General features: G+C 65.6%; 49 protein-coding genes (1 of these 49 only partly in view). 25 read left to right on the forward strand and 24 right to left on the reverse strand.

From position 1 onward, the window contains the following. Positions 1-87 precede the first annotated feature (87 nt). Positions 88-726, forward strand: coding sequence for a hypothetical protein (locus ABFX29_RS03820; protein ID WP_152227154.1), 639 nt, complete (start codon positions 88-90; stop codon positions 724-726). Positions 727-730: 4 nt separating this feature from the next. On the opposite strand, the gene ABFX29_RS03825 is transcribed toward ABFX29_RS03820, so the two are convergent. Both ABFX29_RS03825 and serS read right to left on the reverse strand, forming a co-directional pair. Beyond that, on the reverse strand, positions 731-1,576 hold the full coding sequence (locus tag ABFX29_RS03825) for an HAD family hydrolase (protein ID WP_152225005.1): 846 nt from the start codon (positions 1,574-1,576) through the stop codon (positions 731-733). Between the two features lie 124 nt (positions 1,577-1,700). Beyond that, positions 1,701-2,969, reverse strand: coding sequence for a serine--tRNA ligase (serS, locus tag ABFX29_RS03830; RefSeq protein WP_152225007.1), 1,269 nt, complete (start codon positions 2,967-2,969; stop codon positions 1,701-1,703). A gap of 66 nt (positions 2,970-3,035) precedes the next feature. On the opposite strand from serS, the gene ABFX29_RS03835 reads away from it, so the two are divergent. Then, entirely contained in the window at positions 3,036-4,151 is a 1,116-nt protein-coding gene (locus ABFX29_RS03835) for a diacylglycerol/lipid kinase family protein (protein WP_152225009.1), read from the forward strand. Between the two features lie 28 nt (positions 4,152-4,179). Here ABFX29_RS03835 and ABFX29_RS03840 read toward each other — a convergent pair whose 3' ends face one another. From ABFX29_RS03840 to ABFX29_RS03855, 4 genes are all read right to left on the reverse strand, one after another. Beyond that, positions 4,180-4,461: a hypothetical protein gene (locus tag ABFX29_RS03840; protein WP_152225011.1), complete on the reverse strand. Its 282-nt coding sequence runs from the start codon at positions 4,459-4,461 to the stop codon at positions 4,180-4,182. A 90-nt stretch (positions 4,462-4,551) separates the two neighbouring features. Then, positions 4,552-5,526, reverse strand: a complete 975-nt coding sequence (locus ABFX29_RS03845) for a DNA topoisomerase IB (RefSeq protein WP_152225013.1) — start codon at positions 5,524-5,526, stop codon at positions 4,552-4,554. 1 nt (position 5,527) lies between these two features. Next, complete coding sequence (pheA, locus tag ABFX29_RS03850; protein ID WP_246167181.1) at positions 5,528-6,490, reverse strand: prephenate dehydratase; 963 nt, start codon at positions 6,488-6,490, stop codon at positions 5,528-5,530. Next, entirely contained in the window at positions 6,487-6,804 is a 318-nt protein-coding gene (locus ABFX29_RS03855) for a rhodanese-like domain-containing protein (RefSeq protein ID WP_420831131.1), read from the reverse strand. The genes pheA and ABFX29_RS03855 overlap by 4 nt, the downstream gene beginning before the upstream one ends. 146 nt (positions 6,805-6,950) lie before the next feature. Here ABFX29_RS03855 and ABFX29_RS03860 point away from each other — a divergent pair, with 146 nt between their 5' ends. From ABFX29_RS03860 to pgm, 6 genes are all read left to right on the forward strand, one after another. After that, positions 6,951-8,378, forward strand: coding sequence for an amidase (locus tag ABFX29_RS03860; protein ID WP_152225016.1), 1,428 nt, complete (start codon positions 6,951-6,953; stop codon positions 8,376-8,378). Between the two features lie 166 nt (positions 8,379-8,544). Further along, a complete protein-coding gene (locus ABFX29_RS03865; protein ID WP_152225018.1) occupies positions 8,545-10,017 on the forward strand; it encodes a peptide MFS transporter in 1,473 nt (490 codons plus the stop codon). A gap of 368 nt (positions 10,018-10,385) precedes the next feature. Then, positions 10,386-11,375, forward strand: a complete 990-nt coding sequence (locus ABFX29_RS03870) for an ABC transporter substrate-binding protein (protein WP_152225020.1) — start codon at positions 10,386-10,388, stop codon at positions 11,373-11,375. Between the two features lie 46 nt (positions 11,376-11,421). After that, entirely contained in the window at positions 11,422-12,321 is a 900-nt protein-coding gene (locus ABFX29_RS03875) for an ABC transporter permease (RefSeq protein ID WP_055240510.1), read from the forward strand. A 16-nt stretch (positions 12,322-12,337) separates the two neighbouring features. After that, entirely contained in the window at positions 12,338-13,126 is a 789-nt protein-coding gene (locus tag ABFX29_RS03880) for an ABC transporter ATP-binding protein (protein ID WP_152225022.1), read from the forward strand. A 162-nt stretch (positions 13,127-13,288) separates the two neighbouring features. Continuing rightward, complete coding sequence (gene pgm / locus ABFX29_RS03885) at positions 13,289-14,920, forward strand: phosphoglucomutase (alpha-D-glucose-1,6-bisphosphate-dependent) (RefSeq protein ID WP_211372311.1); 1,632 nt, start codon at positions 13,289-13,291, stop codon at positions 14,918-14,920. Positions 14,921-15,001: 81 nt separating this feature from the next. Here the strand turns inward: pgm and ABFX29_RS03890 are convergent, their stop codons facing one another. Together ABFX29_RS03890 and ABFX29_RS03895 are read right to left on the reverse strand one after the other, a co-directional pair. Then, positions 15,002-16,402, reverse strand: a complete 1,401-nt coding sequence (locus ABFX29_RS03890) for an aldehyde dehydrogenase family protein (RefSeq protein ID WP_152225026.1) — start codon at positions 16,400-16,402, stop codon at positions 15,002-15,004. Beyond that, a complete protein-coding gene (locus ABFX29_RS03895) occupies positions 16,399-17,277 on the reverse strand; it encodes an SDR family NAD(P)-dependent oxidoreductase (protein ID WP_152225028.1) in 879 nt (292 codons plus the stop codon). Before ABFX29_RS03895 ends, ABFX29_RS03890 begins: the two co-directional genes overlap by 4 nt. A 145-nt stretch (positions 17,278-17,422) precedes the next feature. Between ABFX29_RS03895 and ABFX29_RS03900 the strand changes: the two genes are divergently transcribed. Next, entirely contained in the window at positions 17,423-18,736 is a 1,314-nt protein-coding gene (locus ABFX29_RS03900) for a uracil-xanthine permease family protein (RefSeq protein WP_152225029.1), read from the forward strand. Positions 18,737-18,740: 4 nt separating this feature from the next. Here ABFX29_RS03900 and ABFX29_RS03905 read toward each other — a convergent pair whose 3' ends face one another. Next, complete coding sequence (locus ABFX29_RS03905) at positions 18,741-19,850, reverse strand: glycerate kinase (RefSeq protein ID WP_152225032.1); 1,110 nt, start codon at positions 19,848-19,850, stop codon at positions 18,741-18,743. A gap of 55 nt (positions 19,851-19,905) precedes the next feature. Further along, positions 19,906-20,715, reverse strand: coding sequence for a glycerophosphodiester phosphodiesterase family protein (locus ABFX29_RS03910; RefSeq protein WP_246167183.1), 810 nt, complete (start codon positions 20,713-20,715; stop codon positions 19,906-19,908). A gap of 135 nt (positions 20,716-20,850) precedes the next feature. Here ABFX29_RS03910 and ABFX29_RS03915 point away from each other — a divergent pair, with 135 nt between their 5' ends. Genes ABFX29_RS03915 through ABFX29_RS03925 form a run of 3 tightly spaced genes read left to right on the forward strand, consistent with a single transcriptional unit; the run spans position 20,851 to position 25,456 of the window. Continuing rightward, a complete protein-coding gene (locus ABFX29_RS03915) occupies positions 20,851-23,430 on the forward strand; it encodes a bifunctional lysylphosphatidylglycerol flippase/synthetase MprF (protein WP_152225034.1) in 2,580 nt (859 codons plus the stop codon). Continuing rightward, positions 23,427-24,725 carry an alpha/beta hydrolase gene (locus tag ABFX29_RS03920; RefSeq protein ID WP_152225036.1) on the forward strand — a complete coding sequence of 433 codons (1,299 nt, stop codon included), beginning with the start codon at positions 23,427-23,429 and terminating at the stop codon, positions 24,723-24,725. Before ABFX29_RS03915 ends, ABFX29_RS03920 begins: the two co-directional genes overlap by 4 nt. Next, positions 24,722-25,456, forward strand: a complete 735-nt coding sequence (locus ABFX29_RS03925) for a phosphatase PAP2 family protein (RefSeq protein ID WP_152225038.1) — start codon at positions 24,722-24,724, stop codon at positions 25,454-25,456. The genes ABFX29_RS03920 and ABFX29_RS03925 overlap by 4 nt, the downstream gene beginning before the upstream one ends. 12 nt (positions 25,457-25,468) lie before the next feature. On the opposite strand, the gene ABFX29_RS03930 is transcribed toward ABFX29_RS03925, so the two are convergent. Genes ABFX29_RS03930 through ABFX29_RS03945 form a run of 4 tightly spaced genes read right to left on the reverse strand, consistent with a single transcriptional unit; the run spans position 25,469 to position 28,603 of the window. After that, entirely contained in the window at positions 25,469-26,272 is an 804-nt protein-coding gene (locus ABFX29_RS03930; protein WP_152225040.1) for an HAD family hydrolase, read from the reverse strand. Between the two features lie 58 nt (positions 26,273-26,330). Beyond that, positions 26,331-26,861 carry a YbhB/YbcL family Raf kinase inhibitor-like protein gene (locus ABFX29_RS03935; RefSeq protein WP_152225042.1) on the reverse strand — a complete coding sequence of 177 codons (531 nt, stop codon included), beginning with the start codon at positions 26,859-26,861 and terminating at the stop codon, positions 26,331-26,333. A gap of 47 nt (positions 26,862-26,908) precedes the next feature. Beyond that, positions 26,909-27,823 (reverse strand): carbohydrate kinase family protein, encoded by a 915-nt coding sequence (locus ABFX29_RS03940; RefSeq protein ID WP_152225044.1) that lies wholly within the window; start codon positions 27,821-27,823, stop codon positions 26,909-26,911. A 33-nt stretch (positions 27,824-27,856) separates the two neighbouring features. Next, the gene (locus ABFX29_RS03945) at positions 27,857-28,603 is read right to left on the reverse strand and encodes an alpha/beta hydrolase (RefSeq protein WP_152225046.1); all 747 of its coding nucleotides are present in this window, start codon (positions 28,601-28,603) and stop codon (positions 27,857-27,859) included. Between the two features lie 147 nt (positions 28,604-28,750). Between ABFX29_RS03945 and ABFX29_RS03950 the strand changes: the two genes are divergently transcribed. Further along, positions 28,751-29,863, forward strand: a complete 1,113-nt coding sequence (locus tag ABFX29_RS03950; RefSeq protein ID WP_152225048.1) for a GTP pyrophosphokinase — start codon at positions 28,751-28,753, stop codon at positions 29,861-29,863. Positions 29,864-29,953: 90 nt separating this feature from the next. Here the strand turns inward: ABFX29_RS03950 and ABFX29_RS03955 are convergent, their stop codons facing one another. Beyond that, positions 29,954-30,982, reverse strand: coding sequence for a LacI family DNA-binding transcriptional regulator (locus tag ABFX29_RS03955; RefSeq protein ID WP_152225049.1), 1,029 nt, complete (start codon positions 30,980-30,982; stop codon positions 29,954-29,956). Positions 30,983-31,090: 108 nt separating this feature from the next. Here ABFX29_RS03955 and ABFX29_RS03960 point away from each other — a divergent pair, with 108 nt between their 5' ends. Continuing rightward, complete coding sequence (locus tag ABFX29_RS03960; protein ID WP_152225051.1) at positions 31,091-32,092, forward strand: SDR family NAD(P)-dependent oxidoreductase; 1,002 nt, start codon at positions 31,091-31,093, stop codon at positions 32,090-32,092. 117 nt (positions 32,093-32,209) lie between these two features. Then, a complete protein-coding gene (locus ABFX29_RS03965) occupies positions 32,210-33,226 on the forward strand; it encodes a zinc-dependent alcohol dehydrogenase (protein ID WP_152225053.1) in 1,017 nt (338 codons plus the stop codon). 155 nt (positions 33,227-33,381) lie between these two features. Here the strand turns inward: ABFX29_RS03965 and ABFX29_RS03970 are convergent, their stop codons facing one another. The 3 genes from ABFX29_RS03970 to ABFX29_RS03980 are packed head-to-tail and all read right to left on the reverse strand — an operon-like array spanning position 33,382 to position 39,021. Next, the gene (locus ABFX29_RS03970; RefSeq protein WP_152225055.1) at positions 33,382-33,849 is read right to left on the reverse strand and encodes an SRPBCC family protein; all 468 of its coding nucleotides are present in this window, start codon (positions 33,847-33,849) and stop codon (positions 33,382-33,384) included. A gap of 58 nt (positions 33,850-33,907) precedes the next feature. Then, a complete protein-coding gene (locus ABFX29_RS03975) occupies positions 33,908-36,385 on the reverse strand; it encodes a phosphoketolase family protein (protein ID WP_152225057.1) in 2,478 nt (825 codons plus the stop codon). A 50-nt stretch (positions 36,386-36,435) separates the two neighbouring features. Then, entirely contained in the window at positions 36,436-39,021 is a 2,586-nt protein-coding gene (locus ABFX29_RS03980) for an ATP-dependent DNA ligase (RefSeq protein WP_152225059.1), read from the reverse strand. A 132-nt stretch (positions 39,022-39,153) separates the two neighbouring features. Between ABFX29_RS03980 and ABFX29_RS03985 the strand changes: the two genes are divergently transcribed. The 3 genes from ABFX29_RS03985 (at position 39,154) to ABFX29_RS03995 (ending at position 44,300) form a co-directional block, all read left to right on the forward strand. Continuing rightward, positions 39,154-40,641: an SDR family oxidoreductase gene (locus ABFX29_RS03985; RefSeq protein WP_152225061.1), complete on the forward strand. Its 1,488-nt coding sequence runs from the start codon at positions 39,154-39,156 to the stop codon at positions 40,639-40,641. A 132-nt stretch (positions 40,642-40,773) separates the two neighbouring features. Then, positions 40,774-42,996, forward strand: a complete 2,223-nt coding sequence (locus tag ABFX29_RS03990) for an acyltransferase family protein (protein WP_152225063.1) — start codon at positions 40,774-40,776, stop codon at positions 42,994-42,996. Positions 42,997-43,064: 68 nt separating this feature from the next. Continuing rightward, the gene (locus ABFX29_RS03995; protein ID WP_152225065.1) at positions 43,065-44,300 is read left to right on the forward strand and encodes a L,D-transpeptidase; all 1,236 of its coding nucleotides are present in this window, start codon (positions 43,065-43,067) and stop codon (positions 44,298-44,300) included. Between the two features lie 15 nt (positions 44,301-44,315). On the opposite strand, the gene ABFX29_RS04000 is transcribed toward ABFX29_RS03995, so the two are convergent. The 3 genes from ABFX29_RS04000 to ABFX29_RS04010 form a co-directional block, all read right to left on the reverse strand. Beyond that, positions 44,316-44,537 (reverse strand): PLD nuclease N-terminal domain-containing protein, encoded by a 222-nt coding sequence (locus tag ABFX29_RS04000; protein WP_152225067.1) that lies wholly within the window; start codon positions 44,535-44,537, stop codon positions 44,316-44,318. A 35-nt stretch (positions 44,538-44,572) separates the two neighbouring features. Then, positions 44,573-45,013, reverse strand: a complete 441-nt coding sequence (locus ABFX29_RS04005) for a hypothetical protein (RefSeq protein WP_152225069.1) — start codon at positions 45,011-45,013, stop codon at positions 44,573-44,575. Between the two features lie 108 nt (positions 45,014-45,121). After that, positions 45,122-45,997, reverse strand: a complete 876-nt coding sequence (locus tag ABFX29_RS04010) for an alpha/beta fold hydrolase (RefSeq protein ID WP_152225071.1) — start codon at positions 45,995-45,997, stop codon at positions 45,122-45,124. 94 nt (positions 45,998-46,091) lie between these two features. Here ABFX29_RS04010 and ABFX29_RS04015 point away from each other — a divergent pair, with 94 nt between their 5' ends. Further along, positions 46,092-46,658 (forward strand): TetR/AcrR family transcriptional regulator, encoded by a 567-nt coding sequence (locus tag ABFX29_RS04015; RefSeq protein ID WP_152225073.1) that lies wholly within the window; start codon positions 46,092-46,094, stop codon positions 46,656-46,658. A gap of 27 nt (positions 46,659-46,685) precedes the next feature. Here the strand turns inward: ABFX29_RS04015 and ABFX29_RS04020 are convergent, their stop codons facing one another. Together ABFX29_RS04020 and ABFX29_RS04025 are read right to left on the reverse strand one after the other, a co-directional pair. Next, positions 46,686-47,375: a GntR family transcriptional regulator gene (locus ABFX29_RS04020; RefSeq protein WP_152225075.1), complete on the reverse strand. Its 690-nt coding sequence runs from the start codon at positions 47,373-47,375 to the stop codon at positions 46,686-46,688. Between the two features lie 109 nt (positions 47,376-47,484). Next, positions 47,485-48,918: an aldehyde dehydrogenase family protein gene (locus tag ABFX29_RS04025; protein WP_170287687.1), complete on the reverse strand. Its 1,434-nt coding sequence runs from the start codon at positions 48,916-48,918 to the stop codon at positions 47,485-47,487. Positions 48,919-49,063: 145 nt separating this feature from the next. On the opposite strand from ABFX29_RS04025, the gene ABFX29_RS04030 reads away from it, so the two are divergent. Genes ABFX29_RS04030 through hpaH form a run of 5 tightly spaced genes read left to right on the forward strand, consistent with a single transcriptional unit; the run spans position 49,064 to position 53,887 of the window. Further along, positions 49,064-49,918 carry a 3-carboxyethylcatechol 2,3-dioxygenase gene (locus tag ABFX29_RS04030; RefSeq protein WP_170287688.1) on the forward strand — a complete coding sequence of 285 codons (855 nt, stop codon included), beginning with the start codon at positions 49,064-49,066 and terminating at the stop codon, positions 49,916-49,918. A gap of 15 nt (positions 49,919-49,933) precedes the next feature. Further along, positions 49,934-51,436 carry a bifunctional 3-(3-hydroxy-phenyl)propionate/3-hydroxycinnamic acid hydroxylase gene (locus ABFX29_RS04035; protein WP_152225081.1) on the forward strand — a complete coding sequence of 501 codons (1,503 nt, stop codon included), beginning with the start codon at positions 49,934-49,936 and terminating at the stop codon, positions 51,434-51,436. Then, a complete protein-coding gene (locus ABFX29_RS04040; RefSeq protein ID WP_152225083.1) occupies positions 51,433-52,215 on the forward strand; it encodes an HpcH/HpaI aldolase family protein in 783 nt (260 codons plus the stop codon). The genes ABFX29_RS04035 and ABFX29_RS04040 overlap by 4 nt, the downstream gene beginning before the upstream one ends. After that, entirely contained in the window at positions 52,208-53,083 is an 876-nt protein-coding gene (locus ABFX29_RS04045; RefSeq protein WP_152225085.1) for an alpha/beta fold hydrolase, read from the forward strand. Before ABFX29_RS04040 ends, ABFX29_RS04045 begins: the two co-directional genes overlap by 8 nt. Beyond that, positions 53,084-53,887, forward strand: a complete 804-nt coding sequence (gene hpaH, locus ABFX29_RS04050) for a 2-oxo-hept-4-ene-1,7-dioate hydratase (protein WP_152225087.1) — start codon at positions 53,084-53,086, stop codon at positions 53,885-53,887. Positions 53,888-53,981: 94 nt separating this feature from the next. On the opposite strand, the gene ABFX29_RS04055 is transcribed toward hpaH, so the two are convergent. Beyond that, positions 53,982-55,352 (reverse strand): MmgE/PrpD family protein, encoded by a 1,371-nt coding sequence (locus ABFX29_RS04055; protein ID WP_170287689.1) that lies wholly within the window; start codon positions 55,350-55,352, stop codon positions 53,982-53,984. Positions 55,353-55,627: 275 nt separating this feature from the next. On the opposite strand from ABFX29_RS04055, the gene ABFX29_RS04060 reads away from it, so the two are divergent. Continuing rightward, positions 55,628-56,114: the 5' portion of an ABC transporter ATP-binding protein gene (locus ABFX29_RS04060; protein ID WP_246167185.1), read on the forward strand. Its footprint extends 242 nt past the window's final position; only the first 487 of its 729 coding nucleotides appear in the window; the start codon lies at positions 55,628-55,630; its stop codon lies beyond the right edge, outside the window.

Consider the following 56,114-nt stretch of genomic DNA (forward strand, 5'->3'; position numbering starts at 1 on the left):
CGGGCAGTTTCTGTTATCTCGGTGAACGCGGCACGCCCGGTCAACCGATATCGGTTGTTTCAGGAGATGCTCTGGCATGCTGATGCCATGCATTTTGTGCTGACCATCAACCAGCGGGACACCCGCGAGGCGGGAGACCAGGTCCCCGACCTGCTGCGCTCCCTGCGGCACATCCCTGCTGCGGTGGACTTCCAGCGCTCGGTGGGCGATGAAGCCCAGGGCATCCTCGCGCACCCCTCGGCCGCTGTTGACGCGGCTCTGGTAGCCATCCGCGCCCGCCGCTGGAACGTGGGAATCGGCATCGGCGAAATCCGCAGGCCGCTGCCCGCTGATGTGATGCAGGCGGAGGGCTTTGGCCTGGTCTATGCACGCCGGGCCGTGGAACGGGCGCAGCGGTCGGGTGACCGCATCCCGCTGGCCGTTCAAGGTCCCGACGCCGAGGTGGCCTCCGAGGCCGAGGCAGTGCTGCGCCTGCTGGGCCAGATCGTTGCCAGCCGGACCGCCGCCGAGTGGAAGGTCCTGGACCTCATGACTCCAGGGGCCCGGGGGCAGCAGAAATACGTGGCGGAAGAACTGGGAATCACGGCACAGGCGGTCAGCAAGGCCGTGGTCCGCTCCCACTGGGTTGAGGAATGGGCCACGCGGCCGGCCGCCGCACGCCTGCTGGACCTGGCCTCCGGGCCGGTTTCGCTCCCGCCCGCTCCCCTGCCCTACTCGGCGCGGTAAGCCGCTAGCGCCGCACAAGCAGGCTGCGGAGAACCTCCGCTGCGCCGTCCTCGTAGACCGAGCCGGTCACTTCGGAGGCTGCCGCCACGACTTCCCCCGGGGACTGGCCCATGGCCACTCCGCGGGCTGCCCAGGACAGCATCTCTATGTCATTGCGCCCGTCGCCTACGGCAACGGTGTGCATCGGGTCGATGCTGAGCCGGCGCCGAACCTGTTCCAGGGCCGAGGCCTTGGTGACGCCGGCAGCCGCGATATCCAGCCAGGCAGTCCAGCCCACGGAGTACGTCACCCCGTGCAGCCCGATTGCCTCCACGGCCTGGCCGAATTCCTCGGCAGTGCTGTCAGTGCTGAACACCACGACGCGCACGGCCTTGCAGTCCCGCAGGTATTCGAAGTCAACAGCCTGTGCTTCTGCGCCGAAGCTGGCGTCCTGGAAGCGTTCAGTGGAAAGGAAACGGCCCTCATGGTCTTCCAGCGCGAACTTGGCGGTGGGCAGTTCCACGCGCAGGGCGTCCAGGGCCGGGCGCGGGTCGAAGACCACACGGTCCACGATTTCGTAGCCGTCCGGCAGGGAGGTATCCACCTGCAGGGTGACGCCGCCGTTGGAACAGACGGTGAATCCCTCCGTGAGGCCGATGTTCTCCAGCACCGGGAGTGCGGCGCCAAAGGAACGGCCGGTGGAAATCACCAGGTGGTGTCCGGCGTCGATTGCGTCCCTGGCCGCGGACCGGACATTCGGGGACATGTGCCCGTCGTGGTCCACCAGGGTTCCATCGACGTCCAGGGCTACGAGGTGCTTGCTGTCTGTGTTGAACCGGTCTTCGGTGCCGGCTGAAGTGAGAGTAGTCATCGACTCATATAAACAGAAGCCGGTAAATACCGGTAGGACGAGGTTCACACTCCGGGCAAACAGCCGGTGAACTCTTCCGGGAGGGACTTCGCTGCCCCCGCCGGGCGGGGGCAGCGAACGCCTGCTACTGGACCGGGAGCACTTCCAGGCCACCCATGTAGGGCTGCAGTGCCTTGGGTACGTTGACCGAGCCGTCCGGGTTCTGGTGGTGTTCCAGGATGGCGACGATCCACCGGGTGGTGGCCAGGGTGCCGTTCAGGGTGGCCACCGCACGGGTCTTGCCGTCCTGGCGCTCACGGATGTTCAGGCGGCGGGCCTGAAACGTGGTGCAGTTCGAGGTGGAGGTCAGCTCGCGGTAGGCGCCCTGCGTGGGAACCCATGCCTCGCAGTCGTACTTGCGGGCTGCGGACATGCCCAGGTCTCCGGCAGCGGTCTCGATCACGCGGTAGGGAAGCTCCACCTTGGCGAGCATTTCCTCTTCCCAGGCCAGCAGCCGCTGGTGTTCCGCGGCGGCTTCCTCGACGGAGGTGTAGGTGAACATCTCCACCTTGTTGAACTGGTGCACGCGGATGATTCCGCGGGTGTCCTTGCCATGGGAACCGGCTTCGCGGCGGTAGCAGGAAGACCAGCCGGCGTAGCGGACGGGCCCCGAGCTGAGGTCCATGATCTCGTCGGCGTGGTAGCCGGCCAGCGGGACCTCGGAGGTTCCGACCAGGTACAGGTCGTCTTCGGCGAGGCGGTAGATCTCGGCGTCGTGTGCGACGTCGAAGCCGGTGCCCTGCATGGTCTCGGGACGGACCAGGGTGGGGGTAATCATCGGGATGAATCCGGCCTTGATGGCCTGGTCCATGGCCATCTGCAGCAGGGCCAGCTCCAGGCGAGCTCCAACGCCGCGCAGGAAGTAGAACCGGGATCCGGAAACCTTGGCGCCGCGTTCCATATCGATCGCACCGAGCAGTTCGCCCAGTTCAAGGTGGTCGCGCGGAGTGAAGCCTTCGGCGTCGAAATCACGTGGCTTTCCAACGGTCTTCAGCACGGTGAAGTCGTCCTCGCCGCCGGCGGGAACGCCGTCCTCGACGACGTTGGCGACCCGTCGGACGAGGGCCTCCTGTTCGGCCTGCACTGCGTCGGCTTCGGTGCCGGCAGCCTTGACGGCGGCAGCCAGTTCCTTCACCTCTGCCAGCAGCGCCTGCTTCTCCTCGCCCTTGGCCTGGGCGACGCGCTTGCCGAAGGCATTCTGCTCGGCGCGCAGGGTCTCGTAGCGGGTCCGGGCAACCCGGCGGCGGGCATCCGCGGAAATGATCGCGTCCACCAGCTCCGGCTCGGCCAGCCGGGCGCGCTGGGATGCTCGGAACTTCTCAGGATTTTCTCGCAGCTCATTTACATCGATCACGTCTCAAGAGTACCGAAAACCGCATCTGGGACCCGCACCCTGCCCGGCGGCTATCCTGAAACCACCATGCCCGCCGAAATCGCCGTACTCCTGCTCATTGTGGCCACCGCCGTCATCGCCTCGATCGCCACCTGGCAGGTGACCTCGCGGCGGCATCGCCGGCAGGCGGCTGCCGGCCGGATCACCCGTCCGGTTGCATCGGCAAGCCAGCGGGTGGCGGTGGTGATCAACCCCATCAAGGCCCAGGCCGCGGAAGCGAAAGCTGCACTCGCGGCCGCATGCGAAATGGCCGGGTGGGAACCGCCGCTGGTTTTCGAGACGACAGTGGACTCCCCCGGCTACCGCCAGGCGCAGGACGCGCTGGCGGCGGGGGCCGACGTCGTACTGGCCGCCGGCGGTGACGGTACCGTCCGCGAGGTGGCGCGGGCGCTGGCCCACCAGCGTGCGGCGATGGGACTGCTGCCGCTGGGAACCGGCAACCTGCTGGCCCGGAACCTTGGGGTGGCGGTAAATGACCTGCCCGGCAGCATCCAGGCTGCGTTGCACGGCACCGAACGGCGGATCGACATGGGCCGGCTGGAGCTTGAAAACTCACGCACGGGTGCACGCTCGGCCAGCAACTTCCTGGTCATGGGCGGCATCGGCCTGGATGCTGAAGTGATCGCCGCAACCCGTGATGACCTGAAGCGCCGGGTGGGCTGGCTGGCCTACAGCGAGGCAGGCATCCGGCTGATGCCTGGGCCGCGGCGGCGGATGCGGATCCAGCTCGACGACGCCCCCGCCCAGGTGCGCAAGGTCCGCAGCGTACTTTTCGCGAACACCGGGAAGCTGCCTGCCGGAATCGACTTCATTCCATCAGCCGCCCTGGACGACGGGATGCTGGACATTGTGGTGCTTACTCCCCGCACGGTCCTGGGCTGGATGGCGGTTGCGGGCAAAGTGGTGACCCGGCACCGCAAGGAGCTCTCCCTGATCGACTACACCAGGGCGCGCAAGGTCACCGTCAGCACCGAGGAGCCGATCATCACCCAGCTCGACGGCGACCTGACCGGCGCAGCAACGCGGGTGAGCGTAAGCGTGGACCCGCGTTCCCTGCTGGTGCGGGCTCCGGACGCAGAAACCGGTCCCGCCGCCGTGACAGGCGGCTGGACCGGCGGATTCAGGCGTTTCGGTGCCGCTTAGCCGCTTAGCGGCTTAGCGGCTTCGCCGCTTAGTCCTGCGTGCCTTCTGAGTCGGTGTAGCTGCCTTCGGTTTCCGCGGCAGAATTCGAGGTCGGCGGCGGCTGCTTGCGCCCGTCGGCGTCGGTGTACTCGCCTTCTTCATGCTTCACGGATGCCGGAGAAGCCTGTTCGCGGATGAGCTCCTGCTCTTCGGCGAAGCGGAGGTCGTTCCCCTGGTCGCCAATGTCGCCGCGGTAGTTGTCATCACCGCTGGCCTGCCCGCTGGGCTTGGGGTTGGTGAGCTGCTCGTCTTCGTTCGGGTACTCGCTCATGGTCCGCCTTTCACATTGATGGCTTCTCCCACCGGCGCCGGGCCGGTGGTCTATAAGCATACTTACCATAAACCCGGGCCCTTTCGCGGGTTATTCGCTCAGCAGTTCCCGCACGGCCGTCTCGGAGGCGGAGTATCCGGCAACCGGAATGACCTCCCCGTCCAGGAAACGGTCCACCAGCCGGGGATCAACATAGGACTTCCGCGCCACGGCCGGGGTGTTGCCCAGCCGTTCGGCAACCTCCCGAATAGTCTGCGCCACGGCCTGCTGCTGTGCCCGCTTGGTTGAGGCCGTCCGTGCAGCCCGGGCAAAGCCCATTGCCGCAGAGACGGTGGCCTGCCAGGTCCGGAAATCCTTGGCACTGAAATCTCCGTTCGTCACTTCCCGAAGGAAGCCGTTCAACTGGGAGGCGTCAATGCTGTGCCACTGCCCGTCCACACCTACGTAGGCAAGGGCAGTGTCCGGATCCGGACGCTCCAGCATTGGCGCGAGCGCCGCCACGAGGTCTTCGTCATCAAGCTCCACATGCCATTCCTGGCCGCTCTTGCCCGGGAAGTCCAGCAGCAGGCGGGTGTCCCGGACCTGGACGTGCTCCACCCTCAGGGTGGTGGTGCCGTAGGACCCGTTCATTTCCGCATACCTGGATCCACCCACCCGCAGGGCCCCCGAATCAACGATCCGCAGGGCCGCGGCCAGCGCGCGTTCGGGCCCATTGCCGTCCGAGCGGAGGTATTTGGTGATGATCCGGCGTGCGGACGGCAGCGCCTGGGCAAATTCGAGCGCGCGGTCGAACTTCTCCCGGTCCTTCATTTGGCGCCACTGCGGATGGTAGATGTACTGCCGCCGCCCCGCCCCGTCCTGGCCGGTGGCCTGGATGTGGCCATTGGCGTAGGGGCTAATCCAGACGTCCTGCCACGCAGGCGGAATGGCAAGGGCGCGGATCCGGCGCAGTTCCACCGGGTCCTTCAGGACCTCGCCCCGCAGGCCGCGGTAGCTGAACCCCTTGCCCCACCGCAGGCGGGTGTAGCCGGGATGTTCGCAGTTGCTGCGGCGCAGGCGTGGCATGTCAGCCGTTAATCAGGGATTCGAGCCACTGGTCCGCTGCCTCGAAGGCGGAGTCGGAGGTGTGCGGCAGGACATGCGCGCGGCGGTGGTCCGCACGCGGGTAGGAGCCCAGGAACCTCAGCTCCGGCGACACCCGGTGCAAGCCCTTGAGCGCATCCGCCACCCGGGCGTCGGAGACATGCCCGTCGGCGTCGATGCTGAAGAAGTAGTCCCCCAGGAAGGCTCCGGTGGGCCGCGACTCGATCCGGCTGAGGTTCACTCCCCGGGTGGAGAACTGGTCCAGGATCTCCATCAGGGCACCCGGGCGGTCCTCGGGCAGCGGAATCACCACAGTGGTCTTGTCCGCGCCGGTGGGTTCCGGCAGCAGCCCGGGGAGGCTGATCAGGATAAACCGGGTCACGGCGTCGGAAATGTCCCCAATGTCCCGGGCAGCCACGTTCAGGCCCAGCCGCGAGGCAACCAGCGGGGCGCAGATAGCGGCGTCGAATCCGGAAGAATCATCCTGCAGCCCGACGGCGGCGGCGGCTGTTGACGAAGCCGGAATATATTCCGCTTTGGGAATATTCGTTTCGGCCCAGTTGCGGCACTGGGCCCAGGCGTGGCTGTGGGTTGAGACCCTGCGAACGTCTTCGAGTTCAATGCCGGGCCGCACCGCCAGCACGAAGGTGATGGGCACCAGGATCTCTCGAAGGATCCGCAGCGGCTGCCCAATGGAAATGGCGTCCAGCGTTGCGCTGACACCGCCTTCCACGGAATTCTCGATCGGCACCACCGCGGCGTTGGCGTGCCCCGAACGGACCATCTCCAGCGCGGACGTGACGCTGGTGGACGGGATCCTTACCGCGTCGGCGGCACCGGGGACCTGCAGCAGGGCCGCTTCGGTGAAGGTCCCCTCGGGCCCCAGATATGTGTAGACCATGGTTCCCGGGAGCTTGGGCTGCCCGGCGGTGCCCGCAGGACTCATACGACGGTCGGTTCCTGACCGTTTTCGGAAACCATTTCCTTGCCCGCTTCGAGCCAGGCACCCATTCCGCCGGTGACGTTGACCGCAGAGTAGCCGTGGGATTCGAGCCACTGCGTTGCACGTGCGCTCCTCCCGCCGGAACGGCAGATCACAGCGAGGTCCTGGTCCGGATCAAGGTCATCGAGGCGGTCGGGGAGCTGGTCCAGGGGAATGTGCACGGCGTTCGGAATGTGCCCTGCTTCCCACTCGTAGTCTTCGCGGACATCCAGGACCCGGGCACCTTCGCCAATCGCGTCCACAGATACGTTTTCCATCTCGCTCACACTTCCTCGCAGTCTCTCTTACCGGGGTCTGACAAGGCACAGAACCAACCCGCTGCGGGGGCGCCCGTGCTGTTTATCCCAGCCTATAGTGGGATGCACCGCCAGAGAACAAAGCCCCCCGCGCACCGGAGGTAACAATGCCCAATGGTCCAGCCGCCCCGTCCCGGTCAGGGACGCCTTCCGGGGAGGGGATCGGTTCGCTCAGCGCCCTCGCGCTGCGCGATGCCCTGGCCTGCGGCGACGTTTCCGCCCGGGAAGCCACGGAATACTTCCTGGGGCGTATCGAGGCCTTGAATCCGGACTTGGGATCCTTCATCACCGTCACCGCGGACACAGCGCTGGCTGAGGCACGGCGGGCCGACGACGCAATGGCCGCCGGGCGCCCGCTGGGAATCCTGCACGGCATGCCGCTGGCACACAAGGACCTCACCGACGTCGCCGGCGTTCCCACAACCATGGGCAGTGCCGCCGTTCCCCCGGTTCCAGCTGGTGCAGACGGCCCCCTGCCTGCCGTGCTGCGGGCGGCGGGTGCGATCAACTTGGGCAAGACGCAGGTGCCGGAGTTTGGCCTCAGCAGTTACAGCGAGAACCTCGTGGCACCCCCGGCCCGGAATCCCCTGAACCCGGCGCTCAGCCCGGGCGGCTCCTCCGGTGGCAGCGCAGCCGCAGTTGCAGCAGGCATGCTGCCTTTCGCTCCCGGTACCGACGGCGGCGGTTCAGTGCGCATCCCGGCGGCCGCCACCGGGCTGGTAGGCCTGAAGCCAAACCGCGGCAGGGTGCCTTCCGGCGGGGGCCAGCGGGATCTGGGCCAGTTCGTGGTTGCCGGGCCGCTGGCACGAACGGCTGCCGACGCTGCTCTCCTGCTCGATGCGATGACTGCTGAACCGAACTACCACGCCACCAGCGCACCACCGGCATCCGGCTCATTCCTTGAGGCGGCACTGCGGGCCGAGGGGAGGTTCCGCATAGGCGTCAGCACCCGCTCCCCCTTCGAATCACGCCTGGACATTGAACTGGGGCCGGAGGCGCTGCTGGGCCTGGAAGCCGGAGTCCTGGCCCTGACCGGAGCAGGACACGAGGTCTCCGAAGCCGACGTGCACTACGACGAGCGTTACCCCGACGCTTTCGAACTGGTGTGGACCGCGCCGCTGGCCAACATCCCGCTGCCCCCGGAGGGCGAGCAGAAGCTGACCCCGCTGACGGCTGCCATGCGCCGCCGCGCGCTCCAGCGCTCCGCCGCGGACCTGGCCGGCGCCGTCGAGGTGCTGCGCGGCTTTGAAGAGGAGACCATCTCCCAGTTCTCCGCCTGGGACATGGTCCTCACCCCGACGGTGGCGATGACTCCCCGGCCGATCGGCTGGTACTGGACCGGGGACGCCGCGGATGACTATGCCCTGCAATGCCGCTACTCGCCGTTCACCTCAATGGTGAACGTATGCGGCCTCCCCGCCGTCACCATCCCGGCCTATGTGACCGCCGATGGCCTGTCCATGGGCGTGCAGCTGATCGGGCGCCCGGGTGCGGAGGCTGACCTGTTAGCGGTGGCTGCCCAGTTGGGTCTCTAATAACAGGCAGAGCCTTAACGGGGAGCCTTTTTGTCCAGCATGTGGACAAATGTGCCGTTTTAACGGTGATGCTGGCCACATAGCCTTGCATGAAAGCGGGTAAAACACCTTGATTTCCGCTTTTGGCGTTGAATCCGTCACAGCGGTGTTTTGGGACTATTAAACGATGAGTCCAAGCCCCACCACTACCAGCCCCGCGCCAACCGCGCGGAAGGCATTTTTCGGCCATCCCCGGATGCTCGCGAATCTCTTCAGCGTTGAGCTCTGGGAACGCTTCTCCTTCTACGGCATGCAGGGCATCCTGCTGTACTACATGTACTACTCCGTCACCGACGGCGGACTGGGCATGTCCGAGGGAGTGGCTGCAGGCCTCGTTGGCGCCTACGGCGGCGGCGTGTACCTCTCCTCCATCGTCGGCGCCTGGGTAGCGGACCGCCTCCTGGGATCCGAACGGACCCTCTTCTACTCGGCCATCCTCGTCATGGTCGGCCACATCTCGCTGTCACTGGTTCCCGGTTACGCCGGACTGGCAATCGGACTGGTACTCATCGCCATTGGCTCCGGCGGCCTGAAGGCCAACGCCACCGCCCTGGTGGGAAGCCTGTACGACGAGAAGGATGAACGCCGCGACGCCGGATTCTCCATCTTCTACATGGGCATCAACATCGGCGGCCTGATGGGCCCCATCCTCACCGGCCTGCTCTGGGATTCCCTCGGCTTCCACTTCGGCTTCGGCCTCGCCGCTGCCGGCATGGCCATCGGCCTGGCCCAGTACGCCGCGACCCGCAAGTACCTGCCGGAGTCCGCACATCTGGTAGCCAACCCGCTGCCCAAGAGCCACTTCGTCCGCGTTGGGGCTATCGCCGCAGCGGCAATCGTCGTCGTACTGGCCGCAGTTGCCTTCGGCTTGATCAACAGCGAAAACCTGGTCGGCCTGATGGCAATCCTCGCCCTCGGCGCAGCGATCGCATACTTCGTGGTCATCCTGTCCAGCAAGCGTGTAAGCCAGGTTGAACGCCGCCGCGTGTTCTCCTTTATGCCGCTGTTCGTAGCGAGCACTGCCTTCTGGGCGCTGTTCCAGCAGCAGTTCACCGTTGTGGCGCTCTACGCAGACACCTCGCTTAACCGGGAGATCTTCGGCTGGGAAATGCCGCCCAGCTTTGTCCAGTCCATCAACCCGATCTTCATCATCATCTTTGCCGCCGTGTTCGCAAGCATGTGGACCAAGCTGGGCACCCGCCAGCCGGGCACCCCGCTGAAGTTCGGAATTGGCCTGGCCGTGATGGGCCTGGCGTTCCTCGCCTTTATCCCGTTCTCCGGCGGCGGCCCTGCCAGCACCCCGCTGCTGGCGCTGGCCGGCATCCTGCTGCTGTTCACCTTCGCTGAACTGTCGCTGTCCCCAACCGGCCTCTCCGCAGCGACCAAGCTGGCTCCGGCCGCGTTCCCCACGCAGATGGTTGCACTGTTCTACCTGTCGGTCTCCCTGGGCAGCACGCTCTCCGGCTGGCTGGCACAGTTCTACAGCCAGGACACCGAAGTCAGCTACTTCTCCTTCCTGGGCATCACCGCAATCGTCTTGGGCATCGCCCTGGCCCTGTGCGCCCCGGCAATCAAGAAGCTCATGGGCGGAGTACGGTAACCCGTTCTTTCACTTCGCCTAGCAAAAAGTGCCCGTTTGGATTCCAAATGGGCACTTTTTGCGTATCGACTGCTTGCCGAACCACGCCCCAGCGTGTGGACACTCTGGGGATTTTGAACCCGCAGTGTCGATCATTTGTCCGGCTGCCCCGCGCTCTGGCATGCATCTGTCTCCACGTCGTGCGACACATTAGACATTGTGACTGCCCTCACAGTTAGTATCGTTCAATCAGCCGGTGCTGAACTGCACCCGTTTGCCGGGCTCCGATCAACGACGTCGGGCCGGGGACCGGATGCCAGCGTCCGGCACAACGACACCCTGCCCGGCCGGCGCCGTCCGCCCCCGGGCAGCGCACTGAAAGGGCAACGATGAAGCGTTCAAAGACAGGGGCACTGGGGGCCCTGCTGCTGGGTGCATCCCTCGCGGCGACCGGCTGCGGCTCGGATTCCGCCGCAAGCGGCGATTCGGACATGGTGAGGATCGGCATCACCCAGATCGTGGAGCACGATGCCCTGACCTCCGCCAAGGAAGGATTCAAGCGGGCGCTGGCCGAGAACGGCTACACCGAAGGCGAGAACATCTCCTACGACGAGCAGAATGCAGCCGGGGAGCAGGCCACTGCCACCTCCATCGCCTCAAAGTTCGCCTCTGACGACCTGGACCTGGTGCTGGCGATCGCGACGCCGACGGCACAGGCCGCTGCCCAGGCCATCACCGACATTCCGATCCTCATCACGGCTGTTACCGAACCGGAAGAAGCCGGGCTCGTCGATTCCTGGGACGCACCGGGCGCCAACCTCACCGGCACGAGCGACCTCAATCCTGTTGCAGACCAGCTGGCACTGATCAAGGAACTGGCGCCGGACGCCAAGACGGTGGGAATCGTCTACAGCTCCGGTGAAGTGAACTCCGAAGTGCAGATCGAACTGGCCCAGGAAGCGGCAAAGGATCTTGGCCTCGAACTGAAGCTCGCCGCAGTGAGCAACACCGCTGAGGTGCAGCAGGCTGCCGAGTCCCTGGACGTGGATGCCTTCTACATCCCCACGGACAACAACGTTGTGGCTGCCCTGGACTCCGTCGTCCAGATTGCGGAAACCAAACAGATCCCGCTGGTCACCGGTGACGCCGGTGCCGTCGAAGCCGGCGGCCTTGCCACCTGGGGCATCGACTACGAAGCGCTCGGTTACCAGACCGGCCTGATGGCCATCAAGATCCTGGAAGAGGACGCCGACCCGGCCACCATGCCCATCGAAACCCTGGATGAAGTGCAGCTTGTGGTCAACAAGACCGCCGCCGCCAACATGGGCATCGAGATTCCCGCGTCGATGCTCGAAAAGGCCGACAAGGTCATCGAGTAATCCTCGAAGCTGCCTTTCCCACCCTGCTGTAAGGAACAGAACTTCCATGATCACTGCTGTTGAACTGGGGCTTATCTACGCCGTTATGGCCCTGGGCGTTTACCTCACCTTCCGGATCCTGGATTTTCCGGACCTTACCGTGGATGGCAGCTTCACCACCGGCGCAGCCGTGGCGGCCATTTCCATCACCAACGGGGTTCCACCCCTGGCCGCCACGGCCGCCGCGTTTGGAGCGGGCCTGGTAGCGGGCTGTGTCACCGGGCTGCTGCACACCAAGGGCAAAATCAACGGGCTGCTGGCCGGCATCCTGACCATGATTGCCCTGTACTCCATCAACCTGCGGATCATGGGAACGTCCAACCTTTCCCTGCTCCGCGAGGACACCCTCATCACACCCCTGCGTGAAAACGGCTACCTGGGCGGCGCCGTCGCGATTGCCCTCTTCGCCCTTTTGGCCCTGGGCGTGAAGCTCTTCCTGGACTGGTTCCTCCACACGGACCTGGGCCTGGCCATGCAGGCCACGGGCGACAACCAGGAAATGGTCAGCAGCTTCGGCGTCAGCACGGACCGGATGAAGATCCTGGGCCTGGCGCTCTCGAACGGTTTCGTCGGCCTGTGCGGTGCCATGGTGGCCCAGTACCAGGGCTTCGCGGACATTGGCATGGGCATCGGACTGATTCTTGTGGGCCTCGCATCGGTGATCATCGGCCAGGCCATCTTCGGCAGCCGGCTGATCGTGGTTTCCACCCTGGCAGTCGTCCTGGGTGCGGTTGTCTACCGGATCGTCATCGCCCTGGCCCTGGACCTGGGCTTCGAGCCCAACGACATGAAGCTGATCTCTGCGGTGCTGGTTGTGCTGGCCCTGATTCTGCCGCAGTGGAAACTCTTCCGCAGGCTGCCCACCTTCAGCAGCCTGCGCAAATCCACCGTCACCACGGCCAGCTAGCAGGAAAGCCAAAACGATGCTGAAAATCGACAACGTACAAAAGACCTTCTTCGCCGGCACCGTCAACGAACGCGTGGCACTGGCGAAAATCGACCTGGAACTGCACGCCGGAGAGTTCATCACGGTGATCGGTTCCAACGGTGCGGGCAAGTCCACATTGCTGAACATGGTTTCGGGCAAGCTCCGCCCGGACACCGGATCCGTGCTGATCGACGGCAAGGACGTCACGAAGCTGGCCGACTACCAGCGGGCCAAGTTCATTGGCCGGGTGTTCCAGGACCCCATGGCCGGTTCCGCCCCGCAGCTGAGCATCGAACAGAACATGTCCATTGCCTACGAGCGCGGCAAGCGCCGCGGCCTGGGCTGGGGCGTTTCAGGCAAGAAGCGCGAGCTGTTCCGCGAGGACCTCAAGTCCCTGGAACTGGGCCTTGAGAACCGGCTGAAGGCCAAGGTCGGCCTGCTCTCAGGCGGCCAGCGCCAGGCGCTCTCCCTGCTGATGGCAACGTTCAGCGAACCGAAGATCCTGCTGCTGGATGAGCACACCGCCGCCCTGGACCCGCAGCGCGCGGCACTGGTTTCACGCCTCACGGGTGAAATCGTGGCCCGCCACAAGCTCACCACGCTGATGGTCACGCACAACATGCAGCAGGCCCTGGACCTGGGAACGCGGCTCATCATGATGCATGAAGGCCGGATCATCCTGGACCTGGACAGCACCCAGAAGGCCGCAATGACCGTCCCGGACCTGCTGCACGAATTCGAGAAGATCAAGGGCGGGCTGGACGACCGGACGCTGCTCCAGTAGCCCTTCCCCTTCCCAACCCCCCATCGAGAGGACAGTTACGGCTGTTTTGAGCGCTCAAAACAGCCGCAACTGTCCTCTCGTGGAGTTGGGCGGGAGCGCCATCGTGAGGCACAAAAGCAAGGTGCCTGCCGGATCACCCGAATGTTTGGCATGCTTGGAGCTATGCCTAATCGAGCCGGTACCCCCGCCCAACCATCCGACCTCGTCGACCTGACGGCCCTGCTTGACGCGTATTACGACGTCGCACCGGACCTCTCCGATCCCGGCCAACGAGTAGCCTTTGGCACCTCCGGGCACCGCGGCAGCTCCCTCAAGGGCTCCTTCAACGAACCCCACATCGCCGCCATCACACAGGCGATCGTCGAGTACCGCACCGGAGCAGGCATCACCGGCCCGCTGTTCATGGGCAAGGACACCCACGCTCTTTCCGAACCGGCGCAGAACACTGCACTGGAGGTCCTGGCCGGCAACGGCGTCAACGTCCTGATCGACGCGCGGACCGGTTTCACGCCCACCCCGGCCCTGAGCCACGCGATCCTGACGCACAACGCCACCCGCACGGACCAGGCGGACGGAATTGTCATCACCCCGTCCCACAACCCTCCGGCTGACGGCGGTTTCAAGTACAACCCGCCCACCGGCGGGCCGGCCGATGCAGAAACCACGGCCTGGATCGCCAACCGGGCCAACGAACTGCTGGAGAACGGGCTGCGCGGCGTGCAGCGCGTACCGCTGGGTGAGGCACGGCTGGCCGAATCGGTGGGCGCCTATGACTTCCTGCAGCACTACGTGGGCGACCTGGGTTCGGTGCTGAACATGGACGCCATCAAGGCCTCCGGCCTGCACATCGGCGCGGATCCGATGGGCGGCGCGTCCGTTGACTACTGGGGCGCCATCGGCGAGCAGTACGGGCTGAACCTGACCGTGGTGAACCCCAGCGTGGATCCTCAGTTCGGTTTTATGACCCTGGACTGGGACGAGAAGATCCGCATGGACTGCTCCTCCCCCGACGCGATGGCGTCCCTGATTGCCCAGGCCGGCCGGTATGACATCGCCACGGGCAACGACGCCGACGCCGACCGGCACGGCATCATCACCCCGGATGCCGGGCTGATGAACCCCAACCACTACCTCGCCGCCGCCGTAGAGTACCTCTACGCAAACCGCTCCGGCTGGCGCGGCGACGCCATGGTGGGCAAGACCCTGGTCTCTTCCTCCATGATCGACCGGGTTACGGCAAGCCTGGACCGCCGGCTGATGGAGGTTCCGGTGGGCTTCAAGTGGTTCGTTCCGGGACTGCTGTCCGGCGAGGTGGCGTTTGGCGGTGAGGAATCCGCGGGTGCGTCCTTCCTGCGGCTGGACGGCTCGGTCTGGACCACGGACAAGGACGGAATCCTGCTGGCCCTGCTGGCTTCAGAAATCACCGCCACCACGTCCAAGACCCCGTCCCAGCACTACCGGGAACTGACCAACCGATTTGGGGACCCGGTCTACGCACGGGTTGATGCCCCGGCCACCCGCGACCAGAAGGCGGCATTGTCCAAGCTGTCGCCGTCGGACGTCACCGCCACTACGCTGGCAGGCGAGGAAATCACCGCGCGCCTGACCGAAGCGCCGGGCAACGGGGCAGCAGTCGGCGGGCTGAAGGTCACCACGGAGAACGCTTGGTTCGCGGCGCGGCCTTCCGGCACCGAGGACGTGTACAAGATCTACGCCGAGTCCTTCAAGGGCGCCGAGCACCTCAGCGAGGTCCAGGCGGAGGCGAAGGCCATTGTGGACTCCGTGATTTCCTAGCCCGTTCCTCCAACGACTTAAACGAGATGACAGAAACTGCCCGTATGAGCGTTCATAAGGGCAGTTTCTGTCATCTCGAAGTTAGAGAAGGCGGCGCAGGATCCGGGCCTTGAAACCGTTGTACGGCGGGTAGGCCACGCGCAGTGTGTCCAGCAGCGTCCCCTTGGAGAACACCGGGCGTGCCTGGCTGAACGTGTCGAAGGACTGCTTGCCGTGGTACGCCCCCATACCGCTGGCGCCGGCGCCGCCGAAGGGCAGATCCGGCACTGCCAGCTGCACAATCGCGGCGTTGTGGTTCACCGAGCCCGCCCGCACTCCCTGCTCGAACCGGCGCTGCTGCGCCGCCGAGGACGTGAACAGGTAGGACGCCAGGGGGACGGGGCGGGCGTTGATGATCTCCATCGCCTCCTCCAGGTCCCGGACCGTAACCACCGGAAGGATGGGCCCGAAGATTTCCTCCTGCATCACCGGCGCGTCCAGCGGTACCCCGGCCAGCACCGTGGGTTCGATGTAGAGGTCATCCCGGCTGCTGCGGCCGCCGGAAACGACGGTCCCGTCAGCCAGATAGCCCGTGAGCCGGTCAAAGTGCCCCTCGTTGACGATCCGGCCGTAGTTGGCGCTGCGGGACGGGTCCTTGCCCACAAACTCGCGGAGGACCTTGGACAGGGCCTTGAGGAGTTTGGGGGCTGCATCCTCGGTAACCAGCACGTAGTCAGGTGCCACGCACGTTTGCCCCGCGTTGATCAGCTTGCCGTAGGCCAGCCGGCGGGCGACGGCGGTCAGGTTTCCATCCAGTACGACGGCGGGAGACTTGCCTCCCAGCTCCAGCGTCACCGGGGTCAGGTGCTCAGCGGCAGCGCGCATGACAATTTTGCCCACCCGTTCACCGCCGGTGTAGAAGATGTGGTCGAAGCGTTCGCCGAGCAGCGCCTGGGATACCTCCTGGGCACCTTCGATGACCACCACTGCCTCCGGGTCCAGGTACGCCGGGAGGATCCGGGCTACCGCAGCGGACGTGGCTGGTGCAAGCTCGCTGGGCTTCAGTACTACGGCGTTGCCCGCGGCGAGCGCACCGATCAGCGGGGCGAGGAGCAGCTGAACGGGGTAGTTCCACGGCGCGATGATCAGCACCACGCCCAGCGGCTGCGGTTCAACCTTGGCCGACGCCGGCTGCAGGCCCAGCGGCACCGGTACCTTGGTGGTCCGGGTCCAGTCCGTCAGGTGCTTCAGCGCGTGGGCTGCTTCGGCCCGGGTGATGGAGATTTCGGTGAGGTAGGCCTCGAGGGGGTTCTTGCCCAGGTCCTCGCGCAGCGCTGCGGCAAACTCCTGCTCCCGCTCGGAGAGCATCCGCATCAGGGATTTCAGCTGCTCTTTCCGCCATGCCAGCGGGCGGGTACGGCCGCTGGCATAAACCTTGCGGACCGCAGCTACCTGGGCCGGAACGCTTCCTGCCGGGGAAGGCGCCGGGATGCCCGCGCTCATGCCCGATTCCCGGTGCCGGCCGCTGGCGAGGCTGATGCCCCCGGGTCCGCGGCCGGACGGCCGGTGAAGTGGTCCATGGACTGGTAGACCTTGAAGACCCTGCCTGCCACCACGTCCCATGCAGGCTGGGGCAGCAGTCCGCGCAGGGCGCTGCCCAGCGGGACGGTCCACGGCAGCTGGACCCGGGCCTTGCCCTCAAGCAGCGCCTTCCAGGCCTTGTCCACCACGTATTCAGGTTCCATCAGCGGCGTCATTAGCGGGCCGCGGGCACCTTCGAACATGCCGGTCTTGATGTAGCTGGGGATCAGGGTGGTGACCTGCACGTGGCCGTGTCCGGCTTCCTCCAGTTCCAGCCGCAGTGAATCGCTCCAGCCGATCACAGCCCATTTGGAGGCGGTGTAGACGCTCATCTTCGGCACCGACAGGGTGCCGGACGCGGAGGCGACGTTCAGGATCCGGGCGGGGGTGCGCCGTTCGATCATGCCCGGCAGGAAGGCGCGGGTGATGTGCATGGGGGCCAGCGTGTTGACGTCCATGACGGCGTCAATGTCCGTTCCGGAGTGCTCCCAGAAGTACTTGCCGCGGACAATGCCCGCGTTATTGATCAGCACGTCCGGCGCACCGAGTTCTGCCAGCACCGCCTCGGCGTTTTCGGCAACTTCGGCTGCTGACGAGACGTCCAGCGTGTACGGCAGGATCTGGGAGGATCCGAGTCCGCGCAGCCGCTGTGCTGCGGCATCCAGCGCCTCGGCATTCCGGTCCCAGAGCACCACGGCCCGCGCGCCTTCGCGGACTGCCCGTTCGGCGTACAGCTGGCCCATGCCCATGGCTGCGCCGGTGATGAGTACTGTCCGTCCAGAAACTGAAATTCCCACGTATGATCCGTCCGTCACAGGCCGCCTTAGGCCCAACTGCTTCCCCGGTAAAATTACCGGTGCGTGCAACATAGCGTGGCACAGAAGCCCCGCCGGTAACATTCTCCACGAATCAATCCCCCTTTGTCCTTTGGAAGGCACACGCATGAGCAGGTTCGGCACAGACTGGAAACTCCACGGGAACGGCAAGACAGTTACTCCCGGCTCATTCGTCGCTCCGGATGAAAGACTCAGCTGGCCGCGCACCATCGGCATTGGCGCCCAGCACGTGGTGGCCATGTTCGGTGCTACGTTCCTGGTGCCGCTGCTGACCGGCTTCCCGCCGGCAACCACCCTGTTCTTCTCCGGCGTCGGAACCATCCTGTTCCTGATCATTACCGCCGGGAAGGTCCCCAGCTACCTGGGTTCATCCTTCGCGTTCATCGCGCCGATCGCGGCTGCGGTGAACCAGCACGGTCCGGGCGGCGCGCTGGGCGGCATCATCATGGCCGGCGCCACCCTGTTCCTGATCGGCCTTGCTGCACAGCTGGCCGGCACCCGGTGGATCCAGGTCCTGATGCCGCCCACCGTCACCGGTGCGATCGTGGCCCTGATCGGCCTGAACCTGGCTCCCACCACCCGCACCAACTACGAGGCCGGTCCCATCACCGCCACCGTCACGGTTGTGGTGATCCTGCTGACCACAGTGCTTTTCAAGGGCCTGATCGGCCGCCTCTCCATCCTGGTTGGTGTCCTGGCCGGCTACGCCGCCGCCGTCATCCAGGGTGAGGTGGACTTCTCCGCCATCAATGACGCAGCCTGGTTCGGCCTGCCCGAGTTCACGGCTCCCACGTTCCACTTCAACGTCATTGGCCTGTTCGTCCCCGTGGTGCTGGTGCTGGTTGCGGAGAACATCGGCCATGTGAAGTCGGTGGCTGCCATGACCGGACGGAACCTTGACCCCTACACCGGCCGGGCACTGATGGCCGACGGCGTTGCCACCATGCTGGCCGGCGCCGGCGGCGGTTCGGGCACCACCACCTACGCGGAGAACATCGGCGTCATGGCCGCGTCCCGGGTCTACTCCACGGCTGCCTACTGGGTTGCCGGCATCACCGCCGTGCTGCTGAGCCTCTTCCCCAAGTTCGGCGCCCTCATCGCCACTATTCCGCCCGGCGTCCTGGGCGGAGCGGGCGTGGTGCTCTACGGCATGATCGGGATCCTCGGTGTCCGGATCTGGGTGGATAACCGCGTGAACTTCTCCAACCCGATCAACCTTTCCGTGGCCGGTGTTGCACTGGTGGTCGGCATCGCGAACTACACCTGGAACGTTGGTGGCCTGACCTTCGAGGGCATCGCCCTGGGCACCGCCGCCACCCTGGTGATCTACCACGGCATGACGGCGATCGCCCGCTGGCGCGGCACCATGCCGGATGAGCCCCAGGAAGACGTCGGCGCCACGCCGTCCAGCCTGGGTTAGGAAGCTAGGCCCCTTCGAGGGCCGCCTGCGTGGCGCGGGCGACGTAGAACTCTGCCCGCGCCATGGCGTCCGCCGGTCCCTGCGCCAGGTCAAGCAGACTGACCGCTGCCTCCACGCCATACTCGGCCAGGACCTTCGGGCTCAGCGTGATCGCACCGGCCACCAGTACCACCGGGATTCCCCGCTCCGCTGCCAGCCGGGCCACCTCCAGGGGCGCCTTTCCGTAACGGGACTGCTCATCGATGGAGCCTTCGCCGGACAGCACCAGGTCTGCCTGGGCCAGCGCCGGTGCCAGGCCCACCAGATCGGCAATAAGTTCAAAGCCGGGTTCAATCCGCGCATCCGTGAAGGCAAGGAACGCCGATGGGAAACCACCGGCCGCTCCGGCGCCCGGGACATCGACGTCGACGCCGGTTGCCTCCCTGAGCAGCCGGGCCCAGTTTCCCAATGCTTCGTCCAGCAGCAGCCGGGCCGAGGAATCGGCGCCCTTCTGCCCGCCAAAGATATGGGCCGCACCGTTGTGTCCCGTGAGCGGGTTGGTCACGTCCGCCGCGATCCGGATGGTTGTGTCCTTGATCCGCGGGTCCAGCCCGGAGGCGTCGACGGCGGCTGCCACTGCGAGTCCGGCACCGCCGGGCGGAACCGGGTTACCGCCGTCGTCGAGGATCCGCAGGCCCAGGGCGGTTAGCGCTCCGGAGCCGCCGTCGGTCATCGCCGACCCGCCGATCCCCAGGATGATTTCCTGCGCCCCGGCGTCCAGCGCCGCCGTGATCAGTTGCCCGCTGCCAAAGCTCGACGCCGCGAGGGAAGTCTGCACGGACGGTTCCACGAGCATCAGGCCCGAGGAACGTGCGGTTTCCAGGACCGCCGTCGTGCCGTCCATCGCCCACACCGCCGTGACTTCGCGGCCCAGCGGCCCGCGGACCCGGGTGGAGCGCTCTTCCGCTCCGGCGGCCAGGGCAGCTTCGAGGGTTCCCTCACCGCCGTCGGCAACCGGAATCCGGGTGACGTCCGCGTCCGGATAGACGGAGAGCACCCCTTGTGCCATGGCAGCAGCGGCTTCTTCGGCGGTGAGGCTGCCTTTGAACTTGTCCGGGGCTATGAGCACGCGCATGGATTACATCCTGCCAGCGAATGCGCGCTGCGGCACAGCGTGGCCGCCCCGGGAATCAGGCGCTGCCTGCACCCTGCGGCCAGGCACCGCGTACAGAGAGCACCTCGGACAGCAGGTCCGCCCGGTCTGAAACCAGTCCGTCCACGCCCATGTCCAGCAACCCCTCCATCAGCGGACGCGTGTTGACGGTCCAGACGTGGACCTGGATTCCGGCCTTGTGGCAGCGCCGCAGGAACACGGGACGCACCACGGGGATCCCGTGGAAGCTGACGGGAACCTGCACACAGCGGAACCGGCCCAGCCGTGCCACCAGCCCGGCCAGTCCCAGGGGTGAGAGCAGCAGCAGGGCTGCCGTGCCGGCGGACCCGGCGGAGGTCGCCGCCGGCCGGGAGAGCCGGCGCAGGCAGTCCAGCCGCCGCCGGTCCGAGAAGGAGGTCACCAGCACCCGGTCATGGGCCTGATGTTTTTCGATCAGGGCGGCCAGTGCAGCAGCGCCGGCGGTGTCCTTGATATCAACGTTCAGCCGCACGTCCGGCCAGCGGACCAGGACTTCCCCCAGCGTGGGGATCGGCTCGGTGCCGCCTACCCGGACTTCGCGCAGTTCACGCAGGCTCCGGGCACTGATCGGGCCGGAGGCGTCGGTGACCCGGTCCAGGGTTTCATCATGGAATGCCATAAGCACACCGTCGCTGGTGGTCCGGACATCGGTTTCCAAATAGCCGAATCCCAGGTCCACCGCGGCTTCGAAGGCTGCCATGGTGTTTTCCAGCCCGTCCGGACTGAACCCCCGGTGGGAGAGTCCCAGCGGACCCCCGCAGGACAGCAACGCAGACGGCGGGGTGAAGTACGGCAGGAGTGCGGTCACAGGGGTACTTTATCGCCTGTCAGCACGCGATCTTGTGAGGCTTCCCGGTCCCTGGGCGGACTCCCGGAATTAGACTGGCTGCACCCGGGGGACGGAAGCCTTCCACCGTTGCCGGCAAGCCATGGAGGTGGCCGTATGCAGCACGCTTCTGCCCGGCAAACAGCGGGGCGCTGGCTCCGCTGGCCCGCGGACGGACTGCGCGGAACCCTCGCCAAGTCCCCGGTGACGCTGGTGTTCGTGGTGCTGTTCTGGTTCCTGGGCATCCTGACCTCTTCCATCGTGGACGGTCCGGATGATCCCCTGCTGCCCTGGGTGAGCGTGTCCGTGGATACCCTGCCGGAATACTGGCCTGCACTGCTGCTTTCCGCCCTGTGGGCCAACGGGCTGGCCGGATACATCAGCGGAACGCTGCTGACACTGGCCGTGGGCCTGCCTGCCGAGCGCCTCCTGGGCAGCCGGCGGTTCCTTGCGGCCGCGGTGGGAACCCAGGTCATCGGTGCCCTGGCCGGGATCGGCTTCGCGGCCGGCCTGAACGGTGCCTTCGAGAACTGGGGCAGGGAACTCAGCACGGATTCGTTTGTTGGCCCGGTGGCTTTGGTCTGCGGGGTCGCCGCGGCCGCGTCGGCAGGCATGGGCACTCTTTGGCGCCGCCGGGTGCGGCTGGCACTGTTCACCCTCCTGGTGGTCCTCGCCCTGTACTCAGGCGCGCTGCGTGACGTGATGTCCCTGGCCGCGGCAGTCACGGGCGGGATCTGGGGACCGTACCTGTTTGGCCGGCGTCCCCGCTGGCCCCGAAGCCTGGTGTCCAGCCGGCGCGAAGCCCGGGTCCTGGTGGGGCTGCTGGTGGTGGCTACCGCCGTCGGGCCGGTCCTTGCCGCACTGAATGTGCGCGCCGTCGGGCCCCTGGCCGTCCTTGCGTACCTGTTCACCAACGCGGAAACCCTTGACCCGGTGGCGCTGGCCAACATCTGCGCCGATCCGGGCCTGCAGGCGGAGTGCCGGACCGCACGGCTGGAACAGAGCGCCGGACTGGCGGGCTTCTTCCTGGCAGTCCTGCCACAGGTGCTGCTCATTGTTTTCGCTGACGGACTGCGCCGCGGCCGCCGGTTCGCTTGGATCAGCGCCCTCATCCTGCAGGGCCTGATGACCCTGGCAGCCGCCATCCGCACCGGCTTCTTCCTCCTCGGCCACACCGGCGGAGTGTATGGCGTCGGCGGACCCGTGCAGCCCCTGGCACTGGTGCTTCCCATGCTGCTGCCGCTGCTGGTGTTCGTGCTGCTGGCCCTGTCCGGAAGGCTCTTCGCCGTCTCCGCAGCGCCGGGAACCTACCGCCGGCTGTTCCTGACCTGCGCCACGGCCGGGGTCATCCTGGCCGCCGCGTGGGTGGGAGGCGGGCTGCTGCTGCGCAGCGGTTTCACGCCGCAGGCAGATATGGAGTCCCTGCTGGAAGACCTGCCGCTGAGGTTCCTGCCGGTGTCCGAGATCATTTCCAGGCCTCCGGAGCTGCTGCCGCAGTCGCTTCCCGCCATCATCCTCTACGAAGGGGTAGGCGTAGTTTTCTGGATCCTCACCTGTGTACTGCTGCTGCGGTCCTTCCTCGAGCCCGCCTACAGCCGCTTCGCGCTTGCCGAAGAGCGGGCCCGGACCCTGCTGACCTCCAGCGGCGGCAGCACGATGGCGTGGATGACGCTCTGGAGCGGCAACTCCTACTGGTTCTCCCCCACCGGCAATTCCTATGTGGCGTACCGGCTTGGCTACGGCGTTGCCCTGACTGTTGGCGACCCGGTGGGCCCCCCTGCCGAACTCCGGCAGTCGGTGGAGGGCTTCGCGGCGTACTGTGCGGAATCCGGTGTGACCGCATGCTTCTATTCGGTGAACGAAACCACCCGGGAAGCTGCCGCGGCCCTGGGACACACGGACCTGCAGGTGGCGGAGGAAACCCTGCTTCCGCTCGGGTCCCTGGCCTTCCGCGGCAAGCGGTTCCAGGACGTGCGTACGGCCTTCAACCGTGCCGGGAAAGCCGGGATCCGCGCGGAGTGGACCACCTACCGGACCGCCCCGCTGTCAGTCCTGGACCAGATCAATGCCATCTCCGAGGAATGGGTGGCGGAAAAGCAGATGCCGGAAATGGGCTTCACGCTGGGCGGGATAGAAGAGATTGACGACGACGGCGTGCGGCTGCTGCTCGCAGTGGACCAGGACCGCACGGTGCACGGCGTAACCTCCTGGCTGCCGATCTACCGGGACGGGGAGATCACCGGGTGGACCCTGGACTTCATGCGCCGCCGTGCGCACGGTTTCCCGGCGGCCATGGACTTCCTCATCGCCTCTGCGGCACTGTCCCTGCAGGACGAAGGGTTTCACCTGCTCAGCCTTTCCGGTGCCCCGCTGGCCCGGAGCCAAGCCGCGGCGGCAGCACCGGGCGGAGGTTCGTCCGGGGAGAACGGTTCCGGGCGCCGGGACGCCGGGACGCCGCCGGTCCTTGAGTGGCTGATGGAAAGGCTCGGCGCCACCCTTGAACCGGTGTACGGCTTCCGGTCCCTGCTTGCCTACAAGGCCAAGTTCCAGCCGGAGTACGTTCCGCTGTACATGACGTACATGGATTCCGCGTCCCTGCCGGCGATCGCGAACGCCCTGGCCCGTGCCTACCTTCCGCATGTATCCGTGGGACAGACCTTCACCATGGCCCGCCGGATCGTGGGCAACCAGCGATGAACCTGTCGCTGACCTCGGGAGCTGTGCCCGTGCTGGTGCTTAGCCTCGGTGCTGCCGGACTGTGCTGGCTGTGCTGGGGTCCGCGGCGGTACCTCACCAGGGTGGTCCCGTTTGCCCTGATGGGCGCCATGGCCGGAACGGTGCTGCTTTTTGTGGGGGCCGAGCTCTGGCTTGACTGGTGGAACGCTTCCTTCCCGCGGTACCTGTACTTATATTCCGCCTCAGGAATATTAGCGCTGCTGCTGGTAGTTCCCCGCTGGCGCCTCTCCCGGGACTTTCTCCCGCGGATCCTGACGGTCCTCTCAGCCGCTGCGGTGCTGCTTGGCGCGGCGTCAGCCACCAACGTAGCCTACGGCCAGTTCCCCACGCTTGAATCCCTTGTGGTGCGTCCCGGCGACTCAAACGGCGAGGTCCCCCTCCGGAAACTCGTTCCGGGGCAGGACACCACGCCCAGCACTGAAGCGAACTGGACACCGCCGTCGAACATGCCCGCGGAAGGCGGGGTCTATGAGGTCCAGATCCCCGAATCCGGTTCCGGCTACGCCGCCGCTTCCAGCCTGGTGTACCTGCCACCGGCATATCTGGGGACTCCGCATGCCCAGAACCTTCCCGTGCTGATCGCACTGCACGGGCAGCCCGGCGCACCCGCAGATTGGTTCGCGGGCGGCCAGCTGCAGGAGGTGATGGATGACTTCGCTGCCCGGCACCACGGGCTGGCTCCCATAGTCGTCCTTCCGGACCTCTCCGGAGGAGCCAACTCCAACTGGTCCCTTTGCCTCGATTCGAAACAGGGCCGCGGAGCGACTTATCTCGCCGAGGACGTGCCCCGCTGGATCCAGGCCAACCTGTCCGCCGGACTCAGCGGTCCGCAGCAGTGGGCCGCCGCGGGCTACTCCTACGGCGGTACCTGCGCCGTACAGCTGGCCGTGAACTTTCCTGCTGCCTTCCCCACGTTCATCGACATTGCCGGGGAGAACGAACCGACCATCCCCGGAGGCATGCAGTCCCTCCTGGACACGTACTTCGGCGGCGACGCATCCGCATTCGCGGCGCAGAATGCGCTGGACATCCTCAAGCAGCAGTCCTTCCCGGACACCGCCGGGATAGTAGTGGTCGGCAAGGACGACAGCGTCTACAACGGGGAGGGCCGCGAGGTGTACAACGCGGCCAAGGCCGCGGGAATGGACGTCCAGCTGCAGGAGCTGCCCGGCGGCCACTCCTGGCAGGTGTGGAAGGCGGGGCTTGTCAACAACCTCGACTGGCTCGGCCACCGCCTTGGCATACTGGGATCATGAGCGACGCCCCCATTGACCGCATCCAGCGTCTGCTCTCCCGGTTGGCGCAGGCCCTGGGCCGCCACGGCATACTGCTGCTGACACTTGCTGCCGGACTGGTCCCGGCCCTGCTGCTGGCCCTCGTGGCCGGAGGCGTCTACGAGGCCGTAGCGGAGGAGGACGGCGTTGCCGTCCTGGACCACCCGGTACTCGCTGCCGCCAAGTCCCTGCGCTCCCCGGGACTGGACACGGCGCTGACCTGGCTGACGAATCTGGGCGGCACCATTGGGCTTCCGATCCTGGCAGCAGCGGCCGTGGCGGTCCTGTGCCGGTGGCAGCGCAGCTGGACGCCGCTGATCCTCACGGCCTCGGCCGCGGCAGGATCCCTGCTGATGACGGTTGCCGGCAAAGCCCTGGTGGGGCGTTCCCGGCCGCCGCTGACCGACGCCGTTCCACCGTACGAGTACTCGGCGTCCTTTCCGAGCGGACATTCCCTGAACTCCGTGGTGGTGGGCGGAACCATCGCCTATCTGCTGTTCATCTACCTGGAATCGAAGCGGGCCCGCATCATCACCGTCCTGATGGCTGCGGTGTTCATAGCGGCCGTGGGACTGAGCCGGGTCTACCTTGGCCATCACTGGCTGACCGATGTGCTGGTGGCCTGGAGCCTGGGACTGGCTTGGCTGGCCATCCTCATTACGGTTCACCAGCTGCTGCACGCCCGCCGGATGAGGATGCTTCCGGCGGTGTAGGGCTTCCCGCAGCTACCGGCCGCGCAGCAGGTCCTCGAGGACCTGGGCCACACCGTCCTGCGCGAACGGCGGCGCCTGGCGTGGCACGGCCGCCCGGACGGCAGGATGCCCGGACGCCATGGCGTAGCCGCGGCCTGCCCAGCCCAGCATGCCAAGGTCATTTGGCATGTCGCCGAAGGCAACAACGTCCGCGGCGTCAATCTTCAGGGAGTCCGCGTATTCTGCCAGTGTCACGGCCTTGTCCAGGCCGGGAGCGGACATTTCCAGCAGCGGAACCGACGGCGCGGAATGCGTGGTGGAGACCAGGTGGGCCACTTCGGGCTTCACCCTGCGGAGGAACTCATCCGGGTGGATGTCTTCCATCTTGGCGAGGAACTTCACCACGCGGCTTCCCGGGCCCAGTGATTCGGTGAGCGGTGCGGGGGCGACGGCGCCGAGCAGGTCCGCTCCGGCATCCTGCAGGAATCCCGGTTCCAGGTGGAAACCTTCCACAGTCTCGGCTGCGAACCGCACTGCCGGGTAGAGGCTTCGAATGATGCCTGCCGCCTGGAACATGCCGTCCAGTGCCAACGGCTTAGACCAGGTCACCTGCGCGGATTCCAGGTCGTACAGGATCGCACCGTTGGAGCAGATCACGGTGCCGGTGTGGCCAAGCTGTTCCCTGACGGGTCCCAGCCAGCGCGGCGGCCGGCCGGTGACGAAAACGACGTGGATGCCGGCGTCCGCGCATTTGCGGAACGCATTGACGGTCCGGTCACTGATCCTGTTGTCCGGGCCGACTATGGTCCCGTCCAGGTCACTTGCTACCAGCCGCATGCCCCGCCCTTCCGTTGGCTACCAGCCTAGCCGGAACGCGGAGTTTGCGGGCCGGGAACTAGTGGTCCGGACGCTCCGCCGTTCCCACGATCAGTCCGCGTGCCAGGGTGCGTCCGCGCAGCGCCATGGACAGCACTCCGGGCCTGGCGTCCTGGGCCACATCCAGCAGCGGCACATCCACTGCGTGGACCGTGAGGAAGTAGCGGTGTTTTCCGTGCCCCACCGGCGGCGCGGCACCGGTGTAGCCGGGTTCGCCCATTTCGTTGAACAGCTGCAGCGTGCCCTCCGGCATGCCGGCGCGGGAGGCGTTCTCGGTGATGGATGTTTCTTCCACCGGGATGTTGACCGCGGCCCAGTGCCAGAAAACGCCGGGGATGGGGGCGTCAGGGTCCACCATCGTGACGGCGAAGCTGCGGGTTGCTTCCGGCCAGCCGGACCAGCTGAGCTGCGGGGAAGCATCCCTTCCTCCGGGCACGGCGCCGGTGGCGTACTGCGACGGCGCCAGCGGACCACCGTCGTCAAAGTTGGCGCTGGTGACCTCGAAGGAGGGAACCGGGGGCAGGTCTTCGGTGGGATCGTACGCTTCCATGGGCGCTCTTCCTCTCATCTGCCGGCCCCTTTAGAGGGTCCGGGACTCTAGATCAGTTCACTCCGCCGGGGCGGGTCCGCACCCGGGCGGGAAACGGTGATGGCTGCTGCCCTTGCCGCATAGGCGATGATGGCTTCCAGGTCACCGACGCCAATTTTCCGCAGTTCCGGGCGGCGGGCAGCGCCGTCGTAATTCCGGTCCATCAGCCCGGCAATCAGCGCTGACATAAACGAATCTCCCGCACCCACCGTGTCCGCGACCGACACGGCCGGCGCCGGAGCCTCGCAGCTCCCGGACTCGGCCACCGCCCAGGGGCCGCGGGACCCGCGCGTAACCACCACGACGGCCGGACCCATGCCGAGCCAGTCCCGGGCGGCATCCTCCACGGGAAGGTCCGGGTAGAGCCAGGCGAGGTCCTCGTCGGAAGCCTTTACGACGTCGGCCAGCCGGACAAACTTTTCGGCCTGGTCCCGGGCATAGGAAACGTCGGTGATGATGGTGGGCCGGCAGTTGGGATCGAAGGTGATGGTGGCCTGCGGATGCGCCCGCTCAACGGTGGCGAGCACCTCGTGGGCGCCCGGGGAGAGCATGGTGGCGATGGATCCGGTGTGCAGCAGCGTGGTGCCTTCGAGCAGCCGGGGAAGTTCCTCGTCCAATCCGGGCAGCGACCACTCCAGGTCGAAGGTGTACCGGGCTCCGCCGGCCGGATCCAGGGTAGCCGTGGCAACACTGGTGGGCCGGTCGTCCGCCGGCAGGGCAGCGAGGACCGAGTTGTGCTTGAGGTGCTGGGCAATCAGCACGCCGTAGGCGTCATTGCCGTAGCGGCCAATGAACTGCACCGGCCGGCCCAGCCTTGCCACCCCCACGGCCACGTTCAGCGGGCTGCCGCCGGGATGGGAACGGCGGGGCGCCGTGTCGCTGAGAACTTCGTCGATAAGGGCTTCGCCGATGACTGTGATCACGGACTCAACCTACCGAGCACGGACCCGGCGGCGCTACCCGGCGGTCTTTGCGGCCGCGTCGTCGAGGGTCCGCAGCACCCCCGCCCAGCCCGGCGTTCCGGGGGTGATCATTTCAAAGTGGTCACCGGGAATCAGGCGCAGTTCCGCCGTTCCGCCGGCCGCTTCCGCGGCTTTCACGTAATTCTCCGCCAGCTCCAGCGGCACGGTGATGTCCTGGGCACCGTGCAGCGCGAAAATCGGCACAGGTACCGGCACCATCCGTACCGGGTCCGCCTTCCGCCAGCGTTCCGGGTCGATTTCCGGGGCTGTTCCCAGGAAATTCTCCGCAGCCCCGCTGCTCAGTCCCAGCTCATGCGCACGCCCCAGATCCAGCACCCCGGACTGGCTCACGACGGCGTCAAGCGGCACCCGGGGCGCCTTTCGTCCGGCCGCCCAGACCGCCAGATGCCCGCCTGCCGAGTGTCCCAGGGCGATCACCGGGACCGGAAAGCCTGCAAGTTCCGGGAGATCTGCCAGTGCGTCTATCCCGGCGCTGATGTCCTCAAACGTCTGCGGCCAGCCGCCGCCGTTGCCCGCACGCCGGTATTCCAGGTTGACCGCGGCCCATCCCCTCCCGGCCAGGTCCGCGGCGAGGGGGCGCCCCAGTTCCAGGGAGTAGATGGACCGCCAGTAGCCGCCATGGATGACAACGACAGTTCCGCGCAGCGGCTGTCCTTTCTGCGGGAGCGTCAGCTCCCCGAACTGTTCGGCATGGCTGCCGTAGGTGAACCGCTGTGGCATGGGGTGGCTTCCTTAATGGGGGCGCGCGCGTGCCGCGGAGGCACCGAAGCGGGCCGCCGTCGTCCTAATCTGGAGATGAGCCTAACGGCCGCCCGCCGGACGAGTGTCTGCGGCGTGCCATAGGCTGGCAGAAACTGCGAAAGGACTATCGTGAGCGCGTGGGACACCCTGGATGACCGGCTACGTCCGGTGGTCCAGGCCAGCACGGACGAGTACGCCCGGGTGCGCCCGGCGCTGGAATCCGTGACGGCGGAAATGGAAGCAAGCCTGCGGGCCGTCTTCGAGGACAGCACGGTCAAACCGCTGTTCATTGCTTCTCGTACCAAATCCGTGGAGTCCTTCCGGGACAAGGCGTCCCGTACGCTGCCTTCGGAAAACCCGGACGAGGTACCCACCCTGCTGTTCCCGGATCCGCTGCGCAACCTCACCGACCTGGTGGGCGTGCGGGTCATCATGACTCTCCCGCATGAGGTTGATGAGGCAGCCAACCTGATCAAGCGGCAGCGCGCCGAGTTCGACTGCCGCGGAGACCGGGAGAAGGACATCGGCTCCATCGAGTCCGGAACCTACGGCTATTCCAGCCGCCACCTGATCCTGCGCACTATCCAGAATGAAACGGTCCGGAACTACCACCGGCTGCTGGAGCCGTCACAGAAGCCCAACGGCAGCTACCTCTTCGAGGTGCAGATCCGCACGGTGCTGGCCCATGCCTGGTCGGAGATTGAACATGACATCCGGTTCAAGGCCGGCGACCCGCGGGCCTGGAGCCCGTACTTCGACCGGCAGTTCATCGCCACTGCGGCCATGCTGGAGACCGTGGAGAACGAGTTCGCTGAACTGCACGAACGCTACGAAACGGTGACCGGGTTCTGGGACGAAGACGGCGAGGGGTCGGCGCCGCTGACACCCAACCGGATCCGGCATGTCTGGATGACCCTGCTGCCGCACGTGAACCGCAAGGCCGGGGACGACTGGGGCTGGGCCGCGGAACTGCTGGCCGCGCACGGGCTGAAGACCACCATGGACCTGGCCGGGCTGCTGCAGGCCGAGGCCATCACCGAAGTCCGTGCCGCCCTTGACCACCGCTACTCTCCGGGGCCCGACCGCCTGCTGGATGACCTGCTGCTCTGGCGGTTCGGGAAGAAGCACATCGACCTCACTGCCGAGCCGGAGGACGCACCGTCCAAGCCCCGGCGTGAGTCCCTGGGCCGGCGCTACCGGCAGATGCAGCTGTACCGGGCCCGCGAAGCCGACGCCTGAGTTTTTGCTGCCGCTTAGCCGTTCTGCTGCCGGTTCTAAACGGCAGCAGAACGGCTAACCGGACGATTTCCTGCGAAGCGGAGCCGATCGCTAGGCGGAGGCCCGGCGAACGAGGGTCACCGGAGGCACCGGCTGCGCTGCGGTACCTTCTGATGCTGGCCGTGTGCCGCCCGCCTGCCTGCCGGCATCTGCATCGGCGTCGGCGCCCAGGAGCGGGGCGATTGCCAGCTGTGCGAACAACGCTCCGAGCATCCTTGCGTGCACGCTCACCGTGGTCAGCGGCGGCACTGCCAGCCCGGCTAACGGAAGGTCTTCGGCACCAATCACGGCCAGGTCCCCCGGTGCGGAGAGGCCGTGGGAAGCGAGCCCCGACAGCAGGGCGAAGGCGTAGTCGTCGTCGAACGCGCAGGCCGCCGTCACCGGTTCGGGCCCCTGCGTCCAGCGCCCGACGGCGGCTGCGGCGTCGGCTGCCTCCAGGCTGATCCGCTCGACTGCGGGCGGGTGGAGCCCGTGCCGGGCACAGGCATGTTCAATGGCCGCAAGCCGCACCTGCACGCGCCAGGCGTAGCCGGGGGAATCCGGTACGGCGACCCCGAGGCGCGTGTGGCCTGCTTCCGCCAGATGCTTCACCTGCAGGGCGCCGATGCCGAGGTCCGGCCCCAGCGGGTCGTCCATCTCCTGCTGCAGGAAGGCGAGCGGCACCTCAAGGGAGCGCAGTGCCGAAAGTTCCTCATCGGGCAGCGGCGTGGTGAGGATCAGCGCGGCTGGAGCGAGTGAGCGGACCAGTTCATTGGCCCCGCCCGAGGCGGGCAGCCGATGGGCCATGAGCCGAAGTCCATAGCGTTCAACCTGGTCCGACGCAGCGTCAAGCACCATGGCCAGGGCGCGGCCCAGGGGTTCGGGCGGCAGAAGCATCAGCACAAGGTCGCTTTGGCCCTTGCGCAGCGTCCGGGCGGCGGTCGACGGCGCATAACCCAGTTTCGCGGCAGCGGTGAGGACCCGCTGCCGGGTGGTTGCCGAAATGCTCTGTCCGCTCCGGCCATTGAGCACGTAGCTGACGGTTGCCCGCGAGACGCCGGCAGCCTGGGCGACGTCGTGCGAAGTGACCTTGCGGTGCACGGAGTTCCTTTCGTGACCAACTGACCCTTCGAAGATACACTTTACTTACACGTGTAAGTAACGGTGGCCGCGCATTCACGGCCGCTCCGTCGATTGAAAGGAACGTTCATGGCGGCCAACAAGCCCCTGACAGCCCAAAACACCATTCAGGAGTGGCTCGACCACCCCGAGGGCGGCCCGATCCTGCGCGGTTTCCTGGCCCAGACCGGGAGCGATGAGGCATCCCTCGGCCCCGCCCTCGGCCTCAAGCTTCAGCAGCTTGTGGACCTGAGCCAGGGCCAGATGCCGCAGGCTGCCGTTGACGGACTGGTGATGCAGGCCAACGGCGGCGTTATGCCCGAAATCGAAGAGGATGCCCTGCCCACGGTTGCAGGCCGGTTCACAGGGAAGACCATCATCGTCACGGGTGCCGGCTCCGGCATCGGCCGCGCCACCGCTTCCCGGATCGCCCGCGAAGGCGGCCGCGTTATTGCCGTTGACATCGCCGAAGCAAAGATCAATGAACTGGCAGAAGAACTCGGCGAGGCCATTGTTCCGGTGGCAGCCGACCTGACCGATCTTGCGGCAGTGGACCGGATCGTTGCCGCCGCCGGCGGACAGATCGACGGCCTGGCGAACGTCGCCGGGATCAATGACGACTTCAGCCCGCTTCACGAGGTCTCCGACGCAATGTGGCAGAAGATCTTTGCCGTGAACGTGGACGGCCTGGTGCGCCTGACCCGCGCCGTCCTGCCCGCCATGCTCGAAGCCCACCGCGGCACGATCGTGAACGTCACGTCCGAGGCCGGCCTGCGCGGCTCAGCCTCCGGCGTGGCCTACACCGCGTCCAAGCACGCCGTTGTGGGCATCACCAAGAGCGCTGCGTTCATGTATGCCAAGGAAGGCATACGTGTAAATGCGGTTGCTCCGGGCGGCGTGGCGACCGGCATCCCGATGGGCGGCAAGACCTCCGAGTACGGCGAGGCCCGGCTGACACCGGCCCGCGTCATGATCCCGGGCCTGGCCTCTGCCGAGGACCTGGCAGCCTCCATCACGTTCCTGCTCAGCGATGACTCAGTGAACATCAACGGCGCCATCATGCCGTCCGACGGCGGCTGGTCTGCAGGCTAAACAGCAGCAAACACTGCGACGGCGGCCGGTTCCCATCCATTGGAAGGGAACCGGCCGCTGTGCTCCAACCGCTGCCAAGCAGCAGCGGGCACTTACCCGATCTACCAGGAAGAGACCATGAAATCTGTTTACGTCACCGGACCGGGCACCAATGCGTGGGTGGAGGTGGAGCGCCCCTCCGCCGGTCCCCGCGATGTGCTGCTGAAGATGAAGGCCTGCGGTATCTGCGGCTCCGACGCGATGTACAGCCACATGGGCGGCATTCCGCCCCGCCAGGGCGCTACCCCGCTCGGACATGAACCCGCCGCCGAAGTCGCTGAAGTAGGCGCCCAGGTGGAGGGCTTCGCCGTGGGCGACCACGTCGTCATCGACACGATGGCCTTCACCGACGGGCTGCTGGGCAGCGGCGGTGCCCAGGGCGGGCTGTCCGAATACGTCCTGGTCCGGGACGCTGAACCGGGACGCCAGCTACGGGTCATTCCGCAGGAGATCCCGTGGGAGGTCGCCGCCCTCAACGAGCCCATGGCCGTTGCCTACCACGCGGTGAACCGCACCAATCCCAAGCCCGGCGACAAGGTGGTGATCTTCGGTGCCGGCCCCATCGGACTCGGCGCGGTCCTGGGTTACCGCCGGCGCGGTGCCTCGCACATCGTCGTCGTGGACATCATTGGCTCCCGCCTCGAGAAGGCCCTCGAGGTCGGCGCGGACGCAGTGATCAACTCGGCCGAAGAGGACGTTGCCGCCCGCCTGGTGGAATTGCACGGCGACGGAGCCACCATGATGGTGCGCGGCACCCGCTCCGGAACCGATATCTTCCTTGACGCCGCAGGTGCTCCCGTGGTTCCGCAGACCGTGGCCGGAGTCGCGAAGTCCGGTGCGGTGCTTGGCATCGTGGCGGTCCACAAAAAGCCTGTTGAGCTGGACTTCGGTTCCATCCTGACCACCGAACTGACAATCGTCTTCGCCATGGGCTACCCGACGGAGATCTTCGAGGTCACCGACGACATCATCGAGAACTGGCAGAAGTACGCGCTGATCATCAGCGATGTGCTGCCTTTCGACCGCTCGCTCGAGGCGCTGGAACTGGCGCAGACCCCCGGGGCTGCGGACAAGGTCGTCGTCCGTTTCGACTAAGCTTCGGCCTCCTGCCAAAACCGGCGGCGGCCGGTTCCCCTTCCTGCGAAAGGGAACCGGCCGCCGTCGTCGCTCGAGCCGCCGTCACTAATCGCGAGGCCAGTTACGGCTCGTTTCACGCCTCTTAAGAGCCGTAACTGGCCTTTCGGCGGGGGCTAGGAACCGGAAACCGCGGCAGCGAGCTTGTTGAGCGAGCCTTCGAGCTCTTCCTTGCTGACCATCGGGAAGGAGACCTTCTTGAGGGTTTCCTTGTCCGTGACCTTGCTCCAGTCGTACGTCAGGGTCACTTCGGTTGAATCCGGGCCCATGGACTCCAGCTCCCACATCCACTCCCAGCCGGCAGGCTCGGTACCGGCGACGGCCGTCTGCCAGGCCAGGAGCTTATTGTGGTCGAACCCGGTGACGTGGTTGTCCGTCTTGTAGTCGCCCATCTTGGAGTTGTTCATGTTCATGGTGAACACATCACCCACTTTGGCGATGCGGTCGGTCTTCTCGTCCGAAACCACCATTCCCGACCCGTCCAGCTCATGGTGCCGCTCGGGGTTGGAGAGCAGGTGGAAGATGTCCCCTGCCGGTGCGTCAATGACACGGGATACGGAAATGGTCGACTGTTCGTTGGACATAGTGCTCCTTCGTGTAGACGGATCATGCCATCCCGGCGGGCGGTAGCCCGCGGGAAACCTAGTCTTGCGTGGACCTCTGGGCCTCTTCGAGCGTCCAGCCGCTGATGAAGGGCGGGTCCTGCCCCTCGTCGCGGGTGTACTGGCGGCAGCGCTCCCGCTCATCCTGCAGCCACTGCCGGAAGCCTGCCTGGGTGGACCCCAGCGACGGTACGCGGTCCAGCACGTCGATGGCCAGCTGGAACCGGTCGATCTGGTTCAGCATCGCCATGTCGAACGGCGTGGTGGTGGTGCCCTCTTCCTTGTACCCGCGCACGTGCAGGTTGGAATGGTTCGTGCGGCGGTAGGTCAGCCGATGGATGAGCCACGGGTAGCCGTGGTAGGCGAAGATGATGGGTGATTCCTTGGTGAACAGGGTGTCGAAATCACGGTCGGAAAGCCCGTGCGGATGCTCCGCAGCGTCCTGCAGCCGCATCAGGTCCACCACGTTCACCACCCGGATCCGAAGCTGCGGCAGGCGCTCCTTCAGCAGGGCGGCGGCAGCAATGGTCTCCAGGGTGGGCACATCCCCTGCGCAGCCCATAACGACGTCGGGGTCCGGCTGCGGTCCGGGCCCGCCGCCTTCGCTCCCCGCGAAATCCCAGACGCCGATGCCCCGCTTGACGTGCAGCTTCGCCTGCTCCGGGTCCAGCCACACGGGAGCAGGCTGTTTCCCGGAAACCACCACGTTCACGCGGTCCCGGGTGCCCAGGATGTGCTGCGTGACTGCGAGCAGGGTGTTCGCGTCCGGCGGCAGGTACACCCGGATGACGTCGGCTTTTTTGTTCACCACGTGGTCGATGAACCCGGGGTCCTGATGTGAGAACCCGTTGTGGTCCTGCTGCCAGACGTGGCTGGAGAGCAGGTAGTTCAGCGAAGCGATGGGCTGGCGCCAGGACAGGTCCTTGCTGACCTTTAGCCACTTGGCGTGCTGGTTGAACATTGAATCGACAATGTGGACAAAAGCTTCATAGCAGTTGAAGACCCCGTGCCGCCCGGTGAGGAGGTAGCCTTCCAGCCAGCCTTCGCAGAGGTGCTCGCTGAGTACTTCCACCACCCTGCCGCTGCGGGCCAGGTGCTCGTCGACTTTCTCGATCCGCTGCTGCCACACCTTGTCCGTGACGCCGTAGACCTCCTGCAGCCGGTTCGACGCCGTCTCGTCAGGACCGAAGATCCGGAAGTTCTCCGGGTTCAGCCGGATGATCTCCGCCAAATACCTGCCCAGGTTCAGCATGGGGCTGACCCGTTCGCTGCCTGGTTCAGCAATGTCGACGGCGAACTCCGCGTAGGAGGGCTGCCGCAGGTCCTGCAGCAGCCGCCCGCCGTTGGCGTACGGGGTGGCACTCATGCGCAGGTTCCCGGCTGGCGCCAGGGACGCTATTTCCCCGCGGAGCCGGCCCTCGCCGTCGAACAATTCCTCCGGCCGGTAGGACTGCAGCCATTCCTGCAGCTGCGCGAGGTGTTCGGGGTTGTCATGAACCTCGGACAGCGGAACCTGGTGAGCCCGCCAGGTTCCCTCCACCGGCTTGCCGCCCACTTCCCGCGGACCCGTCCAGCCCTTCGGCGAACGGAAGACGATCATGGGCCAGCGCGGCGCGTGGGGGTCGACGTCGGCGGCCCCGGGCGCGTCGGCCGGAACCGCAAGCTTCTCACCGGTCCGGTACGGGGCCTGGATCGCCTGGATTTCGGCCAGGCAGGTGCTCAGGGCCGCGGCGAAGTCCTCGTGGGCGGCCATCACGGCGTCGGGATCCTGCACGGTGACGAAGTGCGGGCGGTAGCCGTAGCCCTCAAGCAGCTTCACCAGCTGGGATTCCGGCATCCGGGACAGGATGGTGGGGTTCGCGATCTTGTAGCCGTTCAGGTGCAGGATGGGCAGCACAGCACCGTCCACCGCCGGGTCCAGGAAGCTGTTGGAGTGCCAGGACGCAGCCAGCGGGCCGGTTTCCGCCTCGCCGTCGCCAATAACCGTGGCGGCGACCAGGTCCGGGTTGTCGAACACGGCGCCGTAGGCGTGGGCCAGGGAGTAGCCCAGCTCGCCGCCTTCGTGGATTGAACCGGGGGTTTCCGGTGCCGCGTGGCTGGGCACGCCGCCGGGATAGGAGAACTGCTTGAACAGGGTGCGCAGCCCGTCCTCGTCTTCACCGACGTGGCTGTAGATCTCCGAATAGGTGCCCTCCAGCCAGGCGTTCGCCACGTTCGCCGGGCCGCCGTGCCCGGGACCGGTAATGAACAGGAACTCCTGGCCGGTCTCATTGATCAGCCGGTTCAGGTGCGCATAGATGAAGTTCAGGCCCGGCGTGGTTCCCCAGTGCCCCAGCAGCCGGGCCTTCACGTCCGCCCGTTCCAGGGGACGGCGCAGCAGCGGGTTGTCCCGCAGGTAAATCTGCCCGGCCGAAAGATAATTCGCGGCCCGCCACCACGCGTCCACCGCCTGCAGCTGGCTTTCCGGCGGCAGGGCCGTGCCGGGCAGTCGTTCTTCAGGCGTCCGGGTGTCGGTCATCGCTGCGTTCCTCCCGTTAGGGGGTGGTTGACGGTCTGAGGACGGTGCCCCTAGGACGGGGCTGGGATTTCCGGTACGACGTCGGAGGGCTTCTTGTCCGGCCGCAGCCCGCGCCAGACGGGGTGTCGGAGCTTGCCGGTTCCCGTCCGCTCCGCATACGTCACTTCACCGACCAGGACCGGGCGGACCCAGCGGGCGTCGGAAGCGTCGGCGCGGGGCACGTCGTCCAGCGGAGCGGTCTTGCGGGATAGTTTCTTCAGCCGGGAACCCACCAGGGCGAGGTCCTTTTCGCTCAGGCCGGATCCCACCCGGCCGATGTACTGCAGTTCGGTTCCGTCCGGAACTGCAACGAGCAGGGAACCCACCTTGTTTGCCCGGTTGCCTTGGCCCGGCCGCCAGCCGACAATGACCACTTCCTGGCTGAACTGGTTCTTGAGCTTGATCCAGCTGCGGGAGCGGGTGCCGACGGAGTAGTCCGAGGAGCGGCGCTTGGCTACGACGCCCTCCAGACCGAGTTCCCTGCTGGCTTCAACGGCGTCGTCCATGCCCAGGTCCAGGGCCGGCGGAACCTGGACGTGCCCGTCGTCTTCACTGGATTCGACGGCTTGTTCCAGGATTTCGCGGCGCTGTTCCCAGCTGAGCTCCAGCAGGGAGTTCCCATCCAGCCACAGCAGGTCAAAGACCATGAACTGGACCGGGGTCTTGGCTGCAGCTGCCTCGGCGTCGCGGGCCCGGGTCAGGTGCATGCGCGGCTGGAGCAGGCCAAAGTCCGGGCGCCCGGCCTTGTTCAGGGCCACGATTTCCCCGTCCAGCACGGCCCGCTCACCGTTCAGCGAGCGGCCAAGCTCCTGCAGTTCGGGGTAGGCCACCGTCATGTCGTTGCCGTTGCGGCTGATCAGCCGTGTTCCCTCCGGGGTTACTTCTGCGATGGCCCGCACGCCGTCCCATTTCATCTCAAACGCCCACTCGGCGTCGTCATTGATGTCTGCCCGGGAACCGAGCGTTGCCAGCATGGGTTTCAGCGACGGCATGCCGGAGTCCTTGATGTCCTTTTTCAGGGCTGCCGTGTCCGGCAGGGGCATTGGATCCGGGCGGGCTTTGGCAGCGGCTTTGGTCACTTGGACCGGGTCTTCTTTCGGCTTCGATGATTTCTTCGCGGCCGGTTTCCCAGGCACGGCAGGTTCCGCTGTGGCCGGCTGCTCCTTCATCAGGTGCAGCAGCCAGTTGCTCTTCCCGTCCTGCCCGCCGGTGTGGATAAACGCGAAGCGGCGCACGGCCGAACCGTCACGGGCCAGTCCGCCGTCGGGCTGCCCGTGAACGGTGACGATCACTTCCTTGCCGGGGCGCCACTTCTCCGTTTCATAGGTGCCGTGGTCCCAGATGGTTACCTCGCCGGCGCCGTATTCACCCTTGGGAATGGTGCCTTCGAAGCCGCCATAGTCCAGCGGATGATCCTCGGTCTGGACCGCCAGGTTGTTCTTGTCCGGTGTGGTGGGAGGTCCCTTGGGGACCGCCCAGGAGACCAGGACGCCGTCGCGTTCCAACCGGAAGTCCCAGTGCAGCCGCCCTGCGTGGTGTTCCTGGATGACGAAGCTGTTCCCGTCCCCTTCAACTGCCTTCGGGGCTTCCTCCGGCACGGGTTCGGGGGTCTTCGCGGCGTCGCGCATGCTCCGGTATTTGTGCAGCTTGTCCGGTCCCTCACCGGCTTCCAGCACCTCGGGGTCGGCTTCGCCCGTGTGCATCCCCGCCAGCGGATCACCGATCTCTTCCACGCGCTCCAGGACCTGCTCGTAGTCCAGCTGAGCCAGGTCCGGATCCTCCAGCTCCTCCCAGGTCCGCGGGGCAGCGACCATGGGACGGAACCGTCCGCGCAGCGAGTAGGGGCAAATAGTGGTCTTGTTGGCGTTGTTCTGGCTCCAGTCCACCAGCACCTTGCCCTTGCGCAGGGTTTTTTTCATGTCGCTGACCACCAGGTCCGGGTGATCGGCTTCCAGTGCCCGGGCCAGTTCATGCGCGACGGCGCTGACCTCGTCCGAGGTCTGCCCTCCGTCCAGCGCAGCGTAGAGGTGGATGCCCTTGGAGCCGCTGGTGACCGGCCGGGCGTCCAGGCCCATGTCCGTGAGGATGCTGCGGGCCAGGCGGGCAACTTCGGCGCAGTCGGCCAGGGAGGCACCTTCTCCGGGGTCCAGGTCCAGGACCAGGCGGTCCGGATTCTGCCGCACTCCGCGCGGGCCAAACTGCCACTGGGGAACGTGGATTTCCAGGGCCGCCAGCTGGGCGAGCCAGGTCAGCGTCGCCAGGTCGTTGACCAGCGGATAGACGTTGTTGTGGTCCTTGTGCTCGATTGTGTACCGCTTGACCCAGCTGGGGGCAGAGTCGTCAATGTTCTTCTGAAAGAAAACCTGCCCGGGGTCATCCGGGGTTCCCACGCCGTTGACCCATCGCTTGCGCGTGGCCGGGCGGTTGTGTGCGTAGGGAATCAGTGTTGGGGCAATGGCCGCGTAATAGGAAAGGACATCTGCCTTGGTGGTGCCGGTTTCCGGGTAGAGCACCTTGTCCAGGGAGGTCAGGCGCAGGCGGTGTCCATCCACGTTGACCGTTTCCCGCTGCTTCGGGGCCGTTCCCGTTGTCGCCATGCCCTCTAGTCTTACCGGGATTATGGGGCAATTTCCAGTAGACATCAGCATGCTTACAAAATCTTGAGGCGTTTTTGGGAGGGATAGCGCAAGGGTCACCGAAGCGGGTCCCGGTGTGTGTATGTTGGGGCAATGGCGGACACTCAGCGGGTCTTGGTCACCGGTGCGACGGGCTATATTGGCGGACGCCTGGTTCCTCTGCTGCTGGCGGACGGGCGAACGGTGCGGGTACTGGTCCGGTCCCCGGAAAAGCTCAACGACGTTCCCTGGCACGACGACGTCGAGATAGTCCAGGGCGACCTCTCCGACGCAGAGTCGGTCGAAAACGCTTTCCAGGACGTGGACACCGTGTACTTCCTGGTCCACTCGATGGCTTCCGGAAAGGGTTTCGCGGCCCAGGAGGAGAACATCGCCAACATCGTGGCCGCCGCTGCCGAGAAGACGGGCGTCAAGCGCATCGTCTATCTGGGCGGCCTGCATCCGGATGAGGGTGAGCTCTCCCCGCACATGGCCTCGCGGACCGCCGTCGGAGAGATCCTGCTGAACGGCGCCGTTCCGGCGGTGGTGTTCCAGGCCGGCGTGGTGATCGGATCCGGTTCCGCGTCCTTTGAAATGATCCGCCACCTCACCGAAACCCTGCCCGTCATGCCTGCCCCGAGCTGGGTGCGCCGGAAGATTGAACCGATCGCCGTCCGCGACGTCCTGCACTACCTGGTCCGCGCCGCAGACCTGCCCGAAGGCCTGAACCGTACCTTCGACATCGGCTCCGGCGAGGTCCTGGAGTACGCGGACATCATGAACGGTTACGCCGAAGTCGCCGGACTGCCCCGCCGGCGCATCTATGCCCTGCCAATTCCTGCCCCCAAGCTGGCCGGGCTCTGGGTGGCCCTGGTGACCCCGATTCCCCTTTCAATGTCCCGGCCGCTCGTCGAGTCCCTCCAGCACGACGCCGTAGCCAAGGAACGGGACATCAATGACTACATTCCGGCCCCGGAGGGCGGACTGACCAACTACCACGACGCCGTCACCCGGGCACTGGGCAAAGAGGCCCGCAATGAGGTGGAGACAACCTGGGCAAGCGCCTCAAGTGCCGCGGACCTGGCGTCCGAGCCGCTGCCCTCGGACCCGGACTGGGCCGGGCAGACCGTGTACGTGGACCAGCGCCGTCGCGGTTCCTCCGTTGACCCGGCGCACGTGTGGCAGGTGATCGAGGGGATTGGCGGCAAGAACGGCTGGTATTCCCTGCCCATGGCGTGGGCAATTCGCGGTGTGCTGGATAAGACTGTGGGCGGTGCCGGCCTGACCAGGGGCCGGCGGAATCCCGCCACCCTGCTGACCGGGGACGTCGTTGACTGGTGGCGGGTGGAGCTCCTGGAGCGCGGCACGCTGCTTCGGCTGCGGGCGGAGATGCGGGTTCCGGGGAAAGCCTGGCTGGAGCTGCGGGTGGACCCCGACGGCGGGGGCAGCGTCTACAGCCAGCGGGCGATCTACTTCCCGCGCGGGCTGCTGGGACGGCTGTACTGGTGGCTGATCTACCCGTTCCACGGGCTGATCTTCCCCTCCATGGCGAAGAACATCACGCGTCAGGCCGCGCGGATGGCCGAACTCGACGCAGCCTAGACCACCTGCCGCGGAATGCCGCATTGTCAAGGGTTTGGACAGTTTTTCGCCCTGCCGCGCGCTAAGTGGCGGGTAGGAGCAACGCCGGGCTAGATTCGTTGCAGCCCCCACCGTTGAAGCGAAAGCGAATCTTTGTCCGCGCCTGCCACCCAGCCTGCCTCCCGCGCCCGGATTCCCGCCCGGCCGCGGCACCGGCCGGGCGGCAGCTTCCGCCACGACATTGAAGGCCTTCGCGCCCTGGCCGTGCTCGCCGTGCTGGCCCACCACCTGCTGGCCTGGCCCGCCGGGGGCTATGCCGGAGTGGACGTCTTCTTCGTCATTTCCGGGTTCCTGATCACCACCATCCTGCTTCGAGAGATCACCTCCCCGCAGAAGCTTTCGCTGCCGGATTTCTACCGGCGCCGCATTCGCCGCCTGGTTCCAGCCGCCGCAGCGGTTCTCGCGGTGACCTCTGCAGCGGCGTTCCTCGTCTTTGGGCCCGGACGAGCCGCTGCCATCCTGGAAGACGCCGTCTGGTCCTTCTTCTTTGTGGGCAACTGGCGCTTCGCTGCCTCCGGCACTGACTACCTCCATGCCGGAACCGCGGTCTCTCCGCTGCAGCACTTCTGGTCCCTGGGCGTAGAGGAGCAGTTCTACCTGGCCTGGCCCTGGGTGCTGATGGCGGGCATCGCCCTCACCGCTGCACTGCGCCTCACCGACCGTGGAATGCGGGTGCTGCTGCTGCTTTTTATTGGGGCGCTGTGCGCCGCCAGCTTCACGTTCGCAGTCTGGGAGACCGTGAACCGTCCCACCACCGCCTACTTCTCCACGTTCTCCCGCGCCTGGGAACTCGGCGCAGGAGCCCTGCTGGCTGTGGCATCCCCGTGGCTGTCACGGCTCCCTGCCCTGGGCCGCGCCGCGGCGTCATGGATCGGACTGTCCGGCATAGCAGCGTCCTTCCTCCTGCTCTGCGCGGACAGTGCGTTTCCCGGACCCGCCGCCGCACTGCCCGTGCTCTCTGCACTGCTCGTCTTGGGGGCTGGAACCGGAGCCCGCGGCCCGGGGCATAACCGGATCATGTGGCCGCTGACCAATCCGGCCAGCCGCTACCTTGGCCGGATTTCCTATTCCCTGTATCTCTGGCATTTCCCGGTGGTGGTTTTCGCGGCTGCACTGGCTCCAGCGGCATCACCGATCCTGCCGCTGGCAGTGACGGCCTGCCTGGCGGTGCTGTCCTTCCACTGGATCGAGGATCCGGTCCGCCGGTCACGCTGGCTGCAACCGCGCTACGCCGCCAGGGAACGCGGACGTCGCTACCGCCGGCCGGCGCTTGAGCCGCGTCCGGCCCGCCTCGCGGCCATGGCTGCTGCCGGAGGCCTGCTGTCCGCCGCCCTGATCGCCGTCACCCTGGATGCAACGCTCCAGCCGTCGGCCGCTCCCGCAGCTGCCAACCCGCCGTCGGCCTCGGTTCCGGCACCTGAACGCCCGGCCGTTTCCCGGCCGGATCCCCTGGCACTCCACACCTCGGCTCTCCAACAAGCGCTGGACAGCACGCAGTGGCCTGTACTTTCACCGGATCCGTCGACTTTCACGGAAGGCGGCAGGAGCGCCAAGCCCGCCGAGTGGATCGTGGACGGGTGCTTGGGCGGAAACGAAGCGCGGGAGGAAGATCCGGTGGCCAACACCGGGCACTGTGTTTACGGGGCACCGGACGCACCGCGGGACCTGGTCCTCTACGGTGACTCTGTTGCCATAGCCTATTTGCCGGCCCTGCGCGCCGTCCTGGACCCGGAGGAATGGCGGATCCACGTCTACACGGCTGCCGGCTGCGCCCCCGCCGACGTTCCGCAGAACCGGATCGGTGGCGCTCCCTACCCGGAATGCCCTGCGTTCCGGGACTGGGCCGTAGGGCGGATCGGGCAGCTGGCTCCGGACGTGCTGCTGATGGCGTCCTTCCGCTATGACCCGGCGCTGGCCAGCGGTGCCGCCTCAGAAGCAGCCGACGCCGAATGGCGGGAGGGCACCAGGCGGATACATGGAGAGCTGGCTGGCAGTGCGGGCCGGACGCTGGTGCTTTCCGCGCCCCCGGAGGCGAAGGACCCGGCGCAGTGCGCCACCCGGTTCAGTACGCCCGCGGACTGCGAGACCCGGCTCGCCGGGAACCACGGTCTTCGGCTGGACCTAGAATCCGCTGCGGCGGCGGAGGGGAATCCGGACGTGGAATGGGTCGACACCACGCCATGGTTCTGCGTCCAGGAGCGATGCCCGGCATTCGTGGGGAACACACCGCTTTATGCGGATGCGTACCATCTCAGCGCTGCCGGGTCCCTGGCCCTGGCCCCGCTGCTGACCGGCGTGCTGGAAAACGCCGGCTGACAGACCAGCCCGCCGGGCGGCCTAACGTAGGATGACTTCAGCAAAGAGAGACGTAGGGGACAGACACAGTGCAGGAAAAGAGCAGCCGTAAGCGGTGGATTGCCTTGGCCGCGGCGGCGGGGGTATTGGTGATCGGCGGCGCCGCGGGCGTCGCGGCCGCCACGGGCGCATTCGACGCCGGAGCGCCATCCGCGCAGAAGTCACAGCCTTCCACTTCCCCGACGCAGGCCGAACCGGCGGTCCCCGTTGCCTTCACGGCTGAACCGGCCGACAGCTCGGTTGAAGTGAACCCTGTCTCCGTGCCCGTCCTTAAGGTCCAGCACGGCACCATTGAATCAGTGCGCCTGGCGCCCAAGGCCGGCGGAGAAGATGTTGCCGGAGACTTCGCAGCCGGTAAGACCGAGTGGGCGGCCACCGAGCCGCTGCAGTTCAACACCGAGTACACCTTCGCTTTTACCCTCGCGGACGCCAACGGCAAGACCACCAGGGAATCGCAGACCTTCCACACTGTGACGCCTCCCAACGAGGCCAACGCCTTCATGGCGCCGCTGGACAAGTCAGTGGTCGGCGTCGGGCATCCCATTGAGATCAACTTCAGTGAGCCGGTACTGAACAAGCAGGCCGTCGAAGCCGCCATTACCGTCACGAGCACCAGCGCCCAGACGGGTGCGTTCTACTGGATCTCGGACACCAAGGCACGCTACCGCCCGGAAACTTTCTGGGAGCCGAACAGCACCGTCACAGTGGACATGCAGCTCTTCGGCGTGGACTTCGGCAATTCGATGATCGGGAACTTCAACGAGACGCGCACCTTCCAGGTCCACAATTCCCGCGTCGCCGTCGTAGACAACCTCACCAAGACCATGCAGGTGTTCATTGACGGGCAGCTCACCCGCACCTTCCCGGTGACGCTGGGAGATTCGGCGTGGCCTTCCCCCAGCGGATACCAGGTAGTGATGTCCCAGCACGAGAAGCTGCCCTTCCGTGCCGAGAGCATTGGCCTCAAACCCGGCGACCCCGACTACTACGAGCCTTTTGACGCATCATGGGCCAGCCGGCTGACCAACAGCGGAGTGTTTGTGCACCAGGCGCTGCCCGGAGCCATGGGGGCGCTGGGCGTCATCAACGTATCCCACGGCTGCGTGGGCATGTCGCCCGAAGGCGCCAAGTACTTCTATGACATGTTCGAGCCCGGGGACCTGGTGCAGGTCCTCAACACCGGGGTAGGGCCCGCGGCCATGTGGGACGGCTACGGCGACTGGAACGTGCCCTGGGCTGAGTATTCCTCCCAGCCCAAGGACTAAGGTCCTCCCGCCGGACTAGCTGCGGCGGCGGCCGAACACGAAGTAGCTGATCGGACCAATGAAGTTCACGGCGCAGGCAGCGCTCCAGGCAGCCTTCGGTCCGCGGATTTCACGGCCCGGGCGGCGCCAGATGTCCACCAGTGCCGCTCCGGCAAGCAGGAACTGGATGCTGGAGAGGACGCCGAGGCCCTTCTTCTGGCCTGAGGTGAGGTCGTTCAGGGTCTTTTTCCTGCTCATGTGAGCTCCTTTGGAGTATTTACCCGGAGAGATCTTCACCGGCCCGTACGCAGCCGGAAGGCCTGCACCTGTTCGATGAACACCTGCACGGCGGCGGTCAGTATCCCCAGCATAATCAGGTTCGGTGCCGCCCAGCGCAGCTTCTGGGTCCACGGCTCTACCGGGTACCCGCTCCAGTTAGGCGGCACAGAGGTGGTCTCGGGCGGGAAAATGTTGTCGGCGAACATAAAGAATGCGCCCATCGCCACCAGTCCTCCGGCCAGGACCCAGGCCACAATCCGGTACTTCCGCTGATGCCGCTCCAACTCTGAGTAGGCAATCTGTGAGGTCCTGGGCTGTGCGGGCGCGGGCGGCACGTCGGATATCTCCACGACCGCCGGGTGGTCCTCAACGCTGCGCGAGAGGGACAGCTCTCCGCCACCGCGCTGGTAGGCAGGGTCGTACCTCGGATCGATCTCGTCTTGCCTGCTGGACATGGCCGTTCCCCTCCGGACAAGCTGGGTGCCCCCCAATGGCCGCACCCATGGTCCAGCAACTGTATAGGACCCGGACCCCTGAGGCCCGGGTCCTACGAGGGAGTTTGCCTATGCCTCTGCCGGAACCTCACGTGTTTCCGGCTTGGTGTCCTTGGCCAGGAAGGAGAGCAGCGCGTCATTCACTTCCTGCGCATGGGTCCAGAGCAGTCCGTGCGGGGCCCCTTCGATCTCCACGTACTGGGCGGACGGCAGCGCCTTCGCGAAGCGGCGGCCCGTGGCGTCGATGGGCAGGATGTTGTCAGCTGTTCCGTGCACGATCAGCGCCGGGACATCGATCTTGGGAATGTCGCCCCGGAAGTCGGTGAGCCAGGTTGGCTGGGCGGCCAGGGAAGCGATGGGGCTCGCGGAGGAGGCGAGGTTCCAGCCTGCGTTGACTACTTCCTGGCTGAGACGGTCGGTGCCCAGGAAATCATCCGAGTTGTAGAAGTTCTTGAAGAACTCGGTGAAGAAGGCGTACCGGTCTGCCGTAGCGGCCTCCAGCAGTCCGTCGAAGACTTCCTGGGGTACGCCTTCGGGGTTGTCCACCGCCTTGAGCAGGTATGGTTCCAGCGAGCCGAGGAATACTGCCTTGTCTACGCGGTCGGACCCGAAGGTCGACAGGTAGCGGGCCACTTCGCCGGTACCCATGGAGAACCCCACCAGCACTGCCGAGTGAAGGTCCAGCGTATTCATCACAGCGTTCAGGTCCGCGGCAAAAGTGTCATAGTCGTAGCCTTCTGCGGGCTTGTCGGACCGGCCGAACCCGCGCCGGTCATAGGTAATGACCCGGTAGCCGGCCTGGAGCAGTGCGGCCGTCTGCTTCTCCCAGGACGCACCGTCCAGCGGGTAACCGTGGATGAGCACCACCGGCTGTCCCTTGCCGTGGTCTTCGTAGTAGAGCTCGATTGGACTGCTGTTCTCCGTGCTGACGCTGATACGCCCCATGGCGATGCTCCTCTCAATACACTGTGAGAATGATCATTCTCAGGAGTTCCCAACTATAGGGAACGATCATTCTCAAAGCAAGTAGAATGAATCCATGAACCCTGGTGAGGAACGTGCACACGTGATCGAAGTGGCCGACCGGCTCTTCTACGAGCGCGGCATCCAAGCAGTCGGCATGGCCGAACTCCGGCGTGAAGTAGACCTGCCGCTGAAGAAGCTCTACTCACTGTTCCCTTCCAAGCAGGCCATAGTATTCGCAGTGCTGGACCGGCGCCACCGAATCTGGACGGCCGGGCTTCAGGAGCGGATCGACGCCGCCGCGAATCCCCGGGCCAGGTTGCTGGCCGTCTACGACTACCTCTCGGACTGGTTCGCCGAGGATTCATTCCGCGGCTGCGCCTTCATCAACGCCTTCGGTGAACTGGGCAGCCAGTCACCGGACATCGCCGAGCGCACCCGGACACACAAAGACTCGTTCCAGCGCGTGCTTGCGGACCTCGTGGCCGCAGCCGGCGGTGAGCCTGCACTGGCTCCGCAGCTGGCGCTGCTTGCCGAGGGCGCCCAGACGACGGCGGCTATCTCCGGCTCAGCAGAGCCGGCCCGGCAGGCCCGCCAGGCCGCAGAGATCCTGATCGACGCACAGGTTGCCGGCACGGCCTAGGGCAGGCAATGCCTGGTTTCCAACAGACTAGAGTCCGGTGCCTTCCTCGTTGAACATGGCAAGCCGCACGTCCCTGGCAGCAAAGAAGTGGTCCAGGGTGACACCGTAGGCACCATCCAGGTCCCGGGCCGCAATCCTGTCAGTCACGGCAGCCTGGAATTGCCGGGACTTCGCCCATCGGCCCGGCGCAGCGACAGCCGGGCGCGCTTCAACGGTCCGGGCCAACTGCAACTTGACCCGATTCAAGGCATCCTCGAGTGCACTGTTGCGTGCAATCCTCAAAACATGTCCCATAAAGCTGCGGGAGTACTTCACCATCTCTTCGGCAGAGTCAGGATCAACATTGTCGCCATTTGCCAGCGTCGCCCGGAGCATTTGGAGGTCGCGATCCGTCCGCCGGTCTGCGGCGGTACGCGCCGAAGCCGCTTCCAGATAGGCACGCACCTCGTAGATATCGAGAATCTCCTCCGGCTCCAGCGCGCGCACCACCAGGCCATTCTCATTCCAGGTAACGAGCGTGTCCTGCTCCAGACGCCCGATGGCCTCTCGAATGGGGGTCCGAGACACACCGCACCACTGGGCGAGGGCCGATTCGCTTAGCGGCTGCCCAGGGGCAAACTCACCCGAAATGATGGCATCGCGAATCTTGGTATATGCCGCAATCCGCCCCTGGGAAGTCGGCATCGCCTTCTGGGACTTGGGTTCTGCTGGAGTCATTGCCTGCCTTTGGGGACGCACGGAACACACTTACATGCGATCGTACACGACGGTGATTTTGGTGCAGGAGCATGCCTGCACGGTGTTCCGCACTGCATTTGCCGGCATCTCACGGCATCGTCAGGGTCACGGTTTTTTCCCGGGACATATCCCGGATCGCATAGGCGGGCCCCTCAGCTCCGCCGAATCCACTCTGCTTATGACCTCCAAACGGCATCAGGTCTGCCCGGCTGCTTGAGGTCTGATTGACGTACAGATTGCCCACGTCCAGTGCCTCGATAGCCCGGAACGAAGCATCCAGGCTATTGGTAAAGATCCCGGCTGCGAGTCCGAAAGGCGTCGCGTTGGCATGTGCAATCGCCCGGTCCAGGGAGGCGTAGGACTGCAGGACTACAGCAGGTCCAAAAAGCTCGGAGGCAACAATTCTGGCATCGTCCGGAACGTCAACCAGCAGGGTTGGCTCCACTACCGAACCGCGGCGCATCCCACCGTGAACCAGCTGGCCGCCCAGCCGGACAGCTTCCTGGATCCACTCCTCCACCCGGTCCGCTTCAGAAACAGCGATCAGCGGTCCAACCGTGGTTGCCGGATTCCCCGGATCCCCGGGGACTTCCCTTCCCATCCCGGCAGAAACCAGCCGGATCAGCTCTGCCTCAACAGTTTCATGGACATACACACGCTGAACTGAGGTACACACCTGCCCCGACTTTCGGAGGGCCCCGGCCACAATGGCGTCGGCTGCGAATTCAAGGTCGGCATCGTGGCACACAAACGTGGACGAGAGGCTGCCCATCTCCAGTTGCGTGCGCCGCATACCCACAGCCCGATGCAGTTCCCGGCCAACCTGGGTGCTTCCCGTGAAGGCGTAGTAGCCAATCCCGGGCTCCTCGGCGAGCCACTTCCCCAGCTGGCCGCCCGGCCCGTAGACAAGTCCAATCTTCTCGGGCGGCAGCCCTGCGTCCAGCAGCACCTGGACGAAGGCATGCGCAGAGAGCGGCGTGAGCGAGGCCGGCTTGAGCAGAACCGAGTTGCCCGCGGCTATCGCCGGACCCACTTTGTGGGCCACCGTGTTCAATGGTGAATTGAACGGCGTGAGTGCACACACCAAGCCGTACGGTTCACACCTCGTGTAACTGACCCGGCCTGCAGCGTTCGGAGCACCCGAAATCGGGACCATGTGCCCCACCAGCCTTTTGGCTTCTTCAGCACAGAGCGTGAGTGTCTCCGCAGTCCGGTCCACCTCCTTTGTTGCATCCGACAAGGCAAAACCAGTATCAGCCTGAACTGCTGCGATCAGCTGCGTGCGGCGCAGCTGCACGATCCCTGCGGCCCGGTGCAGGATCTCCGCCCTCTGCCGCGGCGGTAAAACCATCCCGTCCTGCGACGCCGCCAGTGCCTCCACCGCCTCATGGACCTGGGCACGTTCCGTCACTGCAACTTCGGCAATGACCTCCCCGGTGAACTTATCCACGAGGTCGGAGGTGACCCCACCGGAGTTGACCCAGTTCCCAGCAACAAACCCTGCAACAGCTGTTCTTTTCACGCCTGCCTCATTTCTGCTTCGGTCCCGCACGCACCTGGGCGGATACTTACACCTACACCTACATCTGCCGCCATGCTACGGTATCCATACGTATACCGATAACAACGAGGGAGAAAAAGTGGCATACAGTTCGATGACCCTGTGCATGTCGCATAGCCCAGGCTTTGCCCGGGACCGCGAAGAGGTTGACGGCCACCAGTTCCGCGCAGGCGTTTCATCCGCGCGCGGCATTGTCGAAGCGTGGGATCCCACTCTCGTGGTCTTCTTCGGATCGGACCATCGCCGTGCTTTCGGTGAAATCCTGCCCGCCATCTCGGTGGTTCTGTCCGCCGAGGGCCTGGGGGATTCGGAGTCACCGACGGGCCCCTACGATGTGCCGGCCGAGACCGCCCGCGGACTTGCCGCGCACCTCCTCGACGCCGACTTTGACGTCGCGATCACGCGGCATATCGCTCTTGACCATGGTTTCGGCCAAACGACGGCGGACATCCTGGGCGGTCTGGCTGCCCGGCCGGTCATTCCCATCTTCATCAACTGCGCCACTTTCCCCCTGTCCCGGCCGGGACGTTCCGCTGAGCTTGGACGCGCGGTGGCCGCCTACTTCGCTGCTACGAACGAGCGTGTCCTGTTCATCGGCTCCGGCGGCATGTCCCACAACCCCCCGACGCTGGCTCTGACCTCGGAAGGACTGAGCGAGGAAGAGCGGCGCGCCGTCAGCGCCGCTCACCGCGAGGCAGCGAAGGATGACATCCGCCCGGAATGGGACAAGGAGATGCTTGCCCGGCTGGGCGCTGACGACACCAGCTGGGTGGACGAGGTGACCACTGACCAGCTGCAAGCCGGAGGAGTCGGCGCCCATGAGCTCCGCACCTGGTTTGCCGCCTACGCTGCGGGCAACGAAGGGCTGGAAACCGTGGCCTATGAACCCGTTCGGGAGTGGCTTACCGGCCTGGGCATCGCCGTCTCACGCCAGGCCGCCGAACTCCGCGTGCCGCGTTAGGTGAAGTTGCCGAACATGGATACGAACACCTTCGAATGTGACGTTGCAGTAATCGGACTGGGCCCGGTCGGAGCCATCACAGCAAATCTGCTGGCCCACCAGGGCCTCCGGGTGGTGGCTTTGGACCGCGAACCGGACGTGATGCAGGTCCCCCGCGGCGTCGGCATTGACGGCGAAATCATGCGGGTCATGCAGACCCTCGGGCTCGCGGCTTCCCTGGAACCGTTCCTGAAGGTTTTTCGCGGAGCCCAGTACATAGACTCAGCCGGCTCCGTTGTCGCGTCCCGGCCGGCGGCAAGCAGCGTCGGAAGCCAGGGATGGCCCGACCGGTACAACGTTCACCAGCCGGAATTCGAAGAGGTTCTCCGGACTGCACTTCGGTCGAACCCCCTGATCACCGAACTGGTATCAACCGAAGTGGAGAACATCATCCAGTCTCCCGAGGCAGCGCAGGTTCTTGCGCGCAGCACCAAGGACGGCTCCGCCCTGACCGTCACTGCGAAGTATGTGGTGGGAGCGGACGGCGGCCGCAGTACTGCCCGCAGGATCATAGGCTCAACCTATGAGGACTATGGACTGAACCAGCCCTGGATAGTGGCGGACTTTAAAGTCTCCGACGCCGCTGACCTGCCCGCAATCAACACGCACTACGCCCATCCGGTGTCCCCGGCGATTTACATCCACGTAGTCCGGGACATTCGCCGCTTCGAGTTCCGTGCAGCTCCCGGAGAAGATCTGGAGGCTGCGGTTATGCCCGACAGGATCTGGTCAAGGGTCGCTCCCTGGCTCGCGCCGGAGGATGCTGAGCTCCTGCGGGCAGCGGTTTACACACACCGTTCGCTCGTTGTGGACACCTGGCGCCACGGCAGAGTGCTGCTGGCCGGTGACGCCGCGCACCAGACCCCTCCCTTCCTGGGCCAAGGCCTGTGCACGGGGGTCCGTGACGCTGCTGCGATAGCCTGGCGTTTGCGCGATGTCCTCCTGCGGGGCGCCCCCGAGGATTTGCTGGACAGCTACGGCAAGGAGCGTGCGGCACACGCACGCCACTTCATCACCACAGCCACGGAATTGGGCACGAAGCTAACCCAGCCGACCAAAGAGTCCATCGAACTGCTCAACAGCCGTGTTGGACGGGAGGGCCGCGGAGTGCCTCCGCGCCTCGGTGACGGAATCTACGATGCGGCGTTCGGCGGGGGATACCTGTCTGCCCAGCCACGCAACGGATCAGGTGTGCTCGTCGACGATCTCATTGGGTACGAATTTGGCCTCATCATCACTCCCGAGGCCTTTTCCGAACTCAGCGAGGAGGTCCGTTCCAGCCTGCCCGCACTGCGCGTGATCCCGCTGGTGGCAGACGCTGCACTTCACGCTTGGCTGCATGAACAGCAGGCACAGGCCGTGCTGGTCCGGCCCGACCGGTACGTTTACGGTTCCTACCCGGAAGTTGATGACCTGCTCGCCGGCCTGGACTCCTTGGCCGCCGCACGCGGCCAAAAGGAAAGGGCTGTGTCTGGATGAAACGCAACCACTTCCTCGACAACCTGGCTGCGGGCCGTCCGCAGCTGGGTTTGTGGAACAACCTCAGAGGCATGGCTGCCACTGAAATAGCGGCCAGCGCCGGATTTGACTGGCTCTTACTTGACCAGGAGCATTCTCCGCGGTCGCTCGACGAGCTGGCCATATCCCTGAGCGTCATTGAGGGCTGCGGCACTTCAGCAGTCGTTCGTGTCGGCAGCCATGATCCGCACGAGATCGGAAGGGTCCTCGATCTGGGGGCAAGGACCGTTCTGGTGCCGATGGTTGAAACTGCTGAACAGGCGGATCGCATTGCTGCGGCCTGCGACTTCGCTCCCCGGGGCATTCGCGGGGTATCTGCACAGACCCGCGGCGGAAGCTGGGGGAATGACGCTGGCTATCTTCAGGAAGCCCGCGGAAACATCTGCCTCATACTCCAGATCGAATCTCTCGCCGGGCTTCAGAACGCCAGCGGGATCATGGCTGCCGGGGGCGTCGATGCAGTGTTCCTGGGAACAGCCGATCTGGCTGCCAGCATGGGGCACCTCGGAGAGCCGAAGCACCCGGAGGTACAGGCCGCTGCCCGTCACATCGTTGAACTGGCCGCGTCCCTGAAGATGCCGCTGGGCACCCTCACTAAGAACCCGGCTGATTGTTCCACAGCCCTCTCAAGCGGCTACGCCTTCGCTGCGGTGGGCACCGACACGGCCATGCTCGCGGCTACCTACCGCGAAACCCTTTCACACTTCATCAGCACGGAAAAAGGAAACCGAAATGAGTAACTCCGCTCCTGAGTACGCGAGCATTTGGACAGCACTGCGCGAAGTCGCTTTTACGCAGCAGTACATCGACGCTGAGGGGGTTCGGACCCGCGTGGTGACCGCCGGCGATCCTTCGAAGCCCGCTTTGGTCATGCTGCATGGAACCGGGGGCCACTGGGAAGCCTTCTCCCGAATCCTGGGGCCGCTGTCCGAACACTTCCACTGTGTCGCCTATGACATGGTTGGCAATGGCTTTTCCGACAAGCCCGACCGCCCGTACGACACCTTTGCCTACGTTGCCCACCTGAAGGCTGTCCTGGCGGCGCTGGGAATTGAAAGGACCAGCGTCATGGGTTCTTCTCTGGGCTCCTGGGTCGCTGCCCGCTACGCCCTCGAAAACCCCGAGCTCACCGATCGAGTCATCCTGGTCTCGCCGGCGGGCCTCATAGCCAGCGCTGACAACATGGCACGAATCATCCGGGAACGTACCCGTGCAGTCAACGAGGCGAGCTGGGAGTCCATCAGCGCTGTCTTCAGCCACCTCATCGCAACGGATGAAAACCGCATCCCGGATCTGATCGCGCTGCGCCTTGCCATCTACCAGCGCCAGGACACCCGGGACACAGTGCACCGCATGCTGACCCTTCAGCAGGAGGGCGTGCGCCAGGAGAATCTCCTGACCGAAGACCAGTGGCGCTCAATCCAGGCACCCACCCTTGTGGTCCTCTCGGGCAAGGACCACCGGGAATACGAGACAACCGCCCGCCGCGTCCTGGAGATGCTCCCGGATGGCCGGGAACTGGCGATGCCCCACGTCGCCCACTGGGCCGCGTTCGAGGACCCCGGAACATTCGTGGACGCGGCGATCCCATTCCTTAAGGGGGAATAGATGCTCACCTCGGAGCAGATCCTCGAAACTGCCCGGCGCCTGGAACACGCTGCTCAGACCCGGACCCCGATGACTCAGTTGTCGGTCCAGTTTCCGGATATGACAATTGATGATGCCTACGCCGTTCAGACTGCATGGCGCCAGTTGCAGATTTCACGCGGCCGGAAGCTTGCCGGCCGGAAAATCGGACTGACCTCCCGCACCATGCAGAAAGCCCAGGAAGTCGATGAACCGGACCGGGGCTTTTTTCTCGACGACATGATGTTCGGGGATGCTGAACTGATTCCACGGGACCGGTTCATCAAACCCCGCATTGAGGTGGAGATCGTCTTTGTCCTGAAACGGGATTTGACCGGCCCGGATCTGAGTGTGACCGACGTGCTGGACGCCACTGCGTGGGTGCAGCCCGGCCTGGAGATACTCGACGCCCGTCTCGAGATGCGCGATCCAGCCAGTGGCCAGGCACGCAAGATCGTCGATGCCATCGGTGACAATGCAGCAAACGGCGGGATGATTCTGGGCGGCCGGCCCATGCGCCCGGATCAGGTGGATCTTCGGTGGGAATCAGCCATGTTGTATGTCAACGGAACCGTTGAGGAATCCGGCGTTGCGGGTGCGGTCATGAACCATCCCGCAGCAAGCGTTGCGTGGCTGGCAAACAGCCTCGCGCCTTATGGAGAGAGCCTTGAGGCAGGGATTCCCATTCTCTCCGGTTCTTTCACACGACCTGTTTTCGCCAACGCCGGCGACACGTTCCATGCCGAGTTCAGCACCATGGGCTCAGTTACGTCCCGGTTTATCTGAGTATCCCGAAGCTTGTTGGCTGCGCTTCCGGCAGGTATTGCCGGAAGCGCAGCCCGGCTGCTGGTATTCATCGGACCGCTGACGGCGGGACAGCTTAGTTTCGGAAGAGCCCGTCAACGGATGGCAGGTGCACAAGTTGCCTGAGCCGGGCCAAGAGCTCACAGGCTTTATCCACATGCAGGACCGATCCCGCCGTTGACATGAACTTTTCATCCACCTCCGCTGGGGTCAGTGGACGCTCCGCAGATCCCCGGGCGTTTTCGACCCGCACCCGACGAAGGCCCCCTCCCCGCAGGAAGAGGACCAGGTCGGCGTAGCGCCCATCCATGGTCGCGCTCAGGTCTCCCCGGGCAGTGTCTTCAGTGATGTCTATTGTGTCCATGAGCATACGAACAGCGGGCTCCCGGACTGCGGCGTCAGTGAAATGTTCCATCCGCGGCGTACCGCGCACCAGCGCTGTGGCGACGGCATAGGGAAGGCTGAACTTGGCCTCCATCCCGCTGGCCGGTTCGTCATACAAGAGGGCCGTGCGGGTCCCCCAGGGAACCAGCAGCTCGATCCGGTCGATGACCGTCCCCTTGGGAAGGTCCGCGGCCGCGTCCAGAGCCGCGTCGATGGCCAGATGAGATCCCCTGCAGCACGGATAGAGCTTGATACCCAAATCGTCGGCTGCTCCCGCCGCCACCTGTTGCAGTGCCTCCGCTGAGAGCAGCTGCGATTGGCTGCCCCGCTCACCAAAAAGGGCTGTCCCGCCATAGCGGCCGTCCAGGGCCACGGGTGATGCGGTAACTCCGGCCTCTGAGAGCATGGACGCCTCCACGCCCGCCCGTGCCGCCAGCCCAGCGTGGATGGGTTTCATCAGGGTGCCAAAGTTCGCCCTCACCCCCTGGGTCATTGAAATGGAAATGCTGATGGCATTGGCGACGGCGGCTGCCGGCTGTCCGCGCACCACCGCACTGCCCACTGCGGCACCCACCACCCCGCACGTCGACGTGGAGTGCCACCCCCTCGAATAGTGTTCAGGTCCATACAGGGCGGCGACCGCGGACATTGCACCCAGCCCGGCCAGATATCCGCGGACAATGGAGGCCCCGGAGGCGCCGGTGGGGGCCGCAGCGAACACGGCAGGGAGCACAACCGTGCTCGGGTGCCCATGGATCTGGTAGTGCGTGTCGTCGAAATCGAGCAGGTGACCGGCTGTCGCGTTGAGAAATGCCGCACCAGGCGCAGTGCTAGCTGCTGTTCCGTCCCAGAAAGGAACTCCGCTTCTCAGCAGGGGCACCAAGGCTGACACAGGGTCCAGGTCCGGCTGCGCCAGACCGAGGACCGTCACTCCAACGGTGTCAACGATTGAGTCAAGGACCTTCTCCATCCGCGGCGGAGCGACGCCCAGCCCTGCGCCTACCGCCCACTTCCCCAGCTGGCCGGCCAATGTGGGACCAGCTTCCCTATCGAATGTGTTCATCTGCATACAGTACGGGACAGTTGAATACATTTGGCGCGTGCGCGGCCAGGTCACATTACGCACATTTGGGATCGCCCGGCGGCAGCGTCTAGTTTTTGTGAGATACGTCGCATAGTATCTGTTGAAATGCAGATGCATTCAGCTGAATGCCGCTACACATGGAAGAGAACAGAGCTATGACAACAAGCACCGAATTGCAGGGGAACCCACCTGCCGAAGGGCGCACGGAAGGTGGTGGACACCTACCCAAGATCGCCGTCAAAAACGTCAGCAAAGTGTACGGACGCAAAAGCACCGTCACGGCGCTGCAGGATGTGGATCTCGAGATTCAGGAAGGTCAGTTCGTTTGCCTCGTTGGCCCCTCCGGCTGCGGCAAGTCAACCCTTCTGCGCATGATGGCCAGTTTGCACCATCCCAGCTCGGGGACCGTAGAACTGAACACCTCCCGTGCAACCCACGGAGTGGCGATGGTGTTCCAGAACTACAGCATCTACCCCTGGAAGACCGTTGAACAGAACATCGGGCTTGGTCTCCAGGTAAAGGGACTGAGCGCGGCGGAGCGGGCAAGCCGCGTAGGTCCCCTGATGGAACAGATGGGACTCACGGATTTCGCCGACGCCCTGCCCTCAGCCCTCTCCGGCGGAATGGCTCAGCGCGTGTCCATTGCGCGCGCCCTCGCCGTCCGGCCTGACGTCCTGCTGATGGACGAGCCCTTCGCGGCCCTGGACGCACAGATGCGCCGGGTCCTGCAGGACGAGCTGC

The organism is Arthrobacter gandavensis (genome assembly GCF_039528575.1).
GTDB classification, from domain to species: Bacteria; Actinomycetota; Actinomycetes; order Actinomycetales; family Micrococcaceae; genus Arthrobacter_B; species Arthrobacter_B citreus_B.

What these genes read in the sequence shown, in the direction of transcription:
- ABFX29_RS03875 (WP_055240510.1), top strand. Translation starts at nt 11,422, where the DNA reads ATGATCACTGCTGTTGAACTGGGGCTTATCTACGCCGTTATGGCCCTG.
- ABFX29_RS04010 (WP_152225071.1), bottom strand. Translation starts at nt 45,997, where the DNA reads ATGGGGCGTATCAGCGTCAGCACGGAGAACAGCAGTCCAATCGAGCTC.
- ABFX29_RS03900 (WP_152225029.1), top strand. Translation starts at nt 17,423, where the DNA reads ATGAGCAGGTTCGGCACAGACTGGAAACTCCACGGGAACGGCAAGACA.
- ABFX29_RS03860 (WP_152225016.1), top strand. Translation starts at nt 6,951, where the DNA reads ATGCCCAATGGTCCAGCCGCCCCGTCCCGGTCAGGGACGCCTTCCGGG.
- ABFX29_RS03930 (WP_152225040.1), bottom strand. Translation starts at nt 26,272, where the DNA reads ATGCGGCTGGTAGCAAGTGACCTGGACGGGACCATAGTCGGCCCGGAC.
- ABFX29_RS04030 (WP_170287688.1), top strand. Translation starts at nt 49,064, where the DNA reads ATGTCGCATAGCCCAGGCTTTGCCCGGGACCGCGAAGAGGTTGACGGC.
- pheA (WP_246167181.1), bottom strand. Translation starts at nt 6,490, where the DNA reads ATGAGTCCTGCGGGCACCGCCGGGCAGCCCAAGCTCCCGGGAACCATG.
- ABFX29_RS03980 (WP_152225059.1), bottom strand. Translation starts at nt 39,021, where the DNA reads ATGGCGACAACGGGAACGGCCCCGAAGCAGCGGGAAACGGTCAACGTG.
- ABFX29_RS04040 (WP_152225083.1), top strand. Translation starts at nt 51,433, where the DNA reads ATGAAACGCAACCACTTCCTCGACAACCTGGCTGCGGGCCGTCCGCAG.
- ABFX29_RS03840 (WP_152225011.1), bottom strand. Translation starts at nt 4,461, where the DNA reads ATGAGCGAGTACCCGAACGAAGACGAGCAGCTCACCAACCCCAAGCCC.
- ABFX29_RS03915 (WP_152225034.1), top strand. Translation starts at nt 20,851, where the DNA reads ATGCAGCACGCTTCTGCCCGGCAAACAGCGGGGCGCTGGCTCCGCTGG.
- ABFX29_RS03835 (WP_152225009.1), top strand. Translation starts at nt 3,036, where the DNA reads ATGCCCGCCGAAATCGCCGTACTCCTGCTCATTGTGGCCACCGCCGTC.
- ABFX29_RS03870 (WP_152225020.1), top strand. Translation starts at nt 10,386, where the DNA reads ATGAAGCGTTCAAAGACAGGGGCACTGGGGGCCCTGCTGCTGGGTGCA.
- ABFX29_RS04055 (WP_170287689.1), bottom strand. Translation starts at nt 55,352, where the DNA reads ATGAACACATTCGATAGGGAAGCTGGTCCCACATTGGCCGGCCAGCTG.
- ABFX29_RS03825 (WP_152225005.1), bottom strand. Translation starts at nt 1,576, where the DNA reads ATGACTACTCTCACTTCAGCCGGCACCGAAGACCGGTTCAACACAGAC.
- ABFX29_RS04005 (WP_152225069.1), bottom strand. Translation starts at nt 45,013, where the DNA reads ATGTCCAGCAGGCAAGACGAGATCGATCCGAGGTACGACCCTGCCTAC.
- ABFX29_RS03970 (WP_152225055.1), bottom strand. Translation starts at nt 33,849, where the DNA reads ATGTCCAACGAACAGTCGACCATTTCCGTATCCCGTGTCATTGACGCA.
- hpaH (WP_152225087.1), top strand. Translation starts at nt 53,084, where the DNA reads ATGCTCACCTCGGAGCAGATCCTCGAAACTGCCCGGCGCCTGGAACAC.
- ABFX29_RS03905 (WP_152225032.1), bottom strand. Translation starts at nt 19,850, where the DNA reads ATGCGCGTGCTCATAGCCCCGGACAAGTTCAAAGGCAGCCTCACCGCC.
- ABFX29_RS03865 (WP_152225018.1), top strand. Translation starts at nt 8,545, where the DNA reads ATGAGTCCAAGCCCCACCACTACCAGCCCCGCGCCAACCGCGCGGAAG.
- ABFX29_RS03965 (WP_152225053.1), top strand. Translation starts at nt 32,210, where the DNA reads ATGAAATCTGTTTACGTCACCGGACCGGGCACCAATGCGTGGGTGGAG.
- ABFX29_RS03880 (WP_152225022.1), top strand. Translation starts at nt 12,338, where the DNA reads ATGCTGAAAATCGACAACGTACAAAAGACCTTCTTCGCCGGCACCGTC.
- ABFX29_RS03925 (WP_152225038.1), top strand. Translation starts at nt 24,722, where the DNA reads ATGAGCGACGCCCCCATTGACCGCATCCAGCGTCTGCTCTCCCGGTTG.
- ABFX29_RS04045 (WP_152225085.1), top strand. Translation starts at nt 52,208, where the DNA reads ATGAGTAACTCCGCTCCTGAGTACGCGAGCATTTGGACAGCACTGCGC.
- ABFX29_RS03945 (WP_152225046.1), bottom strand. Translation starts at nt 28,603, where the DNA reads ATGCCACAGCGGTTCACCTACGGCAGCCATGCCGAACAGTTCGGGGAG.
- ABFX29_RS03855 (WP_420831131.1), bottom strand. Translation starts at nt 6,804, where the DNA reads ATGGAAAACGTATCTGTGGACGCGATTGGCGAAGGTGCCCGGGTCCTG.
- pgm (WP_211372311.1), top strand. Translation starts at nt 13,289, where the DNA reads ATGCCTAATCGAGCCGGTACCCCCGCCCAACCATCCGACCTCGTCGAC.
- ABFX29_RS04020 (WP_152225075.1), bottom strand. Translation starts at nt 47,375, where the DNA reads ATGACTCCAGCAGAACCCAAGTCCCAGAAGGCGATGCCGACTTCCCAG.
- ABFX29_RS03890 (WP_152225026.1), bottom strand. Translation starts at nt 16,402, where the DNA reads ATGAGCGCGGGCATCCCGGCGCCTTCCCCGGCAGGAAGCGTTCCGGCC.
- ABFX29_RS03820 (WP_152227154.1), top strand. Translation starts at nt 88, where the DNA reads ATGCATTTTGTGCTGACCATCAACCAGCGGGACACCCGCGAGGCGGGA.
- ABFX29_RS03985 (WP_152225061.1), top strand. Translation starts at nt 39,154, where the DNA reads ATGGCGGACACTCAGCGGGTCTTGGTCACCGGTGCGACGGGCTATATT.
- ABFX29_RS04000 (WP_152225067.1), bottom strand. Translation starts at nt 44,537, where the DNA reads ATGAGCAGGAAAAAGACCCTGAACGACCTCACCTCAGGCCAGAAGAAG.
- ABFX29_RS03960 (WP_152225051.1), top strand. Translation starts at nt 31,091, where the DNA reads ATGGCGGCCAACAAGCCCCTGACAGCCCAAAACACCATTCAGGAGTGG.
- ABFX29_RS03935 (WP_152225042.1), bottom strand. Translation starts at nt 26,861, where the DNA reads ATGGAAGCGTACGATCCCACCGAAGACCTGCCCCCGGTTCCCTCCTTC.
- ABFX29_RS04035 (WP_152225081.1), top strand. Translation starts at nt 49,934, where the DNA reads ATGGATACGAACACCTTCGAATGTGACGTTGCAGTAATCGGACTGGGC.
- ABFX29_RS03975 (WP_152225057.1), bottom strand. Translation starts at nt 36,385, where the DNA reads ATGACCGACACCCGGACGCCTGAAGAACGACTGCCCGGCACGGCCCTG.
- ABFX29_RS03845 (WP_152225013.1), bottom strand. Translation starts at nt 5,526, where the DNA reads ATGCCACGCCTGCGCCGCAGCAACTGCGAACATCCCGGCTACACCCGC.
- ABFX29_RS03920 (WP_152225036.1), top strand. Translation starts at nt 23,427, where the DNA reads ATGAACCTGTCGCTGACCTCGGGAGCTGTGCCCGTGCTGGTGCTTAGC.
- ABFX29_RS04015 (WP_152225073.1), top strand. Translation starts at nt 46,092, where the DNA reads ATGAACCCTGGTGAGGAACGTGCACACGTGATCGAAGTGGCCGACCGG.